The following is a 56335-nucleotide window of genomic DNA, read 5'->3' as shown; positions in this document are numbered from 1 at the left end:
ACCGTCCCGGCCGCCTGCACCGTCCTGGCGGTCTCGGCCGTGTGCGCCGCGTCCACCGTCCCGGCGGTCCCGGTCGCGCTCGCCGTGGTGTGCCGCGGCGTGCCCGCCGAGGAGGCGACCAGGCGGGAGGTGCTCTTCGTACGGTGCAGCCGCAGGGCGACGAGGGTGGTGGCGACGCCCAGCGCCGCGAGCGCCGCGGCCGTCCACGCGACGGCCGGGTAGCCCCAGCCGGCGCTGATGACCAGCCCGCCGAGCCACGGCCCGATGGTGTTGCCCAGGTTGAAGGCGGAGGTGGTGGTCGCGCCCGCCAGCGTCGGCGCGGCGGTCGCCACGTTGAACATCCGGGCGTTCAGGGCCGGTGCGGTGGCGAACGCGGTCACACCGAGCAGCAGCGAGAGCGTGACGGCGGCGACGGAGTTCTGCGCGGTCAGGGCCAGCAGTGCCAGCACGGTGGCCGAGGCGCCGATGCCTGCGATGATCGTCCCGAACGGGTGCGCGTCGGCGACGCGGCCGCCGACGAACGTACCGATCAGCGCGCCGACACCGAACAGCGCCAGCACGGTCGGCACGCTGCCCTCGGCCAGCCCGGCCGTGTCGGTGAGCAGCGGCGCCAGGTAGGAGAACAGCGCGAAGACCGCGGCGCCGTTCAGCGCGGTGCCGATCAGTGCGAGCCAGACCTGCTTGTCGCGGTAGATGCTCAGCTCGCGGCGGAGCACGGGGCGCTCGTCACCGGTCGGCACGGCCGTCCGCGGCACCAGCGCGATCACGCCGACCAGGCCGATCGCCGAGAGGACCGCGACGGCCCAGAAGGCGGACCGCCAGCCCGCGTGCTGCCCGAGCAGCGCGCCGGCCGGTACGCCCGCGATGTTGGCGATGCTCAGCCCGCCGACCATGACGGCCATCGCGCGGGCCCGCGCCGTGACCGGCACCAGCGACACCGCGACGGCCGCACCGACCGCCCAGAAGCCCGCGCAGGCGAGCGCGCTGACCACGCGGGAGACGAACAGCACGCCGTACGACGGTGCCACCGCGCCCGCGACCTGTCCGAGCCCGAAGACGGTGAGCAGGGCTATCAGCGTGGTGCGGCGGGGCAGTTGCAGGGTGGCGCCGGCGAGCACCGGCGCGCCGACCACCATGCCGATCGCGAAGGCGGAGACCAGCAGACCGGCCTGGGGGATGGTCACCCCCATGTCCCGGGCCAGGGGCTGGAGGATGCCCGACAGCATGAATTCGCTGGTGCCGAGGGCGAAGACGGAGAGTCCGAGGACGTAGACGGCGAGGGGCATGCGGGTGCGATCGGGATGGTCTTGCATGTCACGCACGAACAGTGCTGATGCGCATGACATTCCCGGGAGCGGGGTCGGGCCCGGAACGGTACCGGGCGGTTCCGGGTGGGTGGCCGGGGCGTGCCCCCGCGGCGTTTTGCCCCCGCCGGCCCGGGTACCCCGGCGGCTCCGCCCGGTCCGGGCCCCGGGCCGGACCCCGGTCCGCGACGGCGAGGAGGCCCGGATGAGGCGTACAGCGAGGAGGCCAGGATGAGGCGTACAGCGAGGAGGTCCGGATGAAACGTACGAGGACGGTGGTCAGCGGCGTGCTGACGGGCATCGGCACGGCCGCGTTCATCGACGAGACGGTGTTCCACCAGCTGCTGCACTGGCACCACTTCTACGACAAGTCCACCACGGACGTCGGCCTGGTCTCCGACGGCCTGTTCCACGCCGGCAGCTGGCTCGCGATGGTGGCGGGCCTGGTGCTGTACGCGGACGTCCGGCGCCGCGGGACGCTGGTGCCCCGGGCGTGGTGGGGCGGGCTGTGTCTGGGGCTGGGCGGGTTCCAGCTCTACGACGGAACGTTCCAGCACAAGGGGCTGGGCATCCACCAGATCCGGTACGGCGTGGACCTCGCGCCGTACGACTGGACGTGGAACGGGATCGCCGTACTGCTCCTGGCGGCCGGCGCGTTCCTGCTGGTGCGCGCCTCCCGCGCGACCCCACGCACCAGGTCGTCGCACACCGCCCCGACCACCGCCTCGCGCAGCCGATGACGCCCGCCACGCCCGTCACGTCCGCCGCATCCGTCACCATGTCCGCCGCCCTGCCCCCGCCCTTCACCGCGACTGTCACCACCGTCACCGTCCTCGGCTGCCTCGCCTACCTGGCGGCTGCGGCCCGGCTGCGCGCTCGCGGGGACGCCTGGCCGTACGGGCGTGACGCGCTGTTCTGCTCGGGTGGTGCGGTCCTGGTGGCGGGCGTCGCCGAGCCCTGGGGCAGCACGCCGCCGTTCACCGCGCACATGCTCACGCACCTGTGCGTCGGCATGGTGGCGCCGCTGCTCCTGGTCCTCGGCCGCCCCCTGACGCTGACCCTGCGCGCCGCGCCCGTACCCGTACGCCGCGGCCTCGTCACCCTGACCCGCGCGCGCTGGGCGGCGGTCCCGGTGCTGCCGCCGGTGGCGGCCCTGCTCGACTTCGGCGGGCTGTGGCTGCTGTACCGCACCCCGCTGCTGTCCGTCAGCCACCACAGTGCCTGGCTGAACGCGGCCGTGCACCTGCACATCCTGCTCGCCGGTGTCCTGTTCTCCTTCGGGCTGCTCGCCCTGGACCCCGTACGCCACCGCCCCGGCATGGCCCTGCGGGCGGCCGTGCTGCTGGCGGCGGGCACGGCGCACGCCGTCCTCGCCAAATCTCTGTACGCGGCGGGCCCGCCCGGCACGTCCTTCGGCGCCGCCGACCTGCACCTGGCCTCGCAGGTCATGTACTACGGCGGTGATGCCGTCGAGCTGGCACTGGCGGCCGTCGTGGCGTGCCGCTGGTACCGGGCCGAGGGCCGCGCCCTGCGGCGCGCGCGGCGCACGGACCGGCCGGCGCCGCGCGGTACGGCGGCGGCCGCTACCCGGTGGTGAGCAGCTCCAGCTCGGTGGTCAGGTTGCGGCGGGCCACCCGCTCCCACTGCTGCTTGCCGTACGGCGTGCGGTACAGGCTCGCCATGTCCAGGAGGCGCCGCAGCACCTCGGCGCGCCCGGCGCGGAACTCCCGGTCCGGCACGAACCCGTACTCCTCGCGGACCGCGGCGGCGTAGGCCGCGTACTGCTCGGGCGCTCCTGCCAGGACCGCCAGGTCCGCGTCGCACAGGGCAGCACCGTTGTGGTCGTCGGCGGCCGGGTCGTGGCTCGCCGTGAGGCGTACGAGGCGGGCGACCTCGGCCGTGCATGCGGCGTCGATGCCCAGCTCGGGCAGCGCGCGCTCGGCGAGGGCGGCGCTGCGCTCCTCGTTCTCGGAGCGTTCGGGCCGGTAGACCGCGTCGTGGAACCAGGCGGCGAGGCGGACGGCGTCCCAGTCCACGGGGACACCGGCGTCCAGGTCGGTCGCGTGCACGGCCAGCTCGTCGATGCGGTCCAGCACGGCGAGGAGGTGACCGGTGGTGTGGTACCGGCGCTGCGGCTCGGACCAGCGGCCGAGCAGGTTGTCCGCGTACGGGGCCGGGTCGGGGTCGGCGGGGCCGCTGCCGCCCCGGGCTCCGGAGACAGCGGTGGCCCAGCGGTGGTGCAGATCCGGGAACGGGTCGGCGCCGCCACCGAAGTGGGTGTGGGCCGTACCGGACGGAGGTGTCGTGCGAGCCATACGGCCCATTGTGCCCGGGGGGAGGTCAAGAGGGGGTTTCCGGTCGAGTACCGGGGCGTTGTGGTCCCGGCGGACGGGTCGGCCCGTACTCTGGATATTGGACTAGACCTGTCGTCCTCTCGCTGTCCGTGTCGGCATCCCGTCCAGTCCTGCTGAAGTCGTCACGTCGAAGGAATGGGGACCCATGACCAAGCGCGCACTCCTGGAGGTGATCGCGCTCGATGCCGCCGACGCGGTGGCCGCCCAGGCCGGCGGTGCGGACCGCCTCGAACTCGTCAGCGACATGGCCGCCGACGGCCTCACCCCGTCGCCGCGGACCGTCGCGGCGGTCCGGGCGGCCGTCGACATCCCCGTACGGGTGATGCTGCGGGCGGCCGACGGCTTCGCCGCGGGCGACGTCGACGCCCTGTGCGCGTCGGCCGCCGCCCTGCGGGCCGAAGGGGCGGAGGAGTTCGTCTTCGGCTTCCTGGACGCGGGCGGCGGGCCGGACCTGGCTGCCGTGCAGGCGCTGGCCGCCGCGGTCGACGGCTGCCGGTGGACGTTCCACCGGGCCATCGACCGGGCCGCCGACCGCGACGCGCTGCGCAAGGAACTGGCCGGGCTGCCCGGCCTCGACACCTACCTGACGGCGGGATCGCCGGCCGGCGTCGAGGACGGACTGCCGACGCTGCTGGCCGAGCGGGCCCGTACGGCGGAGGGTGAGCCCGGCTACGGGCCGCGGCTCCTCATCGGCGGCGGGCTGGTGCTCGCGCACCTGCCGGAGCTGCTGGCGGCCGGGGTGGACGCCTTCCACATCGGCGGCGCCGCCCGCCCCTCCGGCTGGGAAGCGCCGGTGGACGCGGGGGCCGTGGCGGCGTGGCGGGAGGCCCTGGAGGGGGTGCCGGTCTAGAGCCGGACGGGGGAGGAGTGCTGCGGTTCCGTACGGGGCCGCAGCGCCGACGCCTCTTCCGGTGCCTCCTCCGCTGTCCCCTCCGGAGCGCTCCGACCTCGACGCCCGGTTCCCCGGGCTGGTGGAGCCGCTCCTGGCGTCCCTGCCGCCTTCGGAGGGGTGAGGGGACCGGATCACCCGGCGGGCGTGCCCAACTGCTCGGGCAGGTCCGCCGCGTGGACCACCGTCAGCCCGGAGACCGCGCGGGTCAGGCAGACGTACAGGCGGCGCAGGCCGGTGCGTTCGTCCGGTTCGCCGCCGACGATCGCGGCGGGCTCGTCGACCACCACGTAGTCGTACTCCAGGCCCTTGGCGAGGGTGGCCGGGACCAGGGTCAGCCGGGCCTGTGCCGAGGTCTCCTCGCCGGGCGCCAGCACGGTCAGTCCCGCCGCTTCCAGCGCCGCGCCCAGGGCGGGCAGCCGGGCCTCGGCCGCGATCAGTCCGATCGATCCTTCCTTGGCCAGCGCCGCGTGGCAGGCGGCGACGACCGCGCCGTCCAGCTCCGCCGACGGCACCGGCCGGATCGCGAAATCCCCCGCCGACTCGCGGATCGAGGTGGCCTCGGTCAGATCGGGCGCGATCGCGGGCAGCAGCCGCGAGGCGTACGCGATCACCTCGCGCGGCACCCGGAAACCGAGCGTCAGCTCCTCGATCCGCGCGCCCGGCTTGCCCAGGTGGGCCAGCGCCTCCTCCCACGTGTTCGTGGACCACGGCGTGGTGCCCTGCGCGATGTCGCCCAGGATCGTCGCCGAGCCGGTCGTACAGCGCCGCCCCACCGCCCGGTACTGCATCGGCGACAGGTCCTGCGCCTCGTCCAGCACCACGTGCCCCAGGGAGTGCGTACGGGAGACGAGGTCCGCCGCCTCGTCGATCAGCACCGCGTCCGCCGCCGACCACTTGGCGCTCTTCACACTGCGGGCCGGCTTCGCCCACAGGATCGTCTTCTGTTCCTCCGGCGTCAGGACGCCCTCCGCCTGCGCGGCCAGGAACTCCGCGTCGCACAGCAGCCGCAGCACCAGCTTCGCCGGATCGACCGGCGGCCACACCTCCTTGACCACGGCCTTCACCGCCGCGTTGCGCGCCACCGCGTCCTGCACCCGGTCGTCCGGCGCCTCGCCCGCCTGCTCCATCCGTACGAGCACCGCGTGCGCGATGCGCTGCGGCAGGGCCTCCCGGGCCGCCCCGTAACGGATGTCGCGGCGCCGCAACTCCTCGACGATCTCCTCGATCTCGTACGCCGGCACCCGCCAGCGCCGCGAACCGCGCACCACCACACACGCCTCGGACGGCGCCCGCACCTGCGACCACACCGCCCGCCGCAGCACCCGCGCCAGCCGCGCGTCCCCCTTGACCGTGGCCGCCGCCGCGTCGTCCGTGCCCCGCACCTCGACGTGCGCCACCAGGTCGTCGACGGTGGCCTGCTTGACCTCCAGCTCGCCCAGCGCGGGCAGCACCTGCTCGATGTAGTGCAGGAACGAGCGGTTCGGACCGATGACGAGCGTGCCGGAGCGGGCCAGCCGCTCGCGGTGCGCGTACAGCAGGTAGGCGACCCGGTGCAGACCCACCGCGGTCTTGCCGGTGCCCGGCGCCCCCTGGACGCAGACCGTGCCGCCGATCCCGGCGCGCACGATCTCGTCCTGCTCCGGCTGGATCGTCGCCACGATGTCGCGCATCGGGCCCACCCGGGGCCGTTCGATCTCGGTCTGGAGCAGCTTGCTGTGCTGTTCCGCCTCGGCCGGGTCGGTCAGGTGCTCGTCCTCGTACGCGGTCAGCTGCCCGCCGGTGTAGCCGAAGCGGCGGCGCAGGTCGAGGTCCATCGGGTCCTTCTTCGAGGCCCGGTAGAACGGCTGCGAGACCGGCGCGCGCCAGTCGATGACCATCGGGTCGCCGTCGGCGTCGTGCACGTGCCGGCGGCCGATGTAGAAGTTCTCGCCCGCCGCGCCCTCGGCCGCGTCCACGCCCGGGGCGTGCAGGTAGTCCAGGCGGCCGAAGAACAACGGGGTGTGGGCCAGGTCGGCGAGCGCCTTGATACGGGCGTCGACCTCGCCCTGGAGCACTTCGGCGTTGACCCAGTTCGCGGTGACGTCCGCGATGTTGAGCGCCTCGGCGTCCGCGCGCATGGCGCGCAGCGCCGCCCGGGAGGCGGCGAGGTGGGCGCGTTCGCGCTCCAGCGGGTCGGGCCGGTCGTGGGTCTGGTCGTGGGCGTGCGAGGGCACGGTGTTGCCTCCGGCGGATCCGGCCACGGATGTACGTGACGGCGTGCCCGTACGTACTCGTAGGCGTCTGTAGCTGCGGGTCGCGTGTCAGATGCGTTCAGATGCGTGAAGCGGGAAGCCGGCCGGTTTCCGTGCGGCCGGTGGCACTCCGCTCAGGCTCTGAGGGAGGCGGGCAGACCGGCGATTGTAGCCAGCAGGTATCCGGGGCGCCAACGGATTTCCGCGGCGGGGAGGGCCGACGGCGGTGAGAATGCGTTCGGCAGGCGCCCGGCAGACCCTCCCCCGGACTTTCCGCCCGGCCGGACCCTGACCTTCCGCCCGGCAGACCCCTGACTTTCCGCCCGGCCCCGTCCATCTCCCGTAGGGGGCGGGGTCGGCCCTGGGACTGACCGAAGACCGGTCGGGGATGGGCCCGTGGGCCGATGTGCGGGCCCGGCGCGAAATCCATCATGGAGATATGAGCAGCGCAACCATCACCCCAGGCACCCTGCACCCGACCCACGGCGCCACCGCCCTCGGCGCGGACGCCGCCCACGCGCCGCAGCCCCACGAGCAGCGGCACATCGTCGGCAACGTCTTCCGCGCGGTCAAGGTCTTCGCCGCCGCCGCGGTCAGCGTCGTCCTCCTCGGGGAGTACGCGGACGACTGAGCCCGGCCCCGAGTGCGCGGACGACTGAGCCCGCGCTCCGAGTACGCCGGAGACTGAGCCCGCGCTCCGAGTGCGCGGACGACTGAGCCCGGCCCCGAGTACGCGAAGATTCCCGCATCCGGGCCCTCTCCAGCCCCCCACCGATACCCAACCAGCATCCGGATGACCGGAAACCGTTACAAACAGTCGGTCTCGATCGACTAGCGTCGCCGCAGACAGCGTGCGTCCGGCGACGAGGAGGGGCCAAACAAGTGTCTGCCGCCGAGGGGACGCGGTCGCTACCGCACAGACGGCCGTGGACGCGGCATCTCACGCGCCCGGACAAGAAGACGATCGCCGCAGCGGTACTGCTCCTGCTGTCCCTGGCCGGGCTGGCCGCCGTGTTCCGGCTGGTGAGCCTGTCCATGTCGGACATAGCGGTCTACCGCGCCGAAGGCGAGGCCGCGGCGACCGGCGGTGACCTGTACGGCTTCACCGTCACCGAGTGGAAACTCCCCGCGACGTACCCGCCCTTCGCGGCCCTGCTGTTCATCCCGACGACCTGGCTCCCGCTCGGTGCTCTCAAGGTCGCCTCCGTCCTCGTCAACGTGGCCCTCGTCCCGGTCCTGCTGCACCTCTCGTACAAGGCCGCGTACACCCCCGGCACCGGCGGTTCCGCGGGCGCGTCCCGGCTGCGGCGCGCGCGGACCCTGCCCGTGGTACTGGCCGCCACCGCGGTCGCCATCTGGCTCGAACCGTTCTTCCAGACCCTCGTCTTCGGGCAGATCAACATCGCGCTGACCTGCCTCGTCCTGTGGGACCTGGCCCGACCGGACGGCGCACGCCTGAAGGGCTTCGCGGTCGGCGTCGCCACCGGCGTCAAGCTCACCCCGGCGGTGTTCGCCGTCTACCTGCTGATCACCGGCCGGGTACGGGCCGCCTGCACCGCCCTGGCCGGCTTCGTCTGCTCCGTCCTGCTCGGCGTGCTCGTCCTGCCGGACGCCAGTGTGGAGTTCTGGACGCAGCGGATGTTCGAGACCGGCCGGGTCGGCAAGGCGTGGATCGTCGACAACCAGTCCCTGCAGGGCCTGCTGGCCCGCTGCCTGCACACCGAGGAACCGGGCCTGCTGTGGGCGGGCGCGGCCCTGCTGACCGGCATGGCCGGACTCCTCGTCGCCCGCCGGGTGTACGTACGGCGCGGCCTGGACTCCTGGGGTGTGCTGTGCACCGCGGTCACGGCCCTGCTCGTCTCGCCGATCAGCTGGTCCCACCACTGGGTGTGGTGCGTACCGCTGCTGGTCACCCTCGGGGCGCACGTCCGCGGCGTACGGTGGCGCCGTGTGCTGCTGGTGGCCGTGGCGGTCCTCTTCACGGCCCGCACGATGTGGATACTCCCGCACCAGGGCGACCTCGACCTGCACCTCTCCTGGTGGCAGCAGCCGCTGGCGGCTCCGTACCCGGTCCTGGGGCTGGCGATGCTGGCCGCGGTGGCCTGGTGGAGCCGCCGGGCCCCGGCCGTCCCGCTGGCCGCGCTGGCCCGCCGCCCCTTCCCGCTGCCGCGCGCCGCCCGCCCGTCCCGCGAGCTGAGCACCCGCGTCCCCGAACGCTGAGGCGGCCTGGGACCGGGCGACCGCCGGGGCCGGGCGACCGCCGGGGCCGAGCGAGGGCCAAGTCCTTCTCCGCCCCTCAGCCCCTCTCCACCCCTCAGCCCTTCCCCGCCCCTCAGCCCTTCTCCGCCCCTCAGTCCTCCGCGAGCAGCTCCGTCGCGTCCACGATCCGGTACGCGTACCCCTGCTCCGCCAGGAAGCGCTGCCGGTGCGCCGCGAAGTCCTGGTCCACGGTGTCGCGGGCGACGACCGAGTAGAACCGCGCCTCGTGCCCGTCCGCCTTGGGCCGCAGCACCCGCCCCAGCCGCTGCGCCTCCTCCTGCCGGGAGCCGAACGTGCCCGACACCTGGATCGCGACCGTCGCCTCCGGCAGGTCGATGGAGAAGTTCGCGACCTTGGAGACGACCAGGACGGAGATCTCCCCCTCCCGGAACGCGTCGAAGAGCTTCTCGCGCTGCGCGTTGGTCGTCTCCCCCTTGATGACCGGCGCGTCCAGGTGCTCGCCCAGCTCGTCGAGCTGGTCGATGTACTGCCCGATCACCAGGGTCTGCTCGCCCTGGTGCCGCCGGACCAGCGCCTCGGTCACACTCTGCTTGCTGGCCGTCGTCGCGCAGTACCGGTACTTCTCCTCCGGCTCGGCCGTCGCGTACGCCAGCCGCTCCGACTCGGTCAGGCTGACCCGCACCTCGACACAGTCCGCCGGCGCGATGTACCCCTGGGCCTCGATCTCCTTCCACGGCGCGTCGAAACGCTTCGGGCCGATCAGCGAGAAGACGTCCGACTCGCGCCCGTCCTCCCGTACGAGCGTCGCGGTCAGCCCCAGCCGCCGCCGCGCCTGGAGATCGGCCGTGAACTTGAAGACCGGCGCGGGCAACAGGTGCACCTCGTCGTAGACGATCAGCCCCCAGTCCCGCGAGTCGAACAGCTCCAGGTGCGGGTAGACGCCCTTCCGCTTGGTCGTCAGCACCTGGTAGGTGGCGATGGTGACCGGCCGGATCTCCTTCTTCGTCCCGCTGTACTCGCCGACCTCGTCCTCGGTCAGCGAGGTCCGCTTCACCAGCTCGTGCTTCCACTGCCGCGCCGAGACGGTGTTGGTGACCAGGATCAGCGTGGTCGCCTTGGCCCGCGCCATCGCACCGGCCCCCACCAGCGTCTTCCCCGCACCACAGGGCAGGACGACCACACCCGACCCGCCGTGCCAGAACCCCTCGACGGCCTGCTCCTGGTACGGCCGCAGCGACCAGCCGGCCTCGTCCAGCTCGATCGGGTGCGCCTCGCCGTCCACGTACCCGGCCAGGTCCTCGGCCGGCCAGCCCAGCTTGAGCAGCGTCTGCTTGATCTGCCCGCGCTCCGACGGATGCACCACCACCGTGTCCGGGTCCAGCCGCGCCCCCACCAGCGGCTGCACCTTCTTCGACCGCAGGACCTCCTCCAGCACCGGCCGGTCGGTGGTGGTGAGCACCAGCCCGTGCGCCGGGTCCTTGCTCAGCGTCAGCCGCCCGTACCGCGACATCGTCTCGGCGATGTCCACCAGCAGCGCGTGCGGCACGGGGTAGCGCGAGAACCCGACCAGCGCATCCACGACCTGCTCGGCGTCGTGCCCGGCGGCCCGCGCGTTCCACAGCCCGAGCGGCGTCACCCGGTACGTGTGCATGTGCTCGGGCGCCCGCTCCAGCTCGGCGAACGGCGCGATGGCCCGGCGGCACGCCTCCGCCTGCTCGTGGTCGACTTCCAGCAGCAGCGTCTTGTCGCTCTGGACGATGAGAGGTCCGTTCACGCGCCTCGCCTTTCGCGTCACCTGCACCCGGCCGTTCCCCAGCCCGACCGCGGCACCCGGCCGTCCGTACGGCCAAACGTCCAGTGTGCCTCATGCGCGGGCGGACACATCGGGGCCGTTGCGGGGCACTGGTCACCGCCGGGGGGACGGAACGAGCGGGGTGGCTGTCAAGCTGACGGCTCGATGTCAGTGGCCGGTGTCACACTGATGCCGATGGTCTCCGCTGGGGAGGTGGCGGGTGGGCGTGGCGCACGAGGATCACTACGGCCCTTGGACGATGGAGCAGGTCCTGGCTCTGGGGAGGACCGTGGGCAGCGTCGCGAATTGATGGGGGAAGCGCTCTTGCTGTCACCAGCTCCGGGTTCGAAACACCAGCGGGCGTCGTCCCGTCTGCGGCAGAAGCTGGACGCCGCCGTCGAAGCGGTGGGCGCTCCGGCCGAGGTGCTGGGGGCGGTCAACGTGATCCTGCCCGACGGCCTTTTCGTCCCGGACATCGCTGTAGTGGATGCTGCTGCTGCCGATGAGGATCCGGTCAATGCCGACGCCGAGGCCGTGCTGCTCGTGGTCGAGATCGTTTCGCCGTCTTCCTCCGGGCGCCGCACCGACCGGCTGCTCAAGCCGCCGTATTACGCGGAGGCCGGTGTCGAGCACCTGTGGCGGCTGGAGCTGGAGCCGGTCCCGACCCTGATCGTCTGCGAGCTGGAGAACGGCCGCTATGTGGAGCGGACCGCGGCCGGGGCCGGGCGGACGACGCTGATCGAGAAGCCGCTTCCGGTCGAGGTGGACCCGGGAGCGCTGGTGCGGCAGCGGCGCTGACGGTTCAGGGGGCGGGCGCTTCGTGGAGCCGCCGCCCCCTCACGAAGCCGTCTCGTCCGCCAGTTCCGCCACGCCCGTGATGCGGTGCAGGGGGAAGGTGCGGACCTCGTCGGCGGTGTGGTCGTAGGCGGTGACGAAGCCGCCTTCGACGCGGACGGGGGCGATGACGCGCTGGCTGGCGGCGCCGTCGGCGTTGACGTAGCCGATCCAGAGGGTGGCGTTGGTCAGGACGGCGGCCTGCATGGTGGCGAGGGTGTCGGCGGAGGTGGTGCGCGGGAGGGTGCCGGGGGCCGGGGTGGGGGTGGCCGTGGGCTTGCGTTCGGCGGTGGCGGCCAGGTCGCCGGCGCGGATGGCGCGGACCGCGGCTTCGAGGAGGGTGGTGTCGGGGGCGGGCGGGCCCTCGGGGACCGGGGTGGGAGCGGTGCGGGGCGGGGTGCGGTAGGCGTCCGGGCGGGCGATGAGGACGTCGCCCTCGGCGGACTCGGCGGCGGGGGCGTAGCCCATCGCGCGCAGGCCCTCCAGGAGTTGTTCGGGCGGGGCGGCCGAGGCCAGCACGGTCGGGGCGAGCCGGCGCAGGCCCAGGGCGACGGCCCGGCGGTCGGCGAGGATCTCGGTGAGGAGCGCGTCGTCGTCGCAGCGTACGTAGGCGGAGGCCGCGCCGATACGGAGCCGGCCGTGGCGCCGGGCCACGTCGTCGATGAGGTAGGCGAGCGGCTGCGGCACCGGGGTGCGGGAGTGCGCGGTGAGGAAGGACCGGAGCTCGGCGGCGGAGCGGCCGGCGTCCAGGGCGCGGCGTACGGAGGCCGGGGTGAAGCGGTAGACGGTGGCGCCGCCCTTGGACTCGATGTCGGCGAGCACGCCGAGCGCGTCGGCGAGGGGGCGTTCGAGGGGGCCGGGGGCGACGGCGGTCAGGTCGGCCTGGAGGAGGACGTGGTCGAGGGGTTCGGGGAGGAGCGGGGCGAGGAAGAAGGCGGCGCGCGCGGCGGGGTCCTCCGCGCCGGTGGGGGCGGTGTCGGCGCCGGCTTCCAGGAGGACGCGGGTGTGGGTGGCGAGGGCGCCGCGGCCGGTGATGCCGAGGAGTTCGGCTTCGGCGAGCGTCCAGCGGGCGATGCGGGAGCGCAGGTCGTCGGTGGCGGGCGGGGTGGAGGGTGCGCCCGCGTTACGGGCCGCGTTGGTGTCGGAAGGGGAGGCGGAAGCGGAAGCGGTGGCCGGATCGGGGTGGCGGGGGGCCGTCCTGGTGCCGCTGTTCGCGGCGGGGGCCGGTGCCTGGGCCGCGCCGCGCAGCGGGCGCTCCCAGCGGAGCCGGTCCAGTACGGCTTCGGCCGGTACGGACGTGCCGGGGGCCAGGGACGCGAGCAGGGTGAGCGTCCGGCGGCGTACCTCGGGGGCCGCGGAACGGTCGAGGTTCGGGCCGAGCGCGGACAGGGCGCGGCCCTTCGGGTCGGGGGTGCCGACCAGCCCGGCGGTACGGGTCGCCGCGAGCCAGGCCGTGGCCAGCCGCGTCCAGCGTTGCTCGGCCGGGAGCCGGCGCCAGTCCTCGGCGGCGGGGGTGGGCGCGTACCGTTCGTCCGCTTCGCCGTCGGACGCCAGCAGCCCGGCGGCGTAGGCGAGTTCCAGCCAGAACGCGGCGGTCTGTTCGGTGACGTCCAGGGCGGCGGCGGTCCGCTTGAGGTCGCGGACGGACAGGCCGCCGGCGCGCAGGACGCCGGGGCCGCCGAGGTCCCACTCCTTGAGCAGTTCCTCGACGGTGGCGAGCGCGGTGAACGCCTGACCGGCGGCGGCACTGTCCACAAGCTGTGGATCACGTTCGGTGGTGGGCGCGAGGGCGGGCGGCAGCGGCTCGGGAGCGCGGTGCGCGCGCCCCGCGCGCAGGTGGAGCGCGGTCTCGCGGGGGAGGACGACGTTGCGCGGCCCGGCGGGCAGCAGCAGGCCGCGGTCCAGCAGCCACTGGAGGTGCGCGGCGGGCCGGTCGGTGACGGCACCGTACGGCGGCCCCCAGACCAGCCGGTCCAGTACGGCACGTGCCTCGCCGGGCGCGCCGTCGAGCAGCGCGGCCATCCGCGTACGGTCCTCGAACAGCCTGGTCAGGGCGGCGACGGCGGTCACCGGGTCATGGGTCGCGGTCAGCCCCGCGGCGGCCAGGATCTCCTGGAGGCGGCCGGGCGACATGCCGGACGTGGCTTCGGCGACGGTCGGCCCCAGGCCGGTGGGGGAGGGGTGCGCGGGTCCGGGCGCGAGCAGTTCGCGGGCCGTACGGACGAGGCGCAGCCGGTCGTCGCCGCCCCAGACCAGGGCCTGGCCGCGCAGGGTGCGGAGGGCGCGGGGCAGCTCGGCGGTGACGGCGGCGGCGGGGAAGGGGGTGGGGGCGGGGCTGACGGCAGCGGAGGCGGTGGTCCCGGAGGTGGCGGTTCCGGGAGACAGGTCTGCCGCTCCCGGGTCCCTGTCCGTGTCGCCTGCGCCTTCCACGTCCCCCGCCATCAGCCTGAGCAGCGTCTCGAACGGGCAGGGGTCCGGCGCCACCGCCAGCGCCTCGGCGGTCTGCAGCGCGAAGCGGTCCAGGCGCTCCACCGCCCGGACGACCGAGGCGCGGGTACCGGCCCGGGTGGCGAGCTGGGTCAGGTCGCCGGGGACCGGGTTGAGGAGGTCGGGGCGGGCCCGCAGCAGGTCGGCGAGCCCGCTGTCGGGGCGGGTGCGGAGCTCTTCGGCGAGCGTGCGGGGTGTTTCACTCATCCGCTACACGGTAGCGGGGGTGTGTGACGTCGGCGGGTGCAGCGCCGTGCGACCCGGCGGCCGCCGGGTCCGCAGACCGCGCGGACCGGTCGGCGCCGCCGCCCCCGCAGGAGGTGCGATCGGGGGTACGGTCTCGGGAGGAACCGGGCTGTGCCACAGGGGATTTCGTGGGGATCGAGAGCGACCAGCTGGTCTTTGACTATCTGAGCCGGGTCGGTGATCTGGCCCAGCAGCGCGGGCTGTCCTCCGGGGCGCGGATGCGCCTGGTGGCCGAGCTGCGGGCGCAGGTGGACGCGGCGAAGCCGGACACCGTGCCCGGGGTGCGACGCGTGCTGGCCCGGCTCGGTACGCCCGAGGCGGTGGTGACGGCGGCGGGTGGCGGCGGCGCGCCCGCTCCGCCCGCGCCGCGGGCCGCCGCGGAACCACCGGCGCGGCCGGGCCTGCGCGACAAGCTGGGCGGGGCCGCGCGCCGCTTCGGTACGGGCGGCGGTACGAGCGGCAATACGGGTGGCGGTCCGGGCGTACCCGGTGAGACGGGCGGTGCGGCCACCCCAGGGCCCCAGGACGACGGCCCGCCCAAGGGCGGCGGCCTGCCGGGCCTGGCCGGCCTCGGCGAAGGGCTGCGCGGCCTGGCCGGAAAGGTCCCCGCGCCTCGCGACGGCAAACGCCGCTCCCCCCGCGCCCGGGAACCGGAGCCGCCGCCGACCGCCTCCCCGCCGCACCTCGCGGGCTTCGACGAGCTGGGCGACAGCACCGTCGCCTTCGGGGAGGGCGCCGACGAGCCCGACTGGTGGCGCGTGGAGGACGGCCCGTTCAGCCCGTACGGGACGTACGAACCCAGTGAGACGGTGCCCGGCTTCGTCGGCGGCATCGAGATCCCCGAGATCCGCGAACGCCCGCCGGGCGAGCGGAAGGACGGCTCGCTGTCCCTGGAGAAGGGCGAGCGGGGCGAGGACGGGGAGACGGACGACGCCGAGGAGGCCGAGGAGGAGGACGCCGACGCGGGCGGCGAGCACGGCGAGGAGGCGGCCGAGGTGCCGCGCACCGGCGTGCTGCCCCGGGTACTGCCGCGCGTCCTCGCGTGGCGCCGGCGGTCGGCCGCGCCGGAGCCGTACGCCGAGGAGCCCGAGCCGGTGGAGTACGTCCGGGCCGGGCGGCCGCCGCTCAGCCCGGTCCTGCTGCTGGCCGTACTGCTGCTGGTCGCTGGGGCGGTACTGGGATCCTGGCTGGCGCTCGCGGGCGGCTGGGTGCTCGCGTACACCTCCCGGCGCCTGCCGCGCGGCGAGGCGAAGTTCGCGGCGCTCGGGGTGCCCGGGGTGATCGTCGGCGGGCTGGTGGTGTGGCTGTGGGGCCGTGTGGACGGGCGGTGGGGCGAGCCGATCGCCGACGGGCAGCTGGGGCAGGAGCTGACCGGGGTGCTGCCGGTGGTGGTCCGGATCGCGGCCGTCGCCTCGGCCCTGTTCCTGGTGTGGCGGATGCGGCGGCAGCCGCGCTGAGGGGCTGGAGGGGGAAGCGGGGCGTACAGAACCCGGACCACCTGCCCGCCCGGCCCAACCCCCTCCACCCCGCCGCCTACTTCTTCGCCAGCTTCTCCTGGAGCTGGGACAGGATCTTGTCGGCCGCCGTGTAGCCGATGCCCTGGATCCACAGTTCGTCGTCGACGCGGAAGGTCCGGCCGTCCTTGGCCGCCGTCATGTTCTTCCACAGCGCGCCGCCGGTGACCTGCGTCTCCTTGGACTTCTCCGGGCTGCCGTACGCCGAGTAGAAGACCGCGTCCGCGTCGGCCCGGTTGATCTGCTCGGCGCTGACCTCGACCATCATGCCGTCCGGTGCGTCCTGCACCACGCTGGTCGGGCCGGTGCCGACGTCGTTCAGGACCGTGCCGATGTAGCTGCGGCAGCCGTAGATGCGGGTGTCGGCGCCCTCGACGAAACGGACGACGTTGGTCGTGGTGCGCTGCGCCGCGGCGGACCCGCCGAGCGCCGCGGTGACCCGCCGGGCATGGGCCTCGTACGCGGCGACCACCCGTTTCGCCTCGGGGATCTTGCCCAGCGCGTCGGCGTGGGTGGCGAAGTTCTGCTTCCACGGGTAGCCGGTGGTCTCCGTCATGACCGTGGGCGCGATGGCCTTCAACTGCGCGTACCGCCCGCCGTCGCGGACCTTGCTGGTGAGGATCAGGTCGGGCTTGAGGGCGGCGACCGCCTCCAGGTTGGGCGCGCCGATCTTGCCGACGTCCTCGATGCCCGCGAGCTTGTCCTTCGGCAGGTAGTTCAGGAAGCCGCCGGCCACGTCGGAGCGGGTGGCGCCGACCGGCTCGACCCCGAGCGTGATCGCGGAGTCCAGCTCCGCGGTGTCCAGCACCACCACCCGCCGCGGCGCGTCGGGCACCTCCACCTCGCCCTGCGCCGTACGCACCGTGTGCCGTCCCGCACCGGACGCGGGCCGCGCCCAGGTGGTGGCGGGCTGGGCCGGACAGTCGGCCGCCCTGGCCGAAGAGCCGGAGCCCCCGGAGCCGCTGGAACCACCCGTACCGGATGTTCCGGACGATCCGCCCGAACCGCAGGCGGCCAGCGCCACGGAAGCGGCCAGGGCGGAGGTCACAGCGAGCGCGGCACGGCGTCGTCCGGCCCGCGGGACCGGCCGGGAAACTGCGGAGAGCGGCATGACAAGCCCTTTCGGCTGGGAAGCGGCGCGGTCACTCGGACCCGGGCGCGGCGGCGGCCGTACCCGGAGCCTGCCAAGGCCGCCCCGGCACCACCAGGGGCGAGCCCGTCACCGGATCCGGTACCACCACCGACTCCAGCCCGAACACGTCGCGCACCAGGTGCGCCGTGACGACCGCCGTCGGGCGCCCCTGTGCCACGACGCGCCCTTGCTTCATCGCCACCAGGTGGTCGGCGTAGCGCGCGGCCTGGTTGAGGTCGTGCAGGACGGCGACGACGGTGCGTCCCCGGTCGTGGTTGAGCTGCCGGATCAGGTCCAGCACCTCGACCTGGTGCGCGATGTCGAGGTAGGTCGTCGGCTCGTCCAGGAGCAGCAGGTCGGTCTCCTGCGCGAGCGCCATCGCGATCCACACCCGTTGCCGCTGCCCGCCGGACAGTTCGTCCACCGCCCGGTCGGCGAGCTGCGTCACGTCCGTACGGTCCATGGCCTCGGCGACGGCCCGTTCGTCCGCCTCGGACCACTGCTGCCACCAGTGCTGGTGCGGCTGGCGGCCCCGCGAGACCAGGTCGGCGACGGTGATCGCCTCGGGCGCCACCGGGGACTGCGGCAGCAGCCCCACCGACCGGGCGATCATTCTGGTGGGGAGGCGGGCCAGGTCCGTACCGTCCAGCAGGACCGCACCGCGGCGAGGCTTGAGCAGCCGGCCGAGCGCCCGCAGCAGCGTGGACTTGCCGCAGGCGTTGGGGCCGACGACGACGGTGACCGCGCCGTGCGGGATGTCGAGGTCGAGACCGTCGACGACGGTGCGGTCCTCGTAGGCGAGCGTCAGGTCCCGCGCCGTGAGCCGGCTGGCGGCGGCAGCCGCTTCCCCGGCGCTCCCTCCGCCCCTCCCACCCCTGGCGCTCCCGTTGCCCTCGCTCACGCGCGTCCTCCCACGGCCCGGCCACGGACGATCAGACGGATCAGGTACGGAGCGCCGACGGCCGCGGTCAGCACCCCCACCGGCAGTTCGGTCGGCGCGAGCAGCTTGCGGGCCAGCACGTCGCCGAGGACGACGACGAGCGCGCCGAGCAGCGCCGAGCACAGCAACGGGATCTGTGCCGTACCGGTCAGACGGCGGGCGGTCTGCGGGGCGAGCAGGGCCACGAAGTCGACCGGCCCGGCCGCGCCGGTCGCCATCGCCGCCAGCACCACGCCGAGCGCGGCCAGACCGAGGCGGGTGCGGTTCAGCCGTACGCCGAGGGCGGTCGCGGTGTCGTCGTCCATCGTGACGGTGCGCTGGGCGCGGGCCGCCCACAGGACGGCGGGCAGCAGCACCAGCAGCGCCCAGCCGAGCGGCGCGGCCTCGGCCCAGCCGCGCCCGTTGAGCGAACCGGTCAGCCATACCTGCGCCTGCTGGGCCACGGTGTAGTCGCCCTTGGTGAGGAACAGCTGGGTGACCGAGCGCAGCGCGACGGCGAAACCGATGCCGATCAGGACGAAGCGGGTGGCGTGCAGGCCGCCGCGCCAGGCGAAGACGTAACCGAGGGCGGCGGCGAGGACCCCGCCGGCGACCGACAGGTAGGGCAGGACGGCGTACGAGGTGATGCCGTACGTCATGGCGCCCACCGTCAGCGCGCTCGCGCCCTGGGTGATGCCGATGACGTCGGGGCTGGCGAGCGGATTGCGGGCCACGGTCTGGATCAGCGCGCCCGCCACCCCGAAGGCCGCGCCGGTCAGCAGCCCGACCACCATCCGGGGCAGCCGCAGCGTCCCGACGACCAGCCCGGCGGAGGACGGCTGCCCGAAGGCGGCCTTCAGGGCCTCGCCGGGGGTCACGAAGGACTCGCCGACGCACAGGTACGTCAGGCAGACGGCGGCGAGCAGCACGGCGAGCACCCCGGCGACGGCCGCCGCCCGCCGGTGCACGAGGAAGGAGCCGCGCCCGGCCCGCACGAGGCCGTACCCGGCGGGCCGGGCAGGTCCGTTCCGTACCGCCGCGCCGGGGCCGCCGGCCGGTGCCGTCATGCGGGCACCGCCTTCCGCCGTACGAGGGCGATCAGGAACGGGACGCCGATCAGCGCCGTCATGACGCCCGCCGGCACCTCGGACGGCGGGAACAGCACGCGTCCGACGGTGTCCGAGACCAGCACGACGACCGGGCCGAGCAGCGCCGCCATCGGCAGCAGCCGGCGGTGCCCGCCGCCCACCAGGGCGCGGGCGAGGTGCGGTACGGCCAGCCCGACGAAGGCGATCGGTCCGGCCGCCGCCACGCCCGCACCGGTCAGTACGGTCGCGCCGAGCCCGGCCACGACGCGTACCACGGCGACGTTCTGCCCGAGCCCCTCGGCCACGTCGTCGCCGAGCGCCAGGGCGTCCAGGCCGCGCGCGGCGGAGAGCACGAGCACCGCGCCCGCCAGCAGGAACGGCCAGATCTGCGCGGCGACCTCGGTGTCCCGGCCGGTCAGCGAGCCGACCTGCCAGAACCGGAACTCGTCCAGCGCCGCGGCCTTCGTCGTCAGCACCGCCGTCGTCACCGCGACGAGCAGCGCGTTGACCGCCGCGCCGGACAGCGCCAGCTTCACCGGCGTCGCGCCGCCCCGCCCGGCGGCCGCGATCGCGTACACGGCGACCGCGGCGGCCCCGGCGCCCACGAAGGCGAACCAGACGTACCCGCCGAGGGTGTGCACCCCCAGGAAGGACAGCGCGAGGACCACGGCCACCGAGGCGCCCTGGCTGATGCCGAGGACACCCGGGTCGGCGATGGGATTACGGGTGATGCCCTGCATGGCCGTGCCCGCCAGGGCGAGCGCGGCGCCCACCATCAGGCCGATCAGCGTGCGGGGCAGCCGCAGGAAGCGCACCACCTGCGCGGCGTCGCCGTCCCCGCCGTACAGCAGCCCGTCGACCACCTCGGACAGGGCCAGCTGGCGGCTGCCGACCGCGAGGGAGAGAAACACCGCCAGCAGCAGGGCGAGCACCGCCGCTGCCCAGCCTGCGCGGCGTCGCACCAGGAGGGCTCTGGGACTGCGGGACCGGACGACCGGCATCGGTTCCCTTCGCGGAGGCGTCGCGGGGTGCGCGCGGGCGGGGCGGAGCCAGGCGGGGACAGTGTAGGCCCGGCCCACCGCGGTCATCGGCCACAATGGCCACCATGGCTTCGCACACCCCGGTACCCGACCCCACGGTCGCCACGGCCGCGCAGCAGCTCACGGTCGGCTTCGACCTGGACATGACGCTGATCGACTCCCGCCCCGGCATCAAGGCGGCCTATCAGGCGCTGTCCGCCGAGACGGGGACGTACGTCGACGCGGACGCGGCGATCACCCGGCTCGGGCCGCCGCTGGAGCAGGAGATCCGCCGGTGGTTCCCCGAGGAGCAGGTGGCGGAGATCAGCGACCTGTACCGCGCGCTGTACCCGACGCACGCGATCACCGGGTCGCTCGCCATGCCGGGCGCCCGCGAGGCGGTGGCCGCCGTCCAGCGCCACGGCGGTCGGGCGATCGTGGTCACCGCGAAGTACGAGCCCAACGCCAAGCTGCACCTGGCGCACCTGGACATCGGCGCGGACGCCGTCATCGGCTCGCTGTGGGCCGAGGCCAAGGCCGAGGCGCTGCGTGCGCACGGCGCGTCCGTCTACGTCGGCGACCACACCGGCGACGTACGCGGTGCGCAGACCGCCGACGCGCTGTCCGTCGCCGTGGCCACCGGACCGTGCGACGCGGACGAGCTGCGCGCGGCCGGCGCCAACGTCCTCCTCGACGACCTGACCGGCTTCCCGGCCTGGCTGGAGGGGTACGTGGCGGAGCGGGCGCGGCGCGGCGCGTGACGTCGTACGGCGCCGGTGCCTACGCCGGTCCTATGCCGTGGACGACTTCGCCTGCCGGCGCTGCGCCGCGACGGAACGCAGCACTCCGGCCCCGGCGATGAGGAACCCGGCCCCCATCAGCATGCAGACCCAGTAGAAGACGGACGGCAGCGGATCGGCCCCCACGAACAACGGGGTCACGGTGGCGAGAGTGGCCACCGCGCCAATCAGGAAAACAATCGCGCCGATCCGGACCAGCAGATCCCCGGCCTGGGGAGTTTCGTCAGACACACGACCAGGGTAAGTCCGGGCCAGAAGCGCGGAGGAACCACCCGGCGACGTCTTGTCACCGGGCACCGGACCATTAGCCTTGGGGGGTGGCGGGTCCGGTGGCCCGCTGCACTGCTATCCAGAGCTGTTTTTCCCGCAGAAGACGCAGAAAACACCGTAACCAGACCCCAGTGGTTTTCCGACGAGTACGAGGACGAGGACAGACGTGCCTACCGGCAAGGTCAAGTGGTTCAACAGCGAGAAGGGCTTCGGCTTTCTCTCCCGCGACGACGGCGGTGACGTCTTCGTGCACTCGTCGGTGCTGCCCGACGGCGTGGACGCACTCAAGCCGGGCCAGCGCGTCGAGTTCGGCGTAGTGGCCGGCCAGCGCGGTGACCAGGCGCTTTCGGTGACGATCCTCGACCCCGCGCCGTCGGTGGCGGCGGCCCAGCGCCGCAAGCCGGACGAGCTGGCGTCGATCGTGCAGGACCTCACCACGCTCCTGGAGAGCGTCACCCAGCAGCTGGAGCGCGGCCGCTACCCCGACAAGGCGCACGGCTCGAAGATCGCCGGCATGCTCCGGGCGGTCGCCGACCAGCTGGACGTCTGACGGCCGGCTGACCTGGGCGCGGCCCGGGTTCAGCCGAAGCTGAGCGCATCGCGGCCGAGGGGCGGTACGAGCCCCTCGGCCGCGGCGCGCGTGAGCAGCCCGCGCACGGCCGCGTAGCCGTTCTCGCCGAGGTCGGCGGTGAACTCGTTCACGTACAGGCCGATGTGCTGGTCGGCGACGGCCGGATCCATCTCCTGCGCGTGCTCCAGCACGTACGCGCGGGACGCCTCGGTGTCGTCCCAGGCCATCCGTACCGATTCGCGGGCCGCCGCGGCCAGCTCGCGCAGCCGCTCGGCGCCCAGCGAGCGCTTGGCGATGATCGCGCCCAGCGGGATCGGCAGCCCGGTCGTGCGCTCCCAGTGCTCGCCCATGTCGGCGAGGCAGCTGAGGCCGTAGTTCCGGTACGTGAAGCGGGCCTCGTGGATGACCAGTCCGGCGTCCACCCGGCCGTCCCGTACCGCCGGCATGATCTCGTCGAACGGCAGCACCTTCACCTCGCCGACGCCGCCCGGCACCTCTTCGGCCGCCCACAGCCGGAACAGCAGGTACGCCGTCGAGCGCTCGCTGGGCACCGCCACCGTCCGGCCCGCCAGGTCCTTGGCCTCGCCCGGCTCCTTGGTGAGCACCAGCGGGCCGCAGCCGCGTCCCAGCGCGCCGCCGCACGGCAGCAGCGCGTACTCCTCCAGCACCCACGGCAGCACCGCGTACGACACCTTCAGGATGTCGAACTCACCGCGCTCGGCCATGCCGTTCGTGATGTCGATGTCGGCGAAGGTGACGTCCAGCGCGGGGGCGCCCGGGACCTTGCCGTGCGCCCACGCGTGGAAGACGAAGGTGTCGTTCGGGCACGGCGAATAGGCGATCTTGAGCGCGTCGCTCATGGCGTCCTCCAGGAGGTCGGGGCCCCGGCCGCCGTCAGGACGCGGGGGAGCGCGGCGCAGGCGGCGGAGAGCGCGCCGAGCGCCTTCCCGATGCGCCACGCGGCACGGTCACGCGGGCCGACGGGGTTGGAGACCGTACGGATTTCGAGCACCGGCAGGCCCTGCGCGGCGGCGGCCTCGGCGACACCGAAGCCCTCCATCGCCTCGACCAGGGCGCGCGGGTGGCGCGCGGCGAGGCGCGCGGCGTGCTCCGCGCTGCCGGTCACGGTCGATGCGGTGAGCACCGTGCCGCACGCGGCGCCGGTGGCCGCGGCGAGGGCCCGGACGAGGGCCGGCGGCGGGGTGTGGACGACGGTGCCGAAGCCGAGTTCGGTCACCGGAAGGAAGCCGTCCGGGGTCTCGGCGCCCAGGTCGGCGGCGACGATCGCGTCCGCGACGACCGCGGAACCGACCGCGGCGCCGGGGCCGTCCGCGTCCGGGCCGGGCGCGAAACCGCCGCCGATCCCGGCGGAGATGACGAGGTCGTAACCGGCTCCGGCACAGATTCCGGCGGTCAGCGCGGTGGCCGTACCGGCGGCAGCGGCGGCCGGGCCGACCCCGGCCGCGAGCACGTCGAGGACCGCGCCGGCCCGCTCGTGCGCGGGGGGCGCGGCCGTCCGTACCCGGTGCAGTGCGTAGCCGCCCGCGGGCAGCGCGACGATCTCCGCGCCGCCGCCGGCGGCTGTGGCGCCGTCGGCGGCCACGCCACCGTCGGCGGCCACGCCCGCGACCACCGCGTCGCGCTCGGCCGCGACGGCGGTGACGACCAGGACCCGCGTCACGGTCACCTCACCACCACCAGCCTCACGCGTACCTCAGCGGACTCAGGATTCCGCGCGCTTGAGCTTGACGTTCCACACGCCCGTGTACTTGCCGCCCTTGGTGGCCACGACGGACACCACGGTCGAATCGGCCAGGCTGCGGCTCTGCTGGTTGACGAAGAGCTGGTCCGCGCTGGCGACGACCTGGTACGTCTGCTTGCTGACGTTGGTGATCGGGCTGTTGTTGGACAGCGCGATCCAGCCGTCCTCCGCCACGTCCGGCTCGACACCGAGGCGCAGCTTCTCGCCCGGGTGCACGGTGAGCGTCTTCTTCGGCTCGGTGGTCAGGCACTTGGTGAACTCGGCCTGCGCCTTCTTGTCACTGGCGGCCAGATCGCCGAGCACCTTGCCGTCGTCGTAGCAGGCGGCCTCGGCGGTCACGGTGTCCTTGCCGGCGGTCACCGTGGCGAGCGGAGTCGGCTTCTCACAGGCGGAGAGGGTGACGAGCCCCAGGGACACGGCACCGAGGGCGGCAGCGGCGCGGCGGCCAGTACCCCAAGAAGAGAACGCGGTCATGCGGGCAGGCTATCGGTCGGTTCCTTTCACGCCACACGAGGGTGGGGCGCGCCGTGCCGCGCCGCGCCCAGCAGGCCCCGTACGGCCAGCACCGCGCCGGTCGCGACGAGCGCCGCTCCCACCGCCAGGCCCACCGTCCCGATCAGCGGGAGCGCGATGCCGACGGCACCGCCCAGCACCGAGGACAGCTGCAGCACCGTCTCGGAACGGGCGAACGCCGAGGTACGCACCAGCTCCGGCACGTCCCGCTGGATCACCGCGTCCAGCGACAGCTTCCCCAGCGCCTGGCACAGGCCCGCGGTCGCTGCCGCGGCCGTCACCACCACGATCGCCAGCACCGCGTAGAAGACCGCCGCCGTCACCGTCACGGCCAGCGCCAGCCCCAGCACCACGGCGATGATCAGCTCCGGTGCTCTGGCCCGCAGCCACGCGCCGACCGCCGTCCCCAGCGCGTTGCCGGTGCCCGCAGCCACCGCCGCCAGGCCCAGCGACACCTGCGGTCCCAGCCCGCCCAGCGGGTGCTCGCGCAGCAGGAACGCCAGGAAGAACGTCAGCAGGCCGGAGAGCGCCCGCAGCGAGCAGTTCGCCTGGAGGCCGTGCAGCACGGACGGCCCGACCGTACGCAGCCCCGGCCGCCGCCCGCCCGCCAGCGCCTTTCCCGGCCGCTCGCCCGCCGTCTTCCCGGGCCCCGTACCGTCCTCGCCGGACGCCAGCCGGGCCCGGCCCTCGCCCTTCGCCGAGTCGACCTTGTGCGGCAGCGAGAACGACAGGAACGTGCCCGCCACGAACACCGTGAACGCCCCGTACAGCGGCCAGCTCGGCCCGATCAGATGCAGCGCGCCGCCCAGCGGGGCCGCCGCCCCCGTCGCCAGCAGTCCCGCGAGCGTCACCCGCGAATTGGCCTTCACCAAGGAGATACGGGGCGGTAGCAGGCGCGGGACGACGGCGCTCCGCACCACCCCGTACGCCTTCGAAGACACCAATACGCCCAGTGCCGCCGGATACAGCTCCAGGCCGCCGCCCGCCACCGCGCCCGACATGGTCAGCGCCAGCAGCGCGCGGGCCAGCATCGCCCCGGCCATCGCCGCCCGGCGGCCGTGCGGCACCCGGTCCAGCAGCGGCCCGATCACCGGCGCGAGCAGCGCGAACGGCGCCATCGTCACCGCCAGGTACAGTGCCACCCGGCCGCGCGCCTGGTCCGTCGGCACCGAGAAGAACACCGTCGAGGCCAGCGCCACCGTGATCAACATGTCACCGGCCGAATTCACCGCGTGCAATTCGATCAGCTTGCCGAGGCCCGACTCGCCCGCGCCGTGCGCGTGGGTGGCACGCCGTATGCCACGCCCGGTCGCCGTGAACGGACGGCGCAGCGCCCGCCCGGCGGCACGGCACACCCGGCCCGCCCCGCCGCTTCCCCGGTCCGGCCGCGTGGACGCCGTCGAGACCCGCGCACTCCTGGAGCCACGCGGGCCGGTGGAGATCCGCGAAGCCTTGGCGATCCGCGGGGCCCGGGCCGCCTTCGCCGTCCCCGGCCTGGGGATCCGCGACGCCCGCGACATCCGCGGCAGCCTCGGCTTTTTCGACGCCCGTCCGGCAGCCACGCAGCAATACTGCCCCAACTCGCCCGGGACATGGCTCTTTCCGGGCCCCGTCGCGCCGGAGCGCCGGGCCACCGGACGCTGCCGCTGACATTTGCCGCTCCCGGCGAGGGGTCGTGCACCGTTGAAGGGGTAGCGTGTGTAGCGCGCCACCGGCGGTCGTTCTTGGCCGCGCGCCTTGCCGCGATCCCGCAGAATGGGTCGTAAGAGGTGCGCTCGACCGAGATGACCGGGCGCGGACGTCGACGCGGTCCTCAGGTCCGCTCCGCCCGCCCCGGCACGCCGGTCGTCCGGACAAGGACAGGACAGCTCCGGCTGGCGCACTCGTGAGACGGCGTGGAAGAGAGAATCGATTCTTGTGAGTGCTGCGATGCGAAGCCGTACCCCTGACCGCCTGTGCGCCGAGGCGGTCGACCTTGCCCGCGTAGCGGCCGAGGAGGCCGCGGCGCCCGGCACGGTCGGCGAGCACGTCGACGCCGTCGCCGACGGAGACCGCGTCGTCACGCACCTGTTCGAATGCAAGGAGCCCGGCTACCGGGGCTGGCGCTGGGCCGTCACCGTTGCCCGCGCGTCCCGTGCCAAGCACGTCACCCTCGACGAGAGCGTCCTGCTGCCCGGGCCCGACGCGCTGCTGGCCCCCGAATGGGTGCCCTGGAGCGAGCGGCTGCGGCCCGGTGACATGGGGCCCGGCGATCTTCTCCCCACCGAGGCCGAGGATCTCCGGCTGGAGCCCGGCGCTGCTCCCCTGGGGGGAGCGGAGGACGCGGGGGCGGGTGACGCGCAGGTCTCGCCCGGCGTCACTGAGCTGGCGGACGCGGAGGATGCCGACGTCGAGCCCGGGTCGCCGGCGGCCCAGCCCGCGACGACCACCCGTGGCAGCGTTGCGGCGGTCGCCGACGAGCTGGGTATGGGGCGCGCCCGGGTCCTCTCCCGGTACGGGCTGCACGCTGCGGCGGACCGCTGGGAGGAGGAGTACGGCCCCAAGACCGCCATGGCCCAGGCCGCTCCCGCCAACTGCGTCTCCTGCGGCTTCCTGGTGCCGCTGGCCGGGTCGCTCCGTCAGGCGTTCGGGATCTGCGGCAACGAGTTCGGTCCTGCGGACGGGCATGTCGTGTCGCTCGGGTACGGGTGCGGGGGGCATTCGGAGGCTGCCGTCATGCCGAGGCCTCCGCGGCCGGCGCCTCCCGTTATTGACGAGACCGTTGTGGATCCGTTCACGTTGCGTCCTGACCGGACGGGTGGGTCTGTGGAGGACTCGGGACCGGCCGAAGAGTTTGGTCATAGCTGACCTGGTATCCGTGCTGGTGGGCTTTTCGCGCTGCGCGCGGGGGTTTGTGCCGACGTTCGGTTCGCATTGCTTTCGTGGTGGGGGGCAGGGGCGCGCAGGGGGCCAACTCCTCGGCATCCTTTAGCTTCAGTGCATCGGATAGTGGGGCAGCGTGCGGACTGCCTGCGGGGATGGCCCCCTACACGCCCCCTCCGGCCGGTTCGGCGAGCCGAGGTCGGTGGGGGGAGTTTTCGATGACGCCCGGGTGCGCCTCTCCTGGTGGTGAGGCTCACGGGGTGGTGGCGGTACGGCAGGCCACTCCCCGGCGATGGGACGCGCGCCCCGGGCCAGCCCACCCCGACGCGGCTCCGCCGCGCCACCCGTGCGCTGACGCGCCGGACCACACCCGGCCACTCGGGCACCTGGACGCTCGGGCCCTCGGACGCTGACGCGCCGGACGACGCGCGGCCACTCGGGCACCCGGATGCTCGGGCCCTCGGACGCTGACGCGCCGGACGACGCGCGGCCACTCGGGCACGCGGGCCCTCGGACGCTGGCGCGCCGGACGTCACTCGGACACTCGCGCGCCCCGGCACTCGGGCGCTGAGGCGCACCGGGGTGCCGGGACGCGCCCGGCTTGTGGGAGTCCCCAGGCCGATCGCTCGGAAAGCCGCCATCCCGGCCAGGGCTCGGGGTCGCGCAGGGGTCTCCCCGCAGGCAGTCCGCACGCTGGCCCACGTATCCGATTCACTGCAGCTAAAGGATGCCGAGGAGTGACCCCGGAGTGGCCCCGAGCCCCCACCCACCGGACCCTCTGCGCACAACGCGCGCACCGCCCCGGGAGCGTTTGGGGTCGTGAAAAGCCCAGCCCGATGACTCGGGAGGCCGCCATCCGGTCAGGGCTCGGGGTCGCGCAGGGGTCTCCCCGCAGGCAGTCCGCACGCTGGCCCACGTATCCGATTCACTGCAGCTAAAGGATGCCGAGGAGTGACCCCGGAGTGGCCCCGAGCCCCCCACCCACCGGCCCCACCGCGCACGACGCGCACACCGCCCCGGGAACGCTTCGGCTTGTGAAAAGCCCAGCCCGATCGCTCGGAAAGCCGCCCACCTACCGGACCCACCGCGGAAAACCGCGCCCACCAGGGCGCATCGCATCCCACCCCCAAGCCCCCACCCCCACCCCCCACCGGGTAGAAAGTGGAGTTCGGCATCGTGAGGAACGGGAGAGAACGTGAGCGAAGCGGCAGAGGCAGATCCGTTCGGGACGGCTCGGCTGCGGCGGGGGGTGCTCGATGCCTGGGCGGCCTCGCCGGCCCGGTTCCGGGAGGATGCGAATGCCGAGGAGGACCTCGCGCTCGGCGGCTACCGTGACCGGCTGGCCGTGGAGCTGGCGCAGAATGCCTCGGACGCCGCGGGCCGCGCCGGGGTGCCGGGGCGGCTGCGCCTGACCTTGCATCCGGGGCGGGGCGGGGAGCTGGCTGTGCTGGTCGCCTCCAACACCGGCGCCCCCATCGACGCCACCGGCGTCGAATCGCTGGCCACGCTGCGTGCGTCCGCGAAGCGGGAGACCGAGGCGGCGGTGTCCGTCGGGCGGTTCGGGGTCGGGTTCTCGGCGGTGCTGGCGGTCAGTGACGAGCCGGCGCTGGTCGGCCGTACCGGCGGTGTCCGCTGGTCGCTGGCGGAGGCGCGGGAGCTGGCGAGTCAGGTGGCGGCGCACAGTCCCGGGCTCGGTGGGGAGCTGCGGCGCCGTGACGGCCACGTACCGCTGTTGCGTCTGCCGCTGCCCGCGGAGGGCTCCGCGCCGCAGGGGTACGACACGTCCGTCGTGCTGCCGCTGCGGGACGGTGCCGCGCACGAGCTGACGGTGCGCCTGCTGGCCGGGATCGACGCGGCGTTGCTGCTGACGCTGCCGGGACTGGCCGAGGTCGTGGTGGAGACTCCGGACGGCGTGCGGGAGATGAGGCGGCGCCAGGAGGGCGCGTACGTCGTCATCGAGGACAGTGAGCGGGGCGTCTCGCGCTGGCGGGTCGTGAGTGAGAGCGGTGCGCTGGAGCCGGAGCTGCTGGCGGACCGTCCGGTGGAGGAGCGGCTGCGTCCGCACTGGGCGGTGACGTGGGCGGTGCAGGTGGACGAGGAAGGCGCGCCGGTGCGTCCGGCGACCGCGCCGGTCCTGCACGCGCCGACGCCGACCGAGGAGCCGCAGGGCCTGCCTGGGCTGCTGATCGCTTCGTTCCCGCTGGAGCCGACGCGGCGGCATGTGGCGCCGGGGGCGCTCACCGACCATCTCGTGCGGCGCGCCGCGGAGGCGTACGCGTCGTTGCTGGCCGGCTGGCAGCCGGTGTCGGCGGGGACGATCGATCTCGTGCCGGGGCCGTTGGGCAAGGGGGAGCTGGACAACGAGCTGCGGCGGCAGGTGCTGGAGCTGTTGCCGCGGGTGCGGTTCCTGCCGAGTGCGGCGGCGCCGGTCACGGGCGCCGCGCTGTCGCTGGAGGCGGTGCCGAAGCCGGCGGGGCCTGACGAGCTGGCTCCGGGTGAGGGCGGCGGCTGGGGTGGTGCGCGGGGCGAGGAGGACGCGTACGTCCTGCGGCCGGTGGATGCCGAGTTGGTGGAGGGGGCCGGGGCGGACACCGTCCGGGTGCTGGCGGAGCTGTTTCCGAGTCTGCTGCCCGCCGGGCTGGAGCGGCGGTCGGAGCTGCGTGCGCTGGGGGTGGCCCGGGTGCCGCTGGGGGAGGTCGTGGACCGGCTGGCGGGGGTGGACCGGACGCCGGCGTGGTGGTGGCGGCTGTACGACTCGCTGGCCGGTACGGACCCGGAGCGGCTGAGCGGGCTGCCGGTGCCGCTGGCCGGGCCTGCCGGTGAGGACGGGCGGGCGGCGCGGACCACCGTCGGGCCGCGGCAGGTGCTGCTGCCGTTGCCGGACGGTGACGGCGGGGACGCCGGGGAGCGCCATGCGACGCTGGCCCGGCTGGGGCTGAAGGTCGCGCATCCGGAGGCCGTGCATCCGCTGCTGGAGAAGCTGGGCGCCACCCCGGCGGCGCCGCGCGCCGTGCTGACGACTCCGCAGGTGCGGGCGGCCGTCGCGGGGTCCCTGGACGCGGCGGAGGACGATTACGCCTTCGGTTTCGACGGAGAGCCGGCCGGGCTGGGGGGTGAGGAGCTGGCGGAGGCCGTGCTGGGGCTGGTGCGCGATGCGCATCTGGCGCCCGGTGACGAACCGTGGCTGGCTGCGCTCGCGTTGCCGGACGAGGACGGGGAGCCGGCACCGGCGGGTGAACTGGTGTTTCCGGGGAGTGACTTCGAGCGGGTCATCCGGGAGGGTGAACTCGCCGCGGTCGACGCCGGGTTCGCGGAGCGCTGGGGTGAGCAGCCGCTGACCGCCGTGGGCGTGCTGGCGGGCTTCGCCCTCGTACGGGCGCAGGACGTGGTGCTGGACCCGGACGAGCTGGAGCCGCGCGACGGCGACTTCACCGAGCCGGACGACGCCGGTGTGCTGGACGCGGTGGACGTGTGGTGCGAGGACGTCCTGGACGGGCTGCCGGAGACGCCGGTGCCGCCGGTCGCGACGGAGCTCGTGGCCGTACGGGACCTGGATCTGGTGGACGACGACGCGTGGCCGCAGGCGCTGGCGATGCTGTCGCGGCCGCCGCTGCGGGACGCGCTGACCGCGCCCGTGCGGGTGCTGCTGCCGGACGGTACGACCGAGTCGGTCCGCCCGTACACGGCGTGGTGGCTGCGCGGGCACCCGGTGCTGGACGGCCGCCGGCCGGCCGGTCTGCGGGCCGCGGGCGGCGATCCGCTGCTGGCGGGGCTGTACGAGTCGGCGGACGCGGGCGAGGTGGACGCACAGGTGCTGCGCGCCCTCGGGGTGCGGACCTCCGTGGCGGCGCTCCTGGAGGAGCCGGGCGGCGCCGCCGAGCTGCTGGGCCGCCTCGCGGACCCGGAGCGGGAGGTGGACTCCGCGCAGCTGCACGCGCTGTACGGGGTGCTGGCGGATCTGGACCCCGAGCAGGTGACGATCCCGGACGAGCTGCGGGTCGTCGTGGACGGCGAGGTACGGGTCGTGGACGCGGCGGAGGCGGTCGTCGCGGACGCGCCGGATCTGATGCCGCTGGCTGCCGGGCTGCCGCTGCTGCCGGTCCGTCCCGCGCGCGCCGCCGAGCTGGCGGAGCTGTTCCAGGTGCGGCGGCTGAGTGAGGTCTTCGCGGCGCCGGTGGCGTCGGAGGGCCTCCGGCACGAGGTGCCGGAGGCCGTGCGCACGCTGCTCGGGCCGGACACCCCGCAGGCGTACGTCGAGCACGAGGAGCTGACCGTCGAGGACGGCACCGAACTCGACTGGCGCTGGACGCCGGACGGCACGCTGCACGCGGCGACCCTGGAAGGCGTCGCCGCGGGTCTCGCCTGGGCCGCCGGCCAGTGGCCCCGCCGGTTCGAGGCGGCGGCGCTCCTGGAGGACCTGGAGCGTGCGGAGGAGCTGGCGGAGGCTCGCTGGTTCGACTGAGGCCGTTCCAGGGTGGGGCGGGCGGGCTGCGGTTTCGCGGCTGGCCCGCCCCGTTCCGCGTGGCCGGAAAAGCCGTCGGCGAAGCCGACCGCGCCGACTACGCCGGGAAGCGGCGGCCGATGATCCGCCAGGCGACTTCGAGCAGGATCGCCGCCGCGGCGGCAATGCCCACGGCGGCCCACGGCATCGTCGTGCCGACGAGCTTGAGGTCGAAGAAGTTCTGGAGCCAGGGGACGACGAGCACGATCAGGAAGCCGAGGCCCATCGCCAGGACGAGGCCGACGCGCCACCAGGTGTACGGGCGGGCGATGATCGCCAGGACCCACATGGCGCTGAGGAAGAGGGTCAGGGTGGCGGCGCTGGTCTCGGCGGGGAGGGCGTCCGGGCCGCTGTAGTGGCTGCGGGCCAGGAGGTAGGTGGTGAAGGCGGCGAGGCCGATGATCAGGCCGGAGGGGATCGCGTAACGCATCACCCGCCGTACGAAGTGCGGTTTCGCGCGCTCCTTGTTGGGGGCGAGGGCGAGGAAGAAGGCGGGGACGCCGATGGTGAGGGTGGACAGCAGGGTGAGGTGCCGCGGCAGGTAGGGGTACGGGATCTGGCAGCAGGCGACGAGGATCGCGAGCAGGACCGAGTAGACGGTCTTGGTGAGGAAGAGGGTGGCTACGCGGGTGATGTTGCCGATCACCCGGCGGCCTTCGGCGACGACGGACGGCAGCGTCGCGAAGCTGTTGTTGAGCAGCACGATCTGGGCGACGGCCTTGGTGGCCTCGCTGCCCGCGCCCATGGAGACGCCGATGTCCGCGTCCTTCAGGGCGAGGACGTCGTTGACGCCGTCGCCGGTCATGGCGACGATGCGGCCGCGCTTCTGGAGCGCTCCGACCATGTCGCGCTTCTGCTGCGGCGTGACGCGGCCGAACACCGCGCCATCCTCCAGGACCTTGCCCATCTCGTCCGGATCGGTGGGGAGTTTGCGGGCGTCGACGGGCGAGTCGGCGCCCGGCATGCCCAGCTTTGCGGCCACCGCGCCGACCGAGACGGCGTTGTCGCCGGAGATGACCTTCGCCTGGACGCCCTGTTCCTCGAAGTACCGCAGGGTGTCCATCGCGTCGGGGCGCAGCCGCTGTTCGAGGACGACGAGGGCGGTGGGGCGTACGTGGTCGGTGATGTCGCTGTCGTGGAGGTCGCGGTCGGCGCGGGCCAGCAGCAGCACGCGCAAGCCCTGGGCGTTGAGGTCGTCGATCTCGGAGAGCGCGTCGTCGCCGGAGGGCAGGAGGACGTCGGGGGCGCCGAGCAGCCAGGTCGATCGTTCGCCCTCCGGGCTCTGCAGGGCCGCGCCGCTGTACTTGCGGGCGGAGGAGAACGGCAGCGCGTCGGTGCTGCGCCAGCCGTCCTCCGCCGGGTACGCGTCGATGATCGCCTGGAGGGAGGCGTTGGGGCGGGGGTCGGACGCGCCGAGGGCGCCGAGGACCGGCTCGATGCGGCCCTCGTCCGTACCGCCGAGCGGGCGCAGGTCGCTGACGTCCATGCCGCCCTCGGTCAGCGTGCCGGTCTTGTCCAGGCAGACCACGTCGACGCGGGCCAGGCCCTCGATCGCGGGCAGCTCCTGGACCAGGCACTTCTTGCGGCCGAGCCGGACGACGCCGATGGCGAAGGCGACGGAGGTGAGCAGGACCAGGCCCTCGGGGATCATCGGGACGATGCCGGCGACCATACGGCGTACGGCCTCGTCGCCCGCCATGTTGAGCGTGAAGAGGTGGCTGAGGATCAGGCCGACGGCGGTCGGCACCATCATCCACGTCACGTACTTGAGGATCTGGCTGATGCCGGTGCGCAGCTCGGAGTGGACGAGGGTGAAGCGGGACGCCTCTTCGGCGAGCTGGGCGGCGTACGCCTCGCGCCCGACCTTCGTGGCGGTGAACGCGCCGCCGCCGGCGACCACGAAGCTGCCGGACATCACCTTCTCGCCGGGCTGCTTGACCACCGGGTCGGCCTCGCCGGTCAGCAGCGACTCGTCGATCTCCAGGCCGTCGCTCTCCAGGACCTCGCCGTCGACGATGACCTTGTCGCCGGGGCCGAGTTCGATGACGTCGCCGAGGACGACCTCGGAGGTGGGGATCTCGGCGGCCGCGCCGTCGCGCCGTACGGTCGGCTTGGACTCGCCTATGACGGCGAGGCTGTCCAGGGTCTTCTTGGCGCGCAGCTCCTGGATGATGCCGATGCCGGTGTTGGCGACGATGACGAAGCCGAACAGGCCGTCCTGGATCGGGCCGACGATCAGGATGATCACGAACAGCACGCCGATGATGGCGTTGAAGCGGGTGAAGACGTTCGAGCGGACGATGTCGGCGGTGGAACGCGAGGACCGTACGGGGACGTCGTTGACCTCGCCTCTGGCCACCCGTTCGGCGACCTCGGCGGCACTCAGGCCGCGATGCTCCGGTTCGGTGGCCCGCTCGCGGCCTCCGGCTTCGGTCTTCGCCCGCTGCGTCATGCCTTCGACGTTACGGGCGGAACGGGCGATTCACCCGCTGGATACGCACAGGAAGGTGGCGGTAGTTGTTGGAGGGGCGCGCGTCAACCGCGAAGGGCCGGGATGCGTCCCCTATGGGGTGGAACTGTCCGCGGCGGCGGCCGCCGCGCGCTTGATGGCGGCGTCGCGCTTGCGGACGTACCAGATGCCGAGGATGCCGAGGCTGCCGCCGGCCAGGCAGGTCCAGACCCACCAGGTGCGGTCGTGGTCGGCGAACCAGCCGTAGAAGGGGAGCTGGGCCAGGAAGAGCACGAACCAGATGATGGTGCCGCCGGTGATCGTGCCGACGACGGGGCCCTCAAGAGGCTCCGGGGCCTCGCGGAGTTCGGACTTCTTCCACATGGGGCCAGCTTACGGGCAGCCACCGACAAGGCCGGTCCATGGTCGGTCACGGCAGGGCGGACGGCCCTTTCCCCCGCAGGGGTCTACGCGCGGAGATAGCGATCATCGACTTGTTTATTCATACTGAACCTATCCGGTTCTGACTGGTTTGATTCGTCGAATCCTCCAATCTGATCCGGCTTGTTTGTGTTCTGGGCCCGATCCGGGGCCCCCACGCCCTCCCAGGCCCGTACGACTGAGGTCCGCGCATGTCCCCCTCGGCCACCACGCCGGTCGACGCCGTCCAGAGCCCAGGCCCGCGGCAGCCCAAGAACGGTCTCGACCGGTTCTTCAAGATCTCCCAGCGGGGGTCCACGGTCTCCCGTGAGCTGCGCGGCGGTCTCGCCACCTTCTTCGCCATGGCGTACATCGTCGTGCTGAACCCGATCATCCTCGGCGCCGGCCAGGACAAGTTCGGGCACCAGCTGGACAACGGTCAGCTGGTCACCGCCACCGCGCTGATGGCCGGTCTGTCCACGCTCCTGATGGGCGTCATCGGCAATGTGCCGATCGCCGTCGCCGCCGGCCTCGGCATCAACGCCGTCGTCTCGCTCCAGCTCGCCCCCAAGATGAGCTGGCCGGACGCGATGGGCATGGTCGTCCTCGCCGGTCTGGTGCTGATGATCCTGGTCGCCTCCGGGCTGCGGCAGCGCGTCATGGACGCGATCCCGAACGGGCTGCGGCGCGCCATCGCGATCGGCATCGGTCTGTTCATCTCGCTGGTCGGCCTGGTCGACGCGGGCTTCGTCAGCCGTAACCCGGACGCCGCGCACACCACCGTGCCGCTGGCGCTGGGCCAGGGCGGCCAGCTCCAGGGCTGGCCGGTGCTGGTCTTCGTGGTCGGGCTGGCGCTGATGTTCTTGCTGACCGTACGGAAGACCAAGGGCGCGATCCTGATCGGCATGGTCGTGATGGCGGTCGTCGCGGTCGTCATCAACGCCGTCGCAGACATTCCCGACGCGAGCTGGGGCCTGGCGGTCCCGAACGTGCCGGACAGCATCGTCGGCGCGCCGGACTTCGGCCTGGTCGGGCAGATCAGCCTGTTCGGCGGCTTCAAGGAGGTCGGCCTGCTGACCGGCTGCCTCTTCGTCTTCACCGTGCTGCTGTCCGGCTTCTTCGACGCGATGGGCACGATCATCGGCGTCGGCGAGGAGGCCGGGCTGACCGACGAGGACGGCAACCTGCCCGGGATGGGCCGCATCCTGATGGTGGACGGCATCGCGGTCGCCGCGGGCGGCGTCGGCTCGGCGTCCGCCAACACCTGCTTCGTGGAGTCCACGGCGGGCGTCGGCGAGGGGGCCCGTACGGGGCTGGCGAACGTGGTGACCGGCGGTCTCTTCCTGCTGGCGCTGATCTTCACGCCGCTGGCGACGGTCGTCCCGTCGCAGGCCGCGACGCCCGCGCTGCTGGTCGTCGGCTTCCTGATCATGTCGGCCAACGTGCGGGACATCGACTGGAGCGACTTCACGATCGCGGTCCCGGCGTTCCTGACGATCATCTCGATGCCGTTCACGTACAGCATCACCAACGGCATCGGCATGGGCGTGCTGGCCTTCATCCTGCTGCGGACGGCGACCGGCCGCTTCAAGGAGATCCCGTGGCTGCTGAACGTCGTGGGGCTGTGCTTCCTCGTCTACTTCCTGCTCAACCCGATCGAGCAGGTGCTGGGCGCCAAGTAGCGCCCGGGCGCCGGGGCCGGCCCGTGGTGGCGGCCCGGCGTACGGCGGCGGGGCGGCGCGCCGCGGCGGGGCGGCCTACAGCGGCGGAGCCGCGTAGAACCGCTCCGTCCGGTCCACCGACATCTTGAATCGTTCGTCGAAGTCTTCACGGATGAGCGTCCGGGTCACATAGTCCTGGACGCTCATTCCGCGTTTCGCGGCGTGCTGCCGAAGGCGCTCCAGCAGTTCCCCGTCCACCCGCAGGCTGAGCACTCCCGATCCCATACCGCCACGGTCCTCTCACGCCCTGGTCAGGCGGGTCACTTTCCGCTGCGTCCTCACTCGTAAGGGTGAGGCGGACGGTCGCAGGTGTACGGGCTTTCATTAGAGAGGGTAATGAGTTATGCTAACGAACATGCCGGAACTGTCCCTGGGCGACGACGCTGCCGTCGACGCCGACGCCGTGAACGCGCTGCGGTCCGCCGTGATGCGGCTGTCCCGCCGACTCAAGCACCAGCGGGTCGACGAGTCGCTCAGCCCCACCGAGATGTCGGTGCTCGGCACCCTCGCCCGGTGCGGTCACGCCACCCCCGGCGAGCTGGCGCGCAAGGAGCACGTCCAGCCGCCGTCGATGACCCGCATCGTCGCGATGCTGGAGGCCAAGGGCCTGGTCCGGCTCGAACCGCACCCGGACGACCGCCGTCAGAAGGTCGTCACCCAGACCGAACAGGCCGAGGCGATGCTCGAGGAGAGCCGCCGCAAACGCAACGCGTGGCTGGCCGAGCTGGCCTCCGGGCTGGACGAGGACGAGTGGGCCGCACTGCGGACCGCCGCACCCGTGCTGGAGAAGCTCGCCCAGCTGTAGAGACCGAGCGCCGAGGAGGCGAACCCACTTTGAGTACGGGATCCGGAGCAGACTCCGCCCCCGCACCGATATCCGACGACACCACCGTCTCCGACGCCGCGACCGCGCCCCCGACAGGCACCAAGGGCACCGCCGCCGAACCGCGCGGGGGCATGTTCCGTTCGCTGCGCGTCCGTAACTACCGTCTTTTCGCCACCGGCCAGGTCGTCTCCAACACCGGCACCTGGATGCAGCGCATCGCCCAGGACTGGCTGGTCGTCAGCATCACCGGCTCGTCCGCCGCCGTCGGCATCACCACCGCGCTCCAGTTCCTGCCCATGCTGCTCTTCGGGCTGTACGGCGGGGTCATCGCCGACCGGGTCTCCAAGCGCAAGCTGCTGCTGGTCACCCAGGCGTCGATGGGCTTGACCGGCCTGGTGCTGGCCGTACTGACCCTCAGCGGGCACGTCGCGGTCTGGCACGTCTACCTGATGGCCTTCGTGCTCGGCCTGATCACCGTCGTCGACAACCCGGCGCGGCAGGCGTTCGTGGTCGAGATGGTCGGCCCGGACGACCTGCGCAACGCCGTCAGCCTGAACTCCGCCAACTTCCAGTCCGCCCGGCTCATCGGCCCCGCCGTGGCCGGTGCGCTGATCACCTCCCTCGGCAGCGGCTGGGCCTTCCTCCTGAACGGCCTGTCCTTCCTCGCGCCGCTCGCCGGACTGCTGCTGATGCGCACCGGTGAGCTGCACAAGGTCGACCGCGCCCCGCGCGGCAAGGGCCAGCTCCGGGAGGGCGTGCGCTATGTCGCGGGCCATCCCGAGCTGATCTGGCCGATCGTCCTGATCGGCTTCATCGGCACCTTCGGCTTCAACTTCCCGATCTGGCTGACCGCCTTCGCCGACAAGGTCTTCCACGGCGGCGCCGGCATGTACGCCTGGTTCAACGGCCTGATGGCGGCCGGTTCGCTGGCGGGCGCCCTGCTCGCGGCCCGGCGCAGCACCTCGCGGCTGCGGCTGCTGGTGGGCGCGGCGCTGCTGTTCGGCGTCCTGGAGATGGCCGCGGCCCTCTCCCCGACCGCCTGGGTCTTCGGGGCGCTGCTGATCGTCATCGGCGTGGTCGGCCTGACGATCAACGTCACGGCCAACTCCAGCGTGCAGATGGCGACCGATCCGCTGATGCGCGGCCGGGTGATGAGCCTGTTCATGATGGTCTTCATGGGCGGCACGCCGCTGGGGGCGCCGCTGGTCGGCTGGGTCACCGACGCGTACGGCGCCCGGGCCGGCTTCCTCGCGGGCGGCCTGGTCTCCGCCCTGGCGGCGGCCGGTGTGGGCCTGGCGCTGACCCGTGCGGGCGGCCTGCGGGTACGGATCGACCTGCGGCGCGGCCACCAGCACGTACGGTTCGTGCCGCGGGAGCGCGACAGCGAACCGGACCGGCTGGCCGCGGCGGCCTGAGACAGCTGTACGGGGCCGGGACGCCAGCGCGCCCCGGCCCCGGCCCGCAGCCCACCCCGTGCGCGACACTGACCGCATGAGACTCTTCGCCGCCGTACTGCCGCCCGAGGCCGCCGTCGACGAACTCGACGCCCGGGTACGCCGGTTGCGTACCCTCCCGGACGCGGACCGGCTGCGCTGGACCGGGCGGTCCGGCTGGCACTTCACCCTCGCCTTCTACGGCGAGGTGCCCGACACCACCCTGCCCGACCTGCGCGAACGGCTGTCCCGGGCCGCGCGGCGGTACGAGCCGTTCCCGCTCGGCCTCAAGGGCGGCGGCCGCTTCGCGGACCGGGTGGTGTGGGCCGGCGCCGACGGCGGCCTGCCCGCCCTGCGCAAGCTGGCGGACTCGGCCACGGCGGCCGCCCGCAGGGCCGGGCTGGAGATGTCCGGCCACCGCGCGTACACCCCGCACCTGACCGTCGCGCGCAACCGCGCGGAAGCCCTCGACCTCGCACCGTTCGTCGACGGCCTGGCGGACTTCGAGGGCAGCGCGTGGACGGTACGGGAGCTGGCGCTCGTCCGCAGCCGGCTGCCGGTCTCCGGGGTGGCGGGCGAGCAGCCCCGGTACGAGACGGTGGAGGCCTGGCCGCTGGGCAAGTGAGCGGGCCGGGTTACGCTCGAAGGGTGGACCCCAAAACCCGTAACCGGATCATGTCCGGCCTGTTCGCCGTGCTGCTCGTCGTCGTGATCGTGGCGGCCGCCCTGCGCTGATACGCCGGACGGCCCCCGACGACACCTGTCCCGCACTCAGGCTCTCAGCTCACCAGGCGAACGCCTCCGGCGACGGCCCGGGGCCGGGGAAGATCTCGTCCAGCGACTCCAGCAGCTCGGCCGACAGCTCCAGCTCCACGGCGCGCAGCGCGCTGTCGAGCTGCTCGGCCGTCCGCGGCCCGACGATGGGCCCGGTCACACCGGGCCGGGTGAGCAGCCAGGCCAGTGCGACCTCGCCGGGCTGCAGCCCGTGCTTGTCGAGCAGGGCCTCGTAGGACTCGATCTGCGCGCGGATCGCGGAGTCCGCCAGCGCGCCGGCCGAGCGGCCCCCGTTGGTACGGGCGCCGCCGCCCTCGCGTTCCTTGCGTACGGCGCCGCCGAGCAGGCCGCCGTGCAGCGGCGACCACGGGATGACCCCCAGCCCGTAGGACTGCGCCGCCGGGATCACCTCCATCTCGGCGCGGCGCTCCGCGAGGTTGTACAGGCACTGCTCGCTGACCAGGCCGAGCGAGCCACGGCGCGCGGCGGCCTCGTTGGCCTGTGCTATGTGCCAGCCCGCGTGGTTGGAGGACCCGGCGTACAGGATCTTGCCCTGCTGGACCAGGACGTCGATGGCCTGCCAGATCTCGTCCCACGGGGTGCGCCGGTCCACGTGATGGAACTGGTAGACGTCGATGTAGTGGGTGTTCAGCCGCTTGAGGCTGGCGTCCACCGCCCGCCGGATGTTCAGCGCGGAGAGGCGGTCGTGGTTGGGCCAGACCTGCTCGCCGTCGCCGCCCATGTTGCCGTAGACCTTGGTGGCGAGCACGGTCTTGTCGCGGCGGCCGCCGCCCTGGGCGAACCAGGAGCCGACGATCTCCTCGGTGCGGCCCTTGTTGTCGCCCCATCCGTAGACGTTGGCGGTGTCGAGAAAGTTGACGCCCGCGTCGAGCGCGGCGTCCATGATGGCGTGGCTGTCGGCTTCGTCCGTCTGGGGGCCGAAGTTCATGGTGCCGAGGACGAGTCGGCTGACCTTGAGTCCGGTGCGTCCGAGCTGCGTGTACTCCATGGGGCCCTAGCCAACGCCTTGGAGTGCGCTCGAATCAAGGAGTGTGCCGCACCCCGCGGCCCTCAGTTCCCTGCCGCCACGTACGGGGCGCCCACGTCCCAGGCCTGGTGCAGGGCGTCCGCGAAGGCGGCCGCGAGCAGGTGCTCGCCCGAGGCGGCGGGGTGCGTGCCGTCGTAGGTGTCCCGGTCCAGGTCGTAGCCGTCCGGGTGGGAGGCCAGCAGCAGCGGTGAGGCGGGCGTCGACAGGTCCGCGACGGCCTTGGCCAGCAGCTCGTTGAAGCGTTCGCACTCGGCGGCGAAGGGGGCGTCGGACAGGGCGCGGGTGTTCGGGATGACGGGCATCAGCACGGCCCGTACGCCCGCGTCGGCTGCCCGTGCCTCGGCGACGAAGCGGTGCACGTTCGCGGCGGTCTGCTCCGCGTTCGTGTAGAAGCCGAGGTCTATCAGCCCGAGGGAGACCAGCAGGGTGTCGGCCTTGGTCCGGCGCACCGCGTCGCCGATCAGCGGCACCATGTGGCACCAGCCCTCGCCCCAGCCGGCGAGGTGGCGCCGGGCGCGCTCGGGGAAGTCCGGGTCGCGGTAGGCGTGCGAGACCGCCGCGTCGGCGGACACGTCGTACAGCTCGCTACGCGGCCCGACGATGCGGTAGGGGCCGCCGAAGGTCCGGTTGAGGTGCTGCCACATCCGGTAGCGCCAGGTGAAGTCGCCGGCGCTGCCGATCGTCATCGAGTCACCGACGAACATCACACGCATACGGCCTCCCGGCCGCCCGGCCCGGGCGCGCCGGAGGGCGCTGTCGGGGTGGTCATGGGGAGATCCTATGGAGCCGGGGGCTCCGGGTGGCGGGCGGGGCGAGCCGCGTCCGGTGCCCCGGCGGGCGGGCGCCGGACGGATACGGGCCCGGGGGCCGGCCGGGCCGCACCGCCGCGCCGCCGAAGTGGGAGGCTGTGCCCATGCGTTCGCTACTGTGCGCGGCCGGGGCCGCGGGAATTGTGCTGTTCGCGGCGGCCGGGCCGGCGGTGGCCGACGGTGGGGGAGGGGCCGCGGGGTTCACGATCGAGGACCCGCGGATCACCGAGTCCAGCGGACTGGCGGCCAGCCGGGCCCACCCCGGCGTGTACTGGACCCACAACGACAGCGACGACGGGCCGTACGTCTACGCCGTGGACGGCCGCACCGGCCGCACGGTGGCGACCGTCACCCTGCGCGGCATCGGCGACCCGCGCGACGTGGAAGCCGTCTCGGTCGGCCCGGACGGCAACGTCTACGTCGGCGACATCGGCGACAACCTCGGCGGCACCTGGAACCACGTATGGATCTACCGCTTCCCCGAGCCGAAGCAGCTGCGCGACCAGACCGTCACCGCGGCGCAGCTCACGGTCAAGTACGACGAGGGCCCGCGGGACGCCGAGGCGATGATGGTGCACCCCAAGACGGGGCGGGTCTACATCGTCAGCAAGAAGAGGAGCGGCGGCGCGGCCCTGTACGAGGGCCCCGAGCGGCTGTCGGCGCGCGGCACGAACACCTTCCGCCGGATCGCGGGCATCGACCAGTGGGTGACGGACGGCGCGTTCTCGCCGGACGGTACGCGGCTGCTGCTGCGCGGGTACTTCGGCGCGGAGATGTACCGGTGGGAGGGCGGGCGTCCCAAGGACATCGGGAGCGTGGGTGTGCCGTTGCAGAGGCAGGGCGAGTCGGTGACCTTCACTCCCGACGGGCGGACGCTGCTGTTCGGGTCGGAGGGCAAGGGCAGCCAGGTGCAGCCGGTGGGGCTCAGCGGGGACCAGCTGCCGGAGTCGGCGAAGCAGGCCGACGGTAAGGGCGACGGCGACGGCACCGGTAAGGGGGACCCGGCGGACGGCGGCCAGGGCGAGGCGGGCAAGAACCGCAACGTGCTGCTGGCGGCGGCGACGTTCGGGGTGGCGACGGTGGTGGTGCTGATGCTGCGGCGGATGTTCCGGCGCAAGTGAGGCACAGGAGGGGAGACCGGGCGCGCCCGCCTTCGGAGGCGCCCGGTCTGCCGGCCGTCAGCCGTCCCGCTTCTCGATGTACGCGGCGAAGCCGTCGAGCAGGAGCCCCAGGCCCAGTTCGAACAGGGCGTCTCCCTCGTCGTCGCAGTCGTCCTCGAAGCTGAAGGTGTCCTCGGAGAGCCCGGCGAGGTGCGGGTAGCGGCCGGTCTCCATCGCCTTGACGAGGAAGGGGCCCTGGATCTTCCACCACTCCTCGTCGGTGGCGCCGGTGCGCTTCTCGGCCATCGCCGAGTTAAGCCGGGTACGGGCCGCGCCCGCCACATAGCCCTCCACGACCGTCAGCAGCCGCATCTTCTGCGGGTCGGGCAGGGCGAGGCCGGACATCCCGCGGACCGTGTGCTCCAGTACGTCCACCGAGTTGGGGCCCAGCAGCGGGCGGGTCTGGTCGACCTGGAGCAGCCAGGGGTGCAGGTGGTGGAGCCGCCAGGCGCGGCGCGCGACATTCTCCAGGACGGCCCGCCAGCCGGCCTCGGGACCGGGGAATCCGTCGGCGCCGAACGCCGCGATCTTGTCGAGCATCAGGTCCAGCAGCTCGCCCTTGCCCGGGACGTAGCGGTACAGGGACATCGTGCCGACGCCCAGCTCGGCGGCGACCCGGCGCATCGAGACCGCGCCGATCCCCTCGGCGTCGGCTACCGCCACCGCGGCGGTGACGATCCGGTCGAGGGTCAGGCCGGGCTTGGGCCCGCGGGTGGGGCGCTCGCCGGTGCCCCAGAGCAGCTCCATGCTGCGTGCCGCGTCGCCGCTGCCGCTGTGTTCTGTCGTCATGGTGCGCCCAGTCTAAGAGCCGGTGTCAGAGCGGCCGCACAGAAACCGGGTACGCCGTACGCGATTATTGGGTACGGTGTACCCGGTAACTGAGTACGGCGTACCCGGTTTCGGGGAGCCGGGAAGGGCGGGGAGACGCATGACGACATCGGTGTCCGAGGCGGCGGTCCTGGCGGAGGGCCTGACGAAACGGTACGGGGACAAACGGGCGCTCGACGGCTTCGACCTCGCCGTGCGGCGTGGCACCGTCCAGGGCCTGCTCGGCCCGAACGGCGCGGGCAAGACCACCGCCGTACGCATCCTGGCGACGCTGCTGCGCCTGGACGGCGGGCGGGCGGTGGTCGCCGGGCACGACGTGGCGCGCGAGCCGCACGCCGTACGCAAGCGGATCGGCCTCGCCGGGCAGTACGCCGCCGTGGACGAGATCCTGACCGGGCGGCAGAACCTGGAGATGTTCGGACGGCTCTTCCACCTCGACGGCCGGCGGGCCCGGGCCCGCGCGGACGAACTGCTGGCGCGCTTCGGCCTGTCCGACGCGGCCGGCAAACAGGTCAAGCACTACAGCGGCGGTATGCGGCGGCGCCTGGACCTGGCCTCCAGCGTGCTGCTCGCACCTGAGGTGCTGTTCCTGGACGAGCCGACCACCGGACTCGACCCGCGCAGCCGCAACGAGGTCTGGGAGACCGTACGGGACCTGGTCGCGGGCGGTACGACGGTCCTGCTGACCACCCAGTACCTGGACGAGGCCGACCAGCTGGCCGACCGGATCGCCGTCATCGACCACGGCCGGACCGTCGCGGAGGACACCCCGGACGGGCTGAAGCACGGCATCGGCGGCGACCGCGTCCAGGTGGTGCTGCGCGACGCCGCCGAACTGCCCCGGGCGGCACGGATCGTGGCCGGGGTGGCCGCGGACGGCGCCGCGCCGGACACGGACGTGGCGGAACGGCGGGTCGGCGCGCCGGTTGCGGACGGCGTGGCGGCGCTCACCGAGGTGGCACGGGCACTCCAGGACGCGGGGCTGGACGTGGCGGACATCGGGCTGCGGCGGCCGACGCTGGACGAGGTCTTCCTGCGGCTGACGGGCCACCGGACGGCGGCCGCGGACGCCACTGCCCCCGCACACCGGACGGAGGCCGCCGCATGAGCGCCCCCGCCGGTGTCCCTGCCCCCGCCCCCGAGCGGCACCTGTACTGGGCTTTCGCCGACTGCTGGACCATCGTCCGCCGCGACCTCACCCACCTCCTCAAGCAGCCCGTCAACATCGCCTGGCAGCTCGGCTTCCCGATCGTCTCCGTCCTGCTCTTCGTCTACGTCTTCGGCAGCGCGATGGACGTCGGCGGCGAGGGCTCCTACCGGGACTACGCCATGCCCGGCATGTTCGCCATGACCATGGCCTTCGGCTTCATGAACACCGCGATGCTGGTCGCGGTCGACAAGGACCGGGGTGTGACCGACCGCTTCCGTTCGATGCCGATGGCGCGGTCGGCGGTGGTCAGCGGACGGGGCGTGGCGGACGTGTGCGGCGCGGCACTGGACCTCGCGGTGCTGGCGGCGATCGCCGTCGTCGTCGGCTGGCGCTCGGACGGCGGCGCGCTCGCCACGCTGACCGCGTTCGCCCTGCTGCTGCACCTGCGCTTCGCGCTCATCTGGGTCGGGGTGCTGCTGGGCCTGCTGGTACCCAACCAGGAAGCGGCGGGCGGACTGTTCGCGCTGGCCTTCCCGTTCGGCATGATCTCCAGCGTCTTCACACCGCCGTCGATGATGCCGGACTGGCTGGGCGCGATCGCGATGTGGAACCCGGTCTCCTCGACGGCCAACGCCGTACGGGAACTGTTCGGCCGGCCCGGCACGTCGGGGGACAGCTGGATCGAACAGCACGCCCTGCTGATGGCGGTGGTCTGGCCGCTGGCGCTCACGGCGGTCTTCCTGCCGCTGGCGGTACGGCGCTTTCAGCGGCTCAGCCGCTGAGGGGCCGTACGCGTCGGAACGCCGTCCGGGCCCGGCGGACGCGCCCCTCCGGTACGCCGTCCGGGCCCCGGCGGATGGATCCGCCGGGGCCCGGACACGTACCGCGGTGCTTCCTACAGCTTGCCGATGACGTGGTCGATGCAGGCGGTCAGCGCCTCGACGTCCGCCGGGTCGACCGCCGGGAACATCGCCACCCGCAGCTGGTTGCGGCCCAGCTTGCGGTACGGCTCGGTGTCCACGATGCCGTTGGCGCGCAGCGCCTTGGCGACGGCGGCCGCGTCGATCTCGTCGTCGAAGTCGATGGTGCCGATGACCTGCGAGCGCTTGGCCGGGTCGGTGACGAACGGCGTCGCGTACTTGGAGTCCTCGGCCCAGCCGTACAGCGTGCGCGAGGAGGTCGCGGTGCGCCGTACCGACCAGTCCAGACCGCCCTGGCCGTTGATCCACTCCAGCTGCTCGTTGAGCAGGAACAGGGTGGCCAGCGACGGGGTGTTGTACGTCTGGTTCTTCAGCGAGTTGTCGATCGCGGTCGGCAGCGAGAAGAACTCCGGGATGTGCCGGCCGGAGGCGTGGACGCCGCGGGCGCGCTCCAGGGCGGCGGGCGAGAAGACGCCGATCCACAGGCCGCCGTCGGAGGCGAAGGACTTCTGCGGCGCGAAGTAGTAGACGTCGGTCTGCGTGATGTCCACGGGCAGGCCGCCCGCGCCGGACGTGGCGTCCACCAGCACCAGCGAGCCGTCGTCGGCACCCGCCACGCGCTGGACCGGGGCGGCGACACCGGTGGAGGTCTCGTTGTGGGTGAGGGCGTAGACGTCCACGCCCTCCTCGGCCTTCGGCTCCGGGTGGCTGCCCGGGTCGGCGGAGACCGTCGTCGGCTCGGCCAGCCACGGCACCAGCTTCGCGGCCTTGGCGAACTTCGAGGAGAACTCGCCGAAGGTCAGGTGCTGGGACTTGTTCTCGATCAGGCCGTGGGTCGCGATGTCCCAGAACGCGGTGGAACCGCCGTTGCCGAGGACGACCTCGTAGCCCTCGGGCAGCTGGAACAGTTCGCGTACGCCGTCGCGCACCTTGCCGACCAGGTTCTTGACCGGTGCCTGGCGGTGGGACGTACCGAGAAGGGAACTTCCGGTGGCGGCGAGGGCGTCGAGCGCCTCCGTACGCACCTTGGAGGGGCCCGCGCCGAAGCGACCGTCGGCGGGCTTGATGTCAGCGGGAATCTGGATATCAGCCACGGGCGAAGCGTAATCCGTCACGGGGCCTGTTCAGGACCAGGGTCCACCGGGTGAGACGGAACGGGCGCCGCCGTCCGACCCGTGTCCGGCTGCCGGACGTCCGCGTACAGGGCGGTGACCGAGGCGGCGGCCCGCGCCAGCTCCGCGCGGGCCTCCGGCGGCTCCAGCACCTCCAGGGACGTGCTGAACTGGAGCAACTGGCGCACCGCGCGCAGCTCCTGCAACGCCAGTTCGACCGTCACCCATGTCCCGCCGGTGTCCTCCGGCGGCTCCACCAGCGCCGTACCGATGATGCGGACGAACAGGTCCAGCCGGGAACGGAGCACCCGGGCCGTCACCCGCAGCCCGGCCGGCCGGGTCTCCACCTGCTGTCGCAGCGCCTCCCACGCGTCGGTCAGCTCCACGCCGTCGCGGCGCCGCACGGGCGTGTCGAGCACGGTGGCCGCGACCACCCGGTCGGCCCGGAACAGCTGTCCGCGCCGCCGCCGGTCCGCGACGAGGTACCAGGTCCCGGCCTTGCAGACGAGCCCGTACGGGTCGACGGTGTACGTACGCGGGTCGGTCTCGCCGCTGTGCCGGTACCGCAGGCGCAGCCGCCGGTCGGCGAAGACCGCGGTGTGCAGGGTGTCCAGGTCCACGGCCGGCCGCGGCCCGGACAGCCAGCGCCCGGGATCGACCAGGATGCGGCGGCTGGTCAGCTCGGCGGCGGGCCGGTGCGGCGCGGGCAGCGCGGCCATCACCTTGCGCAGCGCGGAGCCGAGCGCGCCGTCCAGCCCGAGCGCGTGGTGCGCCCCCTCGGCGGCCAGCACGAACAGGGCCCGCGCCTCGTCGCCGGTCAGCCCGGTCACGTCGGTACGGAATCCCGGCAGCAACGCGATCCCGCCGTGCCGGCCCCGCTCCGCGTACACCGGCACTCCGGCCGCCGACAGCGACTCGACGTCGCGGTAGATCGTCCGTACGGACACCTCCAGCCGGGTCGCCAGCTCGGCGGCCGGTACCCGGCCGCGGGTCTGGAGGAGCAGGAGGATCGAGAGGAGGCGGTCGGATTTCACGCGGTCAGTCTTCCGGAGGAGCTTCCGGAGGAGCCGAGGGAGAAACGGACGGAAAACTTGACGGCCGGTGTCAGGTTATGGCGGGACGGTGCCCGTATGAAGACCACGTACAGCGATGTTTCAGCCCCCGCGTCCGGTTCGTTCGGTTCGCCCGGACCATTCACCGCTTCCGCTTCCGCTTCCGCTGCCACCTCCGTATCCACCTCCGCTGCCGCTGCCGCCACGTCGGCCATCACCGAAGCCCCTGCTTCGTACGACGCGTTCGGCACCCTCACCGGGCTGGCCTCGTGCGTCACCGGCATCGTCCTCGTGCCCGGTGACGACGGATACGAAGCGGAGCGGACCGGGTTCCAGAGCGGGCACGTCCACCGCCCTTCGGTGATCGTCGGGGCGGACACGGCGGCGGACGTCGTGGCGGCGGTGCGGTACGCGCGGGCCAACGGGCTGCCGGTGTCCGTGCAGTCGACCGGGCACGGGCTGGCGGCGCCCTCCGACGGGGGAGTGCTGGTCAGCACGCGCCGGATGGACGAGGTGCGGGTCGACGCGGAGGCGCGCACCGTGTGGGCCGGGGCGGGCGCCCTCTGGGCCGACGTGATCGAGGAGGCCGCGCCGCACGGCCTGGCGCCGGTGAACGGGTCGTCGCCCGGCGTGGGGGTGGTGGGCTACACGCTCGGGGGCGGGCTGGGCATCCTGGGCCGGGAGTTCGGCTACGCGTCGGACCGGGTGCGGCTGGTGGAAGTGGTCACCGCGGACGGCGCGCTGCGCTGGGTCACGCCGGAGCGCGAGCCCGGCCTGTTCCGGGCGCTGCTCGGCGGCGGGCGCGGGCTGGGGGTGGTGACCGGCCTGGAGTTCGGGCTGGTGCCGGTGGCGCGGGTGTACGGCGGTCAACTGGTCTTCGGGGCCGACCTGATGGACGAGGCGCTGGCCGCGTACCTGGCCTGGGCCGAGGGCCTGCCCGACGCGCTGACCTCGTCGGTCGGCCTGATCGCGTACCCGGACGTCCCGGCGCTGCCCGGCCACCTGCGCGGCCGCTACCTCGCCCACATCCGGATCGCGTACACGGGGCCGGTGGCCGAGGGGGAGCGGCTGGTCGCGCCGCTGCGCGCGGTCGGGCCGCGGGTGGCCGACACGCTGCGCGAGATGCCGTACACCGAGTCGCACACCATCCATCAGGACCCGGAGACACCGCACGCCTACGACGGCGACAGCGTCCTGCTCAGCGGCCTCGACGCGGCGGAACTGCGCGAGGTGACCGCGCTGACCGGGCCGGACGCCCCGATGATGACCGTGGTGCAGCTCAACCACCTCGGCGGCGCGCTCGCCGTCGGCGGCGGCTCCGTCGGCCACCGGGACGCGCGGTACCTGCTGCGCCTGCTGTCGCCGCTGGACGGCACGGACGTCGGGTCCGTACGGGCCCTGCACGCGCGGGTACGGGCGGCGCTGGCGCCCAGGGCGGTCGGCCGCAGCGTCAACTTCCTGTTCGGCGATCACGGTGACGCGGTGGCCGACGCGTACGAGGAGGACGTGCACCGGCGGCTGGTCGCCGCCAAGGCGGCGTACGACCCGGAGAACCTGTTCCGGGCGTAACCGGGCGGCGGCCGGGCAGGGGGCAGGAAAACGGAAGGGCGCGCCCCCGGCCGAGTGGGCAGGCTGGGGGCATGGCTGATCTTACGAAGACACGCGGGACACCGGACGGGACGCGGGAACTGGCCCGGGAGTTGGCCGACGCCGTACGCGGCGAGGTGTCGCTCGCCGCCGGGGACCGGGCGCTGATGACGATGGACGCCTCCAACTACCGCCGGGTACCGCGGGCGGTGGTCGCGCCCCGGGACGCGGAGGATGTCGCCGCCGCCCTGCGGGTGTGCCGCGAGCACGGCGTGCCGGTGGTGCCGCGCGGCGGCGGGACGAGCATCGCCGGGCAGGCCACCGGCGTCGGCGTGGTGCTGGACTTCACCCGGCACCTGCGGCGCATCGTGTCGCTGGACGCCGAGGCCGGTACGGCGGTCGTCCAGCCGGGCGTGGTCCTGGACGACCTGCGGGCGGCGGCCGGCGCGCACGGCCTGACCTTCGGGCCCGACCCGTCCACCCACAGCCGCTGCACCCTCGGCGGCATGATCGGCAACAACTCCTGCGGCTCGCACTCGGTGGCGTGGGGCACCACCGCCGACAGCGTGCGCGAACTGGAGGTGCTGACGTACGGGGGTGAGCGGCTGCGTGCCGGGCGGGGCGCGGCGGCACTGGACGCGCTCCCGCAGCGGCTGCGGGACGGCGTACGGGCCCTGGTGAACGGTGATCTGGCGCTGCTGCGCACCGGCTACCCCGAACTCCCGCGCCGCATCTCCGGTTACGCGCTGGACGCCCTGCTGCCCGAGAAGGGCACCGATCTCGCGCGGGCGCTCACCGGCAGCGAGGGCACGCTCGGCGTGCTGACCGAGGCCACCGTCGCGCTGGTCAGGCCGCCCGCCGCCAAGGCCCTGGCGGTACTCGGGTACGCGGACGAGAGCGCGGCGGCCGAGGCGGCGCACACGCTGCTCTCGTACGGACCGTCGACCGTCGAAGGCATGGCGGCCGACCTGGTGGGGGACGCGACGGGCCTGCCCAAGGGCGGCGCCTGGCTGTTCGTCGAGATGGGCGGCGGGACGCCCGCGGAGGCGCTCGCCCGTGCCGAGGAACTGTGCCGGGGCGCGGGCGCGGCCACCACCGATCACACGGTGGTCACCGACCCGGCGCGGCAGCGCGCCCTGTGGCGGGTGCGCGAGGACGCGGCCGGGACCGCGACCCGCATGCCGGACGGCTCCGAGGCGTGGCCCGGCTGGGAGGACTGCGCGGTGCCGCCCGAGCGGCTCGGCGCCTACCTGCGGGACTTCCGGGCCCTGCTGGCCCAGCACGGCCTGCGCGGCACGCCGTACGGGCACTTCGGCGACGGCTGCATCCACGTCCGTATCGACTTCGACCTGCTGAGCGAGCCCGGGGTCCGCCGGTTCCGCGAGTTCTCCTGCGACCTGGGCGACCTGGTCGTGGCGCACGGCGGCTCGCTCTCCGGCGAGCACGGCGACGGGCAGGCACGCGCCGAACTGCTGCCCAAGATGTACGGCGGCGAACTGGTCGGCCTCTTCGAACGCTTCAAGGACCTGTGGGACCCGGCGGGCGGCCTGAACCCCGGCATGCTGGTCCGGCCGGACCGGATGGACGAGAACCTGCGCTTCGCGCCGCTGCCGCGGAAGCCGGTGGACGTGGAGTTCGGCTACCCGCACGACAGCGGGGACTTCTCGGCCGCCGTACGGCGCTGCGTCGGCGTCGCCAAGTGCCGCAACAGCGCCCCGAGCGCCTCGGCCGTCATGTGCCCGTCGTTCCGCGCCACCGGAGAGGAACAGCACTCCACCCGGGGCCGCGCCCGGCTGCTGCACGAGATGCTCGCGGGCGAGGTGATCACCGACGGCTGGCGTTCCGAGGAGGTACGGGACGCGCTGGACCTCTGCCTGTCCTGCAAGGGCTGCCGCAGCGACTGCCCCGTGGGCGTCGACATGGCCACGTACAAGGCCGAGTTCCTGCACCACCACTACGCGGGGCGGCTGCGGCCCGCCGCGCACTACTCGATGGGCCGCCTGCCGCGCTGGCTGCGCGCGGCCGCTCCCGTCGCTCCGCTCCTCAACGCACTGGCCCGGACGCCGCTGGCCGGGGCGGGCAAGCGCCTCGGTGGCATTGCGCCGCAGCGGGCGATTCCGGAGCTGGCCGGCGAGCCGTTCGTACGGTGGTGGGCGAAGCGGGTGGCCCCGGAGGGGCCGGAGATGGCGGAGGGGTTGGCGGGGTCGGCGGGTCCGACGGAGGCAGCGGGTCCGACGGTGTCGGTGGGGCCGGTGGGACTGACGGGTGCAGCGGGTCCGGCGGGTACAGCGGGGTCGGTGGGCCCGACGGGGGCGGCGGGAACCCGGGAACGGCCGGTGCTCCTGCTGTGGCCGGACACCTTCACCAACTACCTCGCGCCCGAGGTGGGCCGGGCAGCCGTCCACGTCCTGGAGGCCGCGGGCCTCGACGTACGCCTGCCCGAGGCGGGCCGCCGCCGGGCGTCGCTGTGCTGCGGCCTGACCTACGTCTCGACCGGCCAGCTCGACCAGGCACGCGCGGTCATGCGCCGGACGGTGGACGCCCTCGACCCGCTGCTGGCGGACGGCACCCCGCTGGCCGTCCTCGAACCGAGCTGCGCGGCCGCCCTCCGCACCGACCTGCCCGAACTCCTCTCCGACGACCCACGGGCCGCGCGGGTGGCCGCGTCCGTACGGACCTTCGCGCAGACCCTGGAGGAACAGGCACCCGCCTGGGAGCCACCGCGCGTCGGCCGCCCGGTCGTCGGCCAGACCCACTGCCACCAGCACGCCGTACTCGGCGAGGCCGCCGAGCAGCGCCTGCGCGCCCGTGCCGGGCTGGACGGCGCGCTGAGCGGCGGCTGCTGCGGCCTGGCCGGGAACTTCGGCTTCGAGCGCAGCCACTACGACGTGTCCGTGGCCTGTGCCGAGGAACAGCTCCTGCCGTCCGTACGGGACGCGGCCCCCGGCACGGAGGTCCTCGCCGACGGCTTCTCCTGCCGCACCCAGATCGATCAGCTCGCGGGGCGGCGTGCGCGACATCTGGCGGAGGTGCTGGCGGAAGGGATGGCCGCGGAGGCGGCCGGGGGAACGGACGGCTCCTTGCCCGAAGGCCCGTCGGCCGAGCCCCCGACGCGGCCCTGAGGGCACGGAACGCCACATTCCGTTCCGTCCGTCCGCCGGCCATGACACCTGGTGGACAGCACATTTCACGGCGCGGGAGGCGGGCCTTAGCGTAGGCGTGTGAACGAGTCGCGCCACGAGTCCAGCAGCCTCCCGCCCGTACCGCCGGTCCCGGAGCCGGTACCGGTCACGGCCCCGGCGTCCGAGGTGGTCCCGGCCTCCCCGGAGGTCCGGGCCGCCGAACAGGGCGCGGCGGCGGGCGGGCACCTGACGTCCGTGGCGCTGGTCATCGGCGGCATCATCTCGCTGCAGTTCGGTGCCTCGGTCGCGGTACTGCTCTTCCCGCGGGCCGGCGCGCTCGGCGTGGTCACCCTCCGGCTGGTCGTCGCCGCGCTCGTCCTGATGATCGCCTGCCGCCCGCGGCTGCGCGGTTACTCGCGGGGCGACTGGGCCACGGTCCTCGCCTTCGGCGTCGCGCTGGTCGGCATGAACTCCCTCTTCTACGAGGCGATCGACCGCATCCCGCTGGGCGCCGCCGTCACCCTGGAATTCATGGGCCCCCTGATCCTGTCGGTGGTCACCTCGCGCCGGGCGCTGAGCCTGGTGTGGGCAGCGCTCGCGCTGGGCGGGGTGGCCCTGCTCGGCCGGGAGGGCTTCGACGGACTCGATCCCCTCGGCGCGGGCCTGGCCCTCACGGCCGGCGCCCTGTGGGCCGCGTACATCCTGCTGTCCTCCCGCACCGGACAGCGCTTCCCGCAGGCGGACGGGCTGGCCCTGGCGATGACGGTGGCAGCGCTGCTGAGCCTGCCGCTCGGCATCTCCACTGCCGGTACGGCCCTGCTGGACCCGGTCACCATCGGCCTCGGCGCCGCCGTCGCCCTGCTCTCCTCGGTCACGCCGTACACCCTCGAACTCCTCGCCCTGCGCAAACTCCCGGCCTCCGGTTTCGCGGTGATGATGAGCCTGGAACCGGCCGCCGCCGCCCTGGCCGGTTTCCTGGTCCTGCACCAGGCGCTGGGGTGGGCCGAGGTGGTGGCGATCGCGTTGGTGGTGTTGGCGAGTGTGGGGGCGGTGCGGAGTGGGGGTGGGAAGGGGTGACGGGTGCGCGCCCGACACATGAACAGGCTGGCGTGATTATCCAGCCACGGTGACGTCGTGGCATGTTGTACGAGACTCCGCCGCTGGACGCCGTTGATCACCGCGTTCTCGCGGAGATCGAGGAGATGCGGCAAAAGCTGCGGCATGTGCTGCGCGCCCGGCCCCGCTGGTCGGGGCAGTTACGGCGGGACCTGACCGCGCGGGCGATCGCCGGGTCGAACTCCATCAGGCACTGGCGGACGCCGGTGACGGTTTCCGCTACGACACCGGCCTGCTCATTGGCCTGCGCTTCATGCTGCAGGGGCACCACTTGGACAAGTGGCCGGGGCGCTGGCGGGACGGGCCCGTGTTCGTCACCAGTCCCGACGACCCGATGGTGTCCGCCTACACGGCCCCCGGGCACTGTGACGTGCCGGCTCTGATGGCAGAACTGGTCGACTGGCTCAACCATGGGGAGCTGGACGCTCCGGTGCGTGTGCGGGCCTCGATGGCCCACCTGAATCTGGTGAACATCCACCCGTGGAAGGACGGTAACGGACGCATGTCCCGCGCTGTGTCCACGCTGGTGTTCGCTCGTGAGGCCGACAGCCTGCTGCGGCCGGAGTTCTCTTCCATCGAGGAGTGGCTCGGCCGCGGGCAGAACACGTACGGGTACTACCGCGTCCTGCAACAGGTTGGCGGCCCCACGTGGGCCCCGCAGCGGGACACGCACGCGTGGGTCCGTGTCTGCCTGGAAGCTCACCACCGTCAGGCTCAGCGGGCCCAGCGCCGTACCGACCTGCTCTCCCGCGCCTGGGGCCACCTCCGCTCAGCCACGGAGCAGTCCGGGCTGGACGAGCGCATGGTCTTTGCGCTGCTGCCGGCGTTCTGGGGTTCGAAGGTGCGGCGCGCTGTCTACCAGCAGGATGCCGAGCTCTCCGATCAGCAGGCAATCCGCGATGTCCGCGAACTGGTCCGGCTGGGTTGGCTGGTGCCGCACGGCAAGGGCCGGGGCGGCAGCGGGAGGTTCGCCAGTCTGTGGCCCCCTATGCGGAGCCCTACGGGGTGCGGCCGTTCTGTGCCTGGCGCGCGCCGATGGCGTTCGCGCTTCGCGCGGGTGGTTTTGGGTTGACGTTCGGCTCGCATTGCTTTCGTGGGTGGGGGCGGGGGCGCGCAGGGGGCCAACTCCTCGGCATCCTTTAGTTGAAGTGAATTGATACGTGGGGCAGCGTGCGGACTGCCTGCGGGGATGGCCCCCTACGCGCCCCCTCCGGCCGGTTCGGCGAGCCGAGGTCGGTGGGGGGAGTTTCCGATCACACCGGTGCCCGCCCTCCTGATGGTGAGGCTCACGGCGGGCATGGCGGCACGGCAGCCCACTCCCCGACGGTGGAACGCGCACGCCAGGCCAGCCCACCCCGACACGGCTCCGCCGCGCCACCGGGCGCTGACGCGCCGGACCACACCCGGCCACTCGGGCACCCGGACGCTGACGCGCCGGACGCCACTCGGGTACTCGCGCGCCCGGGCACTCGGGCGCCGAGGCCACCGGGGTGCCGGGGCGCGCCCGGCTTGTGGGAGTCCCCAGGCCGATCGCTCGGAAAGCCGCCATCCGGTCAGGGCTCGGGGTCGCGCAGGGGTCTCCCCGCAGGCAGTCCGCACGCTGGCCCACTATCCGAATCACTTCAACTAAAGGATGCCGAGGAGTGACCCCGGAGCGGCCCCGAGCCCCCACCACCGGACCCTTCGCACAGAACGCGCACCCCCACCAGCCGCCCGCTCAGAAAATCATGCAGGCGTGCTTGATTGTTTCTCGGCCTGCTGTCACGCTCGGTCCCGCAACCCGTGCCGCATGAATCAACGTGCCCTGCCCGTGCGGCAGATGGCCGATGAGGGGAGTGCCGCGTGTCCGACGCCGATGCCGTGCTGGCCGATCTGAAGGATGAAGGGGACGCGCTCGACGCGCTGGTCGGTGGGCTCGCGCCGGAGCGGTGGGGGGTGGCGACCCCGGCCGAGGGCTGGACCGTCGCCCACCAGATCGGGCATCTGGCCTGGACTGATCGGCAGGCGCTGTTGTCCGCGACGGACCCCGCCGCTTTTCAGGAAGCCGTCCAGCGGGCGCTGGCTTCGCCCGCGACCTTCGTCGACGAGGGGGCGGCCGAGGAAGCGCAGGCGCCGCCGGATCGGCTGTTGGCCCGTTGGCGGGCGGGGCGGGGCGAGCTGCAAGAGGTGCTTGCCGCGCGGCCGGCGGGGGACAAACTGCCCTGGTACGGGCCGCCGATGAGCATCGCTTCGGTGGCTACCGGGCGGCTGATGGAGACCTGGGCGCACGGGCAGGACGTCGCCGATGCGCTCGGGGTGACGCGCGAACCCACGGCGCGGCTGCGGCACGTGGCCCGTATCGGGGTGCGGGCGCGGAACTTCGCGTACGCGGCGCATGGGTTGGCCGCTCCGGAGGACGAGTTCCGGGTTGAGTTGCGTGCTCCCGGCGGCGGCATCTGGGCGTACGGGCCCGAGGACGCGGCGCAGCGGGTGACCGGTGACGCGCTCGGTTTCTGTTTGTTGGTCACTCAGCGTGCCCATCGTGACGATGTGGATGTACGGGCTGATGGGGCGGACGCCGAGCGGTGGTTGGGTATCGCGCAGGCGTTTGCCGGGCCGCCGGGGAAGGGGCGGGAGCCGGGTGGCCGGAGTGGCCGGGAGAACGGACGGTGACCGGCGGTGGGGAAGTGCTGCGCGTCGGCAATGCCTCCGGGTTTTACGGCGATCGCTTCGATGCCGTACGGGAGATGCTCACCGGTGGCCCGTTGGATGTCCTGACCGGCGACTACCTTGCCGAGTTGACCATGCTGATTCTGGGGCGGGACCGGCTCAAGGATCCCGCGCGCGGCTATGCCAAGACGTTTCTGCGGCAGTTGGAGGAGGGGCTGGGGCTGGCCGTTGAGCGTGGGGTGCGGATCGTCACCAATGCCGGGGGGCTCAATCCCGCGGGGCTGGCCGACGCGGTGCGGGAGCTGGCGGCGCGGGTCGGCGTGCGGGTGCGGGTCGCGCATGTGGAGGGGGATGACCTGTTGGCCCGGTACGCCGGGCGTGAGGGTGTGCTGACCGCCAATGCGTACCTGGGTGGCGGGGGCATCGCCGCGTGCTTGCGTGCCGGGGCCGATGTGGTCGTGACCGGCCGGGTCACGGACGCCGCGCTGGTCAGCGGGGCGGCAGCGGCGCACTTCGGGTGGGCGCCCACTGATCACGACCGGCTGGCCGGTGCGGTCGTCGCGGGGCATGTCCTGGAGTGCGGGACCCAGGCCACCGGCGGCAACTACGCGTTCTTCGCTGAGCACGACCTGCGCCGGCCCGGCTTTCCGGTCGCGGAGATCGCCGCCGACGGGTCCTCCGTGATCACCAAGCAGGCTGGTACGGGTGGCGTGGTGAACGTTGGCACCGTCACCGCGCAATTGCTGTACGAGACGGCCGGGGCGCGGTACGCGGGGCCGGATGTGACTGCTCGGCTGGACTCGGTGTGTCTGACGGAGGACGGGCCCGATCGGGTGCGGATCGAGGGG

General features: G+C 73.5%; 47 protein-coding genes (2 of these 47 running past the window's edge). 25 read left to right on the top strand and 22 right to left on the bottom strand.

All coding sequences use genetic code 11. The annotated features are described in order from the left end of the window. On the bottom strand, positions 1 to 1286 hold the 5' portion of the coding sequence (locus OEIGOIKO_RS16895; protein WP_125058743.1) for a Cmx/CmrA family chloramphenicol efflux MFS transporter. Its footprint begins 22 nt before the window's first position; only the first 1286 of its 1308 coding nucleotides appear in the window; it begins with the start codon at positions 1284 to 1286; its stop codon lies off the left edge, out of view. A 275-nt stretch (positions 1287 to 1561) separates the two neighbouring features. On the opposite strand from OEIGOIKO_RS16895, the gene OEIGOIKO_RS16890 reads away from it, so the two are divergent. Next, positions 1562 to 2044, top strand: coding sequence for a DUF2243 domain-containing protein (locus OEIGOIKO_RS16890; RefSeq protein WP_125054762.1), 483 nt, complete (start codon positions 1562 to 1564; stop codon positions 2042 to 2044). After that, the gene (locus OEIGOIKO_RS16885; protein ID WP_246177377.1) at positions 2041 to 2901 is read left to right on the top strand and encodes a cytochrome c oxidase assembly protein; all 861 of its coding nucleotides are present in this window, start codon (positions 2041 to 2043) and stop codon (positions 2899 to 2901) included. The genes OEIGOIKO_RS16890 and OEIGOIKO_RS16885 overlap by 4 nt, the downstream gene beginning before the upstream one ends. On the opposite strand, the gene OEIGOIKO_RS16880 is transcribed toward OEIGOIKO_RS16885, so the two are convergent. Continuing rightward, positions 2888 to 3619 carry an HD domain-containing protein gene (locus OEIGOIKO_RS16880; RefSeq protein ID WP_174857175.1) on the bottom strand — a complete coding sequence of 244 codons (732 nt, stop codon included), beginning with the start codon at positions 3617 to 3619 and terminating at the stop codon, positions 2888 to 2890. The two genes, OEIGOIKO_RS16885 and OEIGOIKO_RS16880, sit on opposite strands and share 14 nt — an antisense overlap. Before the next feature lie 184 nt (positions 3620 to 3803). On the opposite strand from OEIGOIKO_RS16880, the gene OEIGOIKO_RS16875 reads away from it, so the two are divergent. Beyond that, positions 3804 to 4508, top strand: a complete 705-nt coding sequence (locus tag OEIGOIKO_RS16875; RefSeq protein WP_125054761.1) for a copper homeostasis protein CutC — start codon at positions 3804 to 3806, stop codon at positions 4506 to 4508. A gap of 173 nt (positions 4509 to 4681) precedes the next feature. Here the strand turns inward: OEIGOIKO_RS16875 and OEIGOIKO_RS16870 are convergent, their stop codons facing one another. Next, complete coding sequence (locus OEIGOIKO_RS16870) at positions 4682 to 6763, bottom strand: HelD family protein (protein WP_125058740.1); 2082 nt, start codon at positions 6761 to 6763, stop codon at positions 4682 to 4684. 457 nt (positions 6764 to 7220) lie between these two features. Between OEIGOIKO_RS16870 and OEIGOIKO_RS16865 the strand changes: the two genes are divergently transcribed. Both OEIGOIKO_RS16865 and OEIGOIKO_RS16860 read left to right on the top strand, forming a co-directional pair. After that, positions 7221 to 7412: a hypothetical protein gene (locus OEIGOIKO_RS16865; RefSeq protein ID WP_125054760.1), complete on the top strand. Its 192-nt coding sequence runs from the start codon at positions 7221 to 7223 to the stop codon at positions 7410 to 7412. Positions 7413 to 7759: 347 nt separating this feature from the next. Beyond that, positions 7760 to 9001, top strand: a complete 1242-nt coding sequence (locus OEIGOIKO_RS16860; protein ID WP_371859024.1) for a glycosyltransferase 87 family protein — start codon at positions 7760 to 7762, stop codon at positions 8999 to 9001. 130 nt (positions 9002 to 9131) lie between these two features. Here OEIGOIKO_RS16860 and OEIGOIKO_RS16855 read toward each other — a convergent pair whose 3' ends face one another. Further along, on the bottom strand, positions 9132 to 10775 hold the full coding sequence (locus OEIGOIKO_RS16855) for a DNA repair helicase XPB (protein WP_125054759.1): 1644 nt from the start codon (positions 10773 to 10775) through the stop codon (positions 9132 to 9134). A gap of 342 nt (positions 10776 to 11117) precedes the next feature. Here OEIGOIKO_RS16855 and OEIGOIKO_RS16850 point away from each other — a divergent pair, with 342 nt between their 5' ends. Then, positions 11118 to 11591: a Uma2 family endonuclease gene (locus OEIGOIKO_RS16850; RefSeq protein ID WP_246177376.1), complete on the top strand. Its 474-nt coding sequence runs from the start codon at positions 11118 to 11120 to the stop codon at positions 11589 to 11591. Positions 11592 to 11630: 39 nt separating this feature from the next. Here OEIGOIKO_RS16850 and OEIGOIKO_RS16845 read toward each other — a convergent pair whose 3' ends face one another. Continuing rightward, on the bottom strand, positions 11631 to 14321 hold the full coding sequence (locus OEIGOIKO_RS16845; protein WP_125054758.1) for a helicase C-terminal domain-containing protein: 2691 nt from the start codon (positions 14319 to 14321) through the stop codon (positions 11631 to 11633). A gap of 167 nt (positions 14322 to 14488) precedes the next feature. Between OEIGOIKO_RS16845 and OEIGOIKO_RS16840 the strand changes: the two genes are divergently transcribed. After that, entirely contained in the window at positions 14489 to 15817 is a 1329-nt protein-coding gene (locus OEIGOIKO_RS16840) for a hypothetical protein (protein WP_125054757.1), read from the top strand. Between the two features lie 76 nt (positions 15818 to 15893). Here the strand turns inward: OEIGOIKO_RS16840 and OEIGOIKO_RS16835 are convergent, their stop codons facing one another. The 4 genes from OEIGOIKO_RS16835 to OEIGOIKO_RS16820 all read right to left on the bottom strand — a co-directional run bounded on the left by OEIGOIKO_RS16835 (position 15894) and on the right by OEIGOIKO_RS16820 (position 20014). Further along, complete coding sequence (locus tag OEIGOIKO_RS16835; protein WP_125054756.1) at positions 15894 to 16985, bottom strand: ABC transporter substrate-binding protein; 1092 nt, start codon at positions 16983 to 16985, stop codon at positions 15894 to 15896. 31 nt (positions 16986 to 17016) lie between these two features. After that, positions 17017 to 17814 (bottom strand): ABC transporter ATP-binding protein, encoded by a 798-nt coding sequence (locus tag OEIGOIKO_RS16830; protein WP_125058738.1) that lies wholly within the window; start codon positions 17812 to 17814, stop codon positions 17017 to 17019. Between the two features lie 89 nt (positions 17815 to 17903). Continuing rightward, complete coding sequence (locus OEIGOIKO_RS16825) at positions 17904 to 18992, bottom strand: FecCD family ABC transporter permease (protein ID WP_125054755.1); 1089 nt, start codon at positions 18990 to 18992, stop codon at positions 17904 to 17906. Further along, complete coding sequence (locus OEIGOIKO_RS16820) at positions 18989 to 20014, bottom strand: FecCD family ABC transporter permease (RefSeq protein ID WP_125054754.1); 1026 nt, start codon at positions 20012 to 20014, stop codon at positions 18989 to 18991. The genes OEIGOIKO_RS16825 and OEIGOIKO_RS16820 overlap by 4 nt, the downstream gene beginning before the upstream one ends. A gap of 95 nt (positions 20015 to 20109) precedes the next feature. Here OEIGOIKO_RS16820 and OEIGOIKO_RS16815 point away from each other — a divergent pair, with 95 nt between their 5' ends. Beyond that, positions 20110 to 20793, top strand: a complete 684-nt coding sequence (locus OEIGOIKO_RS16815) for an HAD family hydrolase (protein ID WP_371858931.1) — start codon at positions 20110 to 20112, stop codon at positions 20791 to 20793. A 30-nt stretch (positions 20794 to 20823) separates the two neighbouring features. Here OEIGOIKO_RS16815 and OEIGOIKO_RS16810 read toward each other — a convergent pair whose 3' ends face one another. Then, on the bottom strand, positions 20824 to 21063 hold the full coding sequence (locus OEIGOIKO_RS16810) for a hypothetical protein (RefSeq protein ID WP_030022254.1): 240 nt from the start codon (positions 21061 to 21063) through the stop codon (positions 20824 to 20826). Positions 21064 to 21268: 205 nt separating this feature from the next. On the opposite strand from OEIGOIKO_RS16810, the gene OEIGOIKO_RS43520 reads away from it, so the two are divergent. After that, a complete protein-coding gene (locus OEIGOIKO_RS43520; protein WP_031001692.1) occupies positions 21269 to 21652 on the top strand; it encodes a cold-shock protein in 384 nt (127 codons plus the stop codon). A 29-nt stretch (positions 21653 to 21681) separates the two neighbouring features. On the opposite strand, the gene OEIGOIKO_RS16800 is transcribed toward OEIGOIKO_RS43520, so the two are convergent. The 4 genes from OEIGOIKO_RS16800 to OEIGOIKO_RS16785 are packed head-to-tail and all read right to left on the bottom strand — an operon-like array spanning position 21682 to position 25246. After that, on the bottom strand, positions 21682 to 22533 hold the full coding sequence (locus OEIGOIKO_RS16800; RefSeq protein WP_125054752.1) for a 1,4-dihydroxy-6-naphthoate synthase: 852 nt from the start codon (positions 22531 to 22533) through the stop codon (positions 21682 to 21684). Next, the gene (locus tag OEIGOIKO_RS16795) at positions 22530 to 23360 is read right to left on the bottom strand and encodes a futalosine hydrolase (protein WP_125054751.1); all 831 of its coding nucleotides are present in this window, start codon (positions 23358 to 23360) and stop codon (positions 22530 to 22532) included. The genes OEIGOIKO_RS16800 and OEIGOIKO_RS16795 overlap by 4 nt, the downstream gene beginning before the upstream one ends. 36 nt (positions 23361 to 23396) lie before the next feature. Then, positions 23397 to 23909, bottom strand: coding sequence for a hypothetical protein (locus tag OEIGOIKO_RS16790; protein ID WP_125054750.1), 513 nt, complete (start codon positions 23907 to 23909; stop codon positions 23397 to 23399). 26 nt (positions 23910 to 23935) lie between these two features. Next, complete coding sequence (locus OEIGOIKO_RS16785; RefSeq protein WP_371859023.1) at positions 23936 to 25246, bottom strand: MFS transporter; 1311 nt, start codon at positions 25244 to 25246, stop codon at positions 23936 to 23938. On the opposite strand from OEIGOIKO_RS16785, the gene OEIGOIKO_RS16780 reads away from it, so the two are divergent. The 3 genes from OEIGOIKO_RS16780 (at position 25245) to OEIGOIKO_RS16770 (ending at position 31272) form a co-directional block, all read left to right on the top strand. After that, a complete protein-coding gene (locus OEIGOIKO_RS16780) occupies positions 25245 to 25598 on the top strand; it encodes a hypothetical protein (RefSeq protein ID WP_170251427.1) in 354 nt (117 codons plus the stop codon). The two genes, OEIGOIKO_RS16785 and OEIGOIKO_RS16780, sit on opposite strands and share 2 nt — an antisense overlap. 279 nt (positions 25599 to 25877) lie before the next feature. Then, complete coding sequence (locus OEIGOIKO_RS16775) at positions 25878 to 26795, top strand: DUF3027 domain-containing protein (RefSeq protein ID WP_125054747.1); 918 nt, start codon at positions 25878 to 25880, stop codon at positions 26793 to 26795. A gap of 1210 nt (positions 26796 to 28005) precedes the next feature. Continuing rightward, positions 28006 to 31272, top strand: a complete 3267-nt coding sequence (locus OEIGOIKO_RS16770; RefSeq protein WP_125054746.1) for a sacsin N-terminal ATP-binding-like domain-containing protein — start codon at positions 28006 to 28008, stop codon at positions 31270 to 31272. 97 nt (positions 31273 to 31369) lie between these two features. On the opposite strand, the gene OEIGOIKO_RS16765 is transcribed toward OEIGOIKO_RS16770, so the two are convergent. Together OEIGOIKO_RS16765 and OEIGOIKO_RS16760 are read right to left on the bottom strand one after the other, a co-directional pair. Next, entirely contained in the window at positions 31370 to 33763 is a 2394-nt protein-coding gene (locus OEIGOIKO_RS16765) for an HAD-IC family P-type ATPase (protein WP_125054745.1), read from the bottom strand. Positions 33764 to 33874: 111 nt separating this feature from the next. Further along, a complete protein-coding gene (locus OEIGOIKO_RS16760; protein WP_125054744.1) occupies positions 33875 to 34144 on the bottom strand; it encodes a DUF2530 domain-containing protein in 270 nt (89 codons plus the stop codon). A gap of 248 nt (positions 34145 to 34392) precedes the next feature. Here OEIGOIKO_RS16760 and OEIGOIKO_RS16755 point away from each other — a divergent pair, with 248 nt between their 5' ends. Continuing rightward, positions 34393 to 35862 (top strand): NCS2 family permease, encoded by a 1470-nt coding sequence (locus OEIGOIKO_RS16755; RefSeq protein WP_125054743.1) that lies wholly within the window; start codon positions 34393 to 34395, stop codon positions 35860 to 35862. Between the two features lie 75 nt (positions 35863 to 35937). Here OEIGOIKO_RS16755 and OEIGOIKO_RS16750 read toward each other — a convergent pair whose 3' ends face one another. Then, positions 35938 to 36126: a ribbon-helix-helix protein, CopG family gene (locus OEIGOIKO_RS16750; protein ID WP_125054742.1), complete on the bottom strand. Its 189-nt coding sequence runs from the start codon at positions 36124 to 36126 to the stop codon at positions 35938 to 35940. Positions 36127 to 36256: 130 nt separating this feature from the next. Between OEIGOIKO_RS16750 and OEIGOIKO_RS16745 the strand changes: the two genes are divergently transcribed. From OEIGOIKO_RS16745 to thpR, 3 genes are all read left to right on the top strand, one after another. Then, entirely contained in the window at positions 36257 to 36706 is a 450-nt protein-coding gene (locus OEIGOIKO_RS16745) for a MarR family winged helix-turn-helix transcriptional regulator (protein WP_125045432.1), read from the top strand. 29 nt (positions 36707 to 36735) lie between these two features. Continuing rightward, positions 36736 to 38142, top strand: coding sequence for an MFS transporter (locus OEIGOIKO_RS16740; protein WP_125054741.1), 1407 nt, complete (start codon positions 36736 to 36738; stop codon positions 38140 to 38142). Between the two features lie 76 nt (positions 38143 to 38218). After that, positions 38219 to 38785, top strand: coding sequence for an RNA 2',3'-cyclic phosphodiesterase (gene thpR, locus OEIGOIKO_RS16735; protein WP_125054740.1), 567 nt, complete (start codon positions 38219 to 38221; stop codon positions 38783 to 38785). 159 nt (positions 38786 to 38944) lie between these two features. Here the strand turns inward: thpR and OEIGOIKO_RS16730 are convergent, their stop codons facing one another. Continuing rightward, a complete protein-coding gene (locus OEIGOIKO_RS16730) occupies positions 38945 to 39943 on the bottom strand; it encodes an aldo/keto reductase (RefSeq protein WP_125054739.1) in 999 nt (332 codons plus the stop codon). A 62-nt stretch (positions 39944 to 40005) separates the two neighbouring features. After that, complete coding sequence (locus tag OEIGOIKO_RS16725) at positions 40006 to 40695, bottom strand: GDSL-type esterase/lipase family protein (protein WP_125054738.1); 690 nt, start codon at positions 40693 to 40695, stop codon at positions 40006 to 40008. A 200-nt stretch (positions 40696 to 40895) separates the two neighbouring features. Between OEIGOIKO_RS16725 and OEIGOIKO_RS16720 the strand changes: the two genes are divergently transcribed. After that, positions 40896 to 41912 (top strand): TolB family protein, encoded by a 1017-nt coding sequence (locus OEIGOIKO_RS16720; protein WP_125054737.1) that lies wholly within the window; start codon positions 40896 to 40898, stop codon positions 41910 to 41912. A gap of 57 nt (positions 41913 to 41969) precedes the next feature. Here the strand turns inward: OEIGOIKO_RS16720 and OEIGOIKO_RS16715 are convergent, their stop codons facing one another. Beyond that, positions 41970 to 42740, bottom strand: a complete 771-nt coding sequence (locus OEIGOIKO_RS16715) for a TetR/AcrR family transcriptional regulator (RefSeq protein ID WP_246177375.1) — start codon at positions 42738 to 42740, stop codon at positions 41970 to 41972. A gap of 139 nt (positions 42741 to 42879) precedes the next feature. On the opposite strand from OEIGOIKO_RS16715, the gene OEIGOIKO_RS16710 reads away from it, so the two are divergent. After that, on the top strand, positions 42880 to 43887 hold the full coding sequence (locus OEIGOIKO_RS16710) for an ATP-binding cassette domain-containing protein (protein WP_125054736.1): 1008 nt from the start codon (positions 42880 to 42882) through the stop codon (positions 43885 to 43887). After that, positions 43884 to 44711 (top strand): ABC transporter permease, encoded by an 828-nt coding sequence (locus OEIGOIKO_RS16705; protein WP_125054735.1) that lies wholly within the window; start codon positions 43884 to 43886, stop codon positions 44709 to 44711. The genes OEIGOIKO_RS16710 and OEIGOIKO_RS16705 overlap by 4 nt, the downstream gene beginning before the upstream one ends. 113 nt (positions 44712 to 44824) lie before the next feature. Here OEIGOIKO_RS16705 and serC read toward each other — a convergent pair whose 3' ends face one another. Together serC and OEIGOIKO_RS16695 are read right to left on the bottom strand one after the other, a co-directional pair. Beyond that, entirely contained in the window at positions 44825 to 45943 is a 1119-nt protein-coding gene (gene serC / locus OEIGOIKO_RS16700; protein ID WP_125054734.1) for a phosphoserine transaminase, read from the bottom strand. A 17-nt stretch (positions 45944 to 45960) separates the two neighbouring features. After that, positions 45961 to 46995 carry a helix-turn-helix transcriptional regulator gene (locus tag OEIGOIKO_RS16695; protein WP_125054733.1) on the bottom strand — a complete coding sequence of 345 codons (1035 nt, stop codon included), beginning with the start codon at positions 46993 to 46995 and terminating at the stop codon, positions 45961 to 45963. 96 nt (positions 46996 to 47091) lie between these two features. Between OEIGOIKO_RS16695 and OEIGOIKO_RS16690 the strand changes: the two genes are divergently transcribed. From OEIGOIKO_RS16690 to OEIGOIKO_RS16665, 6 genes are all read left to right on the top strand, one after another. Then, a complete protein-coding gene (locus OEIGOIKO_RS16690; RefSeq protein WP_125054732.1) occupies positions 47092 to 48582 on the top strand; it encodes an FAD-binding oxidoreductase in 1491 nt (496 codons plus the stop codon). Between the two features lie 71 nt (positions 48583 to 48653). After that, positions 48654 to 51722 carry an FAD-binding and (Fe-S)-binding domain-containing protein gene (locus tag OEIGOIKO_RS16685; RefSeq protein WP_246177374.1) on the top strand — a complete coding sequence of 1023 codons (3069 nt, stop codon included), beginning with the start codon at positions 48654 to 48656 and terminating at the stop codon, positions 51720 to 51722. Between the two features lie 99 nt (positions 51723 to 51821). Then, a complete protein-coding gene (locus tag OEIGOIKO_RS16680) occupies positions 51822 to 52799 on the top strand; it encodes an EamA family transporter (RefSeq protein WP_371858930.1) in 978 nt (325 codons plus the stop codon). 346 nt (positions 52800 to 53145) lie between these two features. Then, positions 53146 to 53910 (top strand): Fic family protein, encoded by a 765-nt coding sequence (locus OEIGOIKO_RS16675; protein WP_246177373.1) that lies wholly within the window; start codon positions 53146 to 53148, stop codon positions 53908 to 53910. A gap of 770 nt (positions 53911 to 54680) precedes the next feature. Continuing rightward, positions 54681 to 55490 (top strand): TIGR03084 family metal-binding protein, encoded by an 810-nt coding sequence (locus tag OEIGOIKO_RS16670; protein ID WP_125054731.1) that lies wholly within the window; start codon positions 54681 to 54683, stop codon positions 55488 to 55490. Then, positions 55487 to 56335: the 5' portion of an acyclic terpene utilization AtuA family protein gene (locus tag OEIGOIKO_RS16665; RefSeq protein WP_125054730.1), read on the top strand. Its footprint extends 858 nt past the window's final position; the window shows 849 of its 1707 coding nt (coding positions 1-849); it begins with the start codon at positions 55487 to 55489; the stop codon falls past the right edge of the window. The genes OEIGOIKO_RS16670 and OEIGOIKO_RS16665 overlap by 4 nt, the downstream gene beginning before the upstream one ends.

It is taken from the genome of Streptomyces paromomycinus (genome assembly GCF_003865155.1).
GTDB classification, from domain to species: Bacteria; Actinomycetota; Actinomycetes; order Streptomycetales; family Streptomycetaceae; genus Streptomyces; species Streptomyces chrestomyceticus.
This window is presented reverse-complemented; position numbering and strand designations above follow the sequence as displayed.

Excerpts from the sequence above, each read along its gene's own strand:
- OEIGOIKO_RS16820 (WP_125054754.1), bottom strand. The coding sequence starts at position 20,014 with ATGCCGGTCGTCCGGTCCCGCAGTCCCAGAGCCCTCCTGGTGCGACGC.
- OEIGOIKO_RS16890 (WP_125054762.1), top strand. The coding sequence starts at position 1,562 with ATGAAACGTACGAGGACGGTGGTCAGCGGCGTGCTGACGGGCATCGGC.
- OEIGOIKO_RS16715 (WP_246177375.1), bottom strand. The coding sequence starts at position 42,740 with ATGACGACAGAACACAGCGGCAGCGGCGACGCGGCACGCAGCATGGAG.
- OEIGOIKO_RS16845 (WP_125054758.1), bottom strand. The coding sequence starts at position 14,321 with ATGAGTGAAACACCCCGCACGCTCGCCGAAGAGCTCCGCACCCGCCCC.
- OEIGOIKO_RS16760 (WP_125054744.1), bottom strand. The coding sequence starts at position 34,144 with ATGTGGAAGAAGTCCGAACTCCGCGAGGCCCCGGAGCCTCTTGAGGGC.
- OEIGOIKO_RS16880 (WP_174857175.1), bottom strand. The coding sequence starts at position 3,619 with ATGGCTCGCACGACACCTCCGTCCGGTACGGCCCACACCCACTTCGGT.
- OEIGOIKO_RS16725 (WP_125054738.1), bottom strand. The coding sequence starts at position 40,695 with ATGCGTGTGATGTTCGTCGGTGACTCGATGACGATCGGCAGCGCCGGC.
- OEIGOIKO_RS16750 (WP_125054742.1), bottom strand. The coding sequence starts at position 36,126 with ATGGGATCGGGAGTGCTCAGCCTGCGGGTGGACGGGGAACTGCTGGAG.
- thpR (WP_125054740.1), top strand. The coding sequence starts at position 38,219 with ATGAGACTCTTCGCCGCCGTACTGCCGCCCGAGGCCGCCGTCGACGAA.
- OEIGOIKO_RS16865 (WP_125054760.1), top strand. The coding sequence starts at position 7,221 with ATGAGCAGCGCAACCATCACCCCAGGCACCCTGCACCCGACCCACGGC.
- OEIGOIKO_RS16765 (WP_125054745.1), bottom strand. The coding sequence starts at position 33,763 with ATGACGCAGCGGGCGAAGACCGAAGCCGGAGGCCGCGAGCGGGCCACC.
- OEIGOIKO_RS16745 (WP_125045432.1), top strand. The coding sequence starts at position 36,257 with ATGCCGGAACTGTCCCTGGGCGACGACGCTGCCGTCGACGCCGACGCC.
- OEIGOIKO_RS16685 (WP_246177374.1), top strand. The coding sequence starts at position 48,654 with ATGGCTGATCTTACGAAGACACGCGGGACACCGGACGGGACGCGGGAA.
- OEIGOIKO_RS16690 (WP_125054732.1), top strand. The coding sequence starts at position 47,092 with ATGAAGACCACGTACAGCGATGTTTCAGCCCCCGCGTCCGGTTCGTTC.
- OEIGOIKO_RS16720 (WP_125054737.1), top strand. The coding sequence starts at position 40,896 with ATGCGTTCGCTACTGTGCGCGGCCGGGGCCGCGGGAATTGTGCTGTTC.
- OEIGOIKO_RS16790 (WP_125054750.1), bottom strand. The coding sequence starts at position 23,909 with ATGACCGCGTTCTCTTCTTGGGGTACTGGCCGCCGCGCCGCTGCCGCC.
- OEIGOIKO_RS16800 (WP_125054752.1), bottom strand. The coding sequence starts at position 22,533 with ATGAGCGACGCGCTCAAGATCGCCTATTCGCCGTGCCCGAACGACACC.
- OEIGOIKO_RS16780 (WP_170251427.1), top strand. The coding sequence starts at position 25,245 with ATGCCACGCCCGGTCGCCGTGAACGGACGGCGCAGCGCCCGCCCGGCG.
- OEIGOIKO_RS16755 (WP_125054743.1), top strand. The coding sequence starts at position 34,393 with ATGTCCCCCTCGGCCACCACGCCGGTCGACGCCGTCCAGAGCCCAGGC.
- OEIGOIKO_RS16835 (WP_125054756.1), bottom strand. The coding sequence starts at position 16,985 with ATGCCGCTCTCCGCAGTTTCCCGGCCGGTCCCGCGGGCCGGACGACGC.
- OEIGOIKO_RS16710 (WP_125054736.1), top strand. The coding sequence starts at position 42,880 with ATGACGACATCGGTGTCCGAGGCGGCGGTCCTGGCGGAGGGCCTGACG.
- OEIGOIKO_RS16815 (WP_371858931.1), top strand. The coding sequence starts at position 20,110 with ATGGCCACCATGGCTTCGCACACCCCGGTACCCGACCCCACGGTCGCC.
- OEIGOIKO_RS16730 (WP_125054739.1), bottom strand. The coding sequence starts at position 39,943 with ATGGAGTACACGCAGCTCGGACGCACCGGACTCAAGGTCAGCCGACTC.
- OEIGOIKO_RS16705 (WP_125054735.1), top strand. The coding sequence starts at position 43,884 with ATGAGCGCCCCCGCCGGTGTCCCTGCCCCCGCCCCCGAGCGGCACCTG.
- OEIGOIKO_RS16825 (WP_125054755.1), bottom strand. The coding sequence starts at position 18,992 with ATGACGGCACCGGCCGGCGGCCCCGGCGCGGCGGTACGGAACGGACCT.
- OEIGOIKO_RS16775 (WP_125054747.1), top strand. The coding sequence starts at position 25,878 with ATGCGAAGCCGTACCCCTGACCGCCTGTGCGCCGAGGCGGTCGACCTT.
- OEIGOIKO_RS16875 (WP_125054761.1), top strand. The coding sequence starts at position 3,804 with ATGACCAAGCGCGCACTCCTGGAGGTGATCGCGCTCGATGCCGCCGAC.
- OEIGOIKO_RS16885 (WP_246177377.1), top strand. The coding sequence starts at position 2,041 with ATGACGCCCGCCACGCCCGTCACGTCCGCCGCATCCGTCACCATGTCC.